Origin of the sequence: Hominilimicola fabiformis, from assembly GCF_020687385.1 — a bacterium.
GTDB lineage: Bacteria > Bacillota > Clostridia > UBA1381 > UBA1381 > Hominilimicola > Hominilimicola fabiformis.
In genome coordinates this window covers 115344-173014 of the sequence record NZ_JAJEQM010000005.1, presented here as the reverse complement: position 1 = coordinate 173014, position 57671 = coordinate 115344, and the positions used below count along the sequence as shown (strand labels likewise).

Below are 57671 nucleotides of genomic sequence, written 5' to 3'. Positions count from 1 at the left end.
TCCGCGTCATCACCCAATATATTTTTGAGTGTATCCATTGCGTCTGCCATTTCACTCACCTCTTATAATTTTTTCATAATCTTCATTAAATCAGCCGTACTGAGTCCCGATATTCTTTTTTTTACTTCATTTGGGTCAAGTTTCGAAAATTCCTGCAATAATTTATCCTTGTCTGTTGAATTGATGTGACTCTTTAATCTTCTTCCGTCTGCCGAATTTAAAAATTTATTTATCTCTCTTAACTGATTTTCATCAAAATCCTTTAACATTCTCTCTAATCTGTTCATAATCCACCATTCCTCTCTTAAAATATACTATGTTACCTCCTTTTATTATATTCCGCAATAAAAAAAATGAGTATGTCCAAAAACATACTCATCTAAAACAGTGTTTTATTCAACAACTTTTACGCTCTTTATGTCGCCAGAAGTTTTAACATACTTTGAATACAAATCTACATTTCTTCCGACGGACAATTCCGTACTGTCCTCAAGGATATAGTTATCGTCCGATTCCTTGCCTGTTGCTCTGATTGTCACATAGCAAGTATATCTTCCGGGCAATTCAGGGTTTTTAAGTTCACCCGACGCTGTTGTTGACTGCAATGTTGCATTTTCAACCTGTACATCAACAATTTCGCCCAAGTCTTTTTCAGACTTTTTATCTGTAACCTTGCCTTTTTTCTCAAGTGCGTCAACAGTATACTGTCTTACGCTTTCAACTTTAAGTACATATTCAAACTGTTTATTCGATTTAACCGCACCCGTAACACTGCTGCCGTATCTTGCCACAATCCCCACTATTACAGCAACTACAAGCACAACAACAAGAATATCAATAATGCTTACTTTTCCGCCGATTTTTCCGTTCTTATCCACGATACATACCTCCTTTAGTCATCTATTCCTATAACATAGCCTGTTGACGCATAGCCTTTACCTCTTACAGGTATTTCCGCGCCGACTTTAACTGCCGTACCTCCTGCCTTTATAGCAAGATCAGAAACATCCGTATCAGCCTCAATCGTCACATACACGTCATATTTACCTTCTATAACTTCGTTTGAGTAAGTACCGTCAATACTGTTGTAAACCATAGTTACAGCCGGTTTTGACTCAACATTTTTCACAACTCCGCCGTCTTTTTCCGTAAGGCTGATTGTTACGTCATCACCTATCGTGATTGCATTTGCAAAGTCCTCGTCTTTGTTTTGAACCATAACTGTAAAATCAACCTTTTCTTTTTCACTTCCGCTTGTAAACGACGGAAGAATTTTAATTGCACCAACAACGATAACCGCAAGTATAACCAAGATTATTATTGCGTCTATCGCAGTGAATTTTGCTTTCTTCTCTGACATTTATTTATCCTCCTTATTTCATCAAATCAAGATATACTTGTTCTGTTTGTTTCGTCATCGCCTGTGCCGTAAAAGTCTTTTGGAATATCTTTTTAGCACCTTGCGACATATAATCGTAAAGTTTTTGGTCTGTAAGCAATACTTCAAGATTATCAGCCAAAGCCTTTGAATTTTGTTTCGGAACGATATATCCGTTTTGTCCGTTCTTTATAACCCCCGGATTACCTCCGAAATCCGAAACGACTGCCGGTATTCCAAGACTCATACCTTCAAGTAAAGCAAGCGATGTAGCCTCTGTACCGAATGATGCATTCGCCTGAACGTCGGTTATACTCATAAGTTTATCTACATCAGATATAAAACCTGTAAATATAATCTGTTCCTGTCTGTTCATATTTTTAACTTTTTCTTTTAAGTGATTTTCATATGAACCTGTACCGGCAATATAAAATCTTGCTTTTATTCCTTTTTGCAAAAGTCTGTCCGCCGCCTCGATAAAATAATCGTGACCTTTTATATCCTCAAGACGTGCAACGATTGACACCGCTTTATATCCGTCGGGAAGATTGAAGCGTTCTTTTATAATTCGTTTTTCGTCTGTCGAAACAGGTGTAAGTCCGTCAACGCCGTTTAAAATGACTTTTATCTTGCTTTCCTTAACACCCGTATCAGTAAGGTTGTCCTTTGCCGCCTCTGCAACGGCAATAATACTGTCCGCATAATGATTGTTAATCATTCCGTTTATAACCTTGCCTATACCTCTCGATATTTTCTTTGACGGTTCAAATACGCTGTGACGCGTATAAACAACCTTTGCACCCGCTTGTTTTGCCGCAATTCTTGCTGACATACTTGCATGAGTATGAACAATATCCGGTCTTTCACGTTTAAATATCATTCTAAGTTTCTTTACCGCCGCAAAATCAAGCGACTTATCCGCAATTCCGTCAACCTCGATTACAGGTATATTCATCTTGTCAATATGCGGTTTTAAAAGGCTGTTTTTCGGAAGAACTACTTTTACGTCAAATGTGTTGTAATCAAAATTTTCAAGCAGTGTAAGAAGACATTTTCCCGCACCGCCTATGTTTGTATCCGAGGACACTTCTATTACTTTTATTTTTTTCATAGATTACTCCTTTCACAGAAATTCCAAACTGATTTAAAAATTGTTCACAGTGCCGCTTTGCGGCTCGCGGTACCGTACATAGGTATTTCCCCAAGCAAAAGTGGTGCTGAGGGCAATTTTAGTCAGTCGTTTTTAAGTGTTTCAACGCTAAACCCAAACCTAACACCATAAAGAATACTGCCATTACTCTGTAGTTGTAGAATGTATAGTCAAACATACTCTGTGCCAAAAATCCTATTACACCGCTGCCCAAAGCCAATGCAAGCATTGAGTCCATGCTCTTTTTATCATCCATTCTGTATACATCAGACATTTTCTTTACAAATACAATTTGCATTACCAAGAACACTCCCAGTCCGCTTATGCCTGCCTCAACAAGAAGTTGTAAGAACAAGTTATGTGAATGAGGTGCTATGATAGCGTTGTATGAGAAGAAAGGATATACCTGTGAAAATGCCGCCTCACCCATACCTATACCGCCGAGCCAATAATGTTTCATCATTCCGAGCGTACCCATCCAAATATATACACGATACGATGTTGACGAGTCCTCCATATTGCCGACACTCATTATACGGTCAACAATAGTCTGCGGTATGATAAACGGCAATATACACAACACAATCGGTATAAATCCCCACCATTTTCCTTCATAGAATGTTACGAATATAACTACGCTCAGCATAAAGCCGATCCAACAGCCTCTTGACTGTGTAAGTACCAGACACAACGCAAGCACAAGGAACATTAATCCGTACGCCCATTTTGAAAGTTCTTTCCACTTGTTTTTAAGCATATATACCGCCGCTACAGGAAGTACCAAAAGCAAGTATTCGCCCAGTACGTTCGGATTGCCGAGTGTTGAATATACACGCATTGTTGCGTCTTCAAACATTTCTTCATCAATCCACGCATTTGAAGTTGTCCAACCGAATGCGTACTGCATTACACCGTAAAGTGCAACAAGTGCGCCCGATATAACAAATATCTTAAACAATCCGTAAAGTTGTTCCTTTGTCTTAACCGTATTCACTACAACAAAGTAGAATATTAGGAATACAAGATACATCGCCCATACTTTAAGACTTCCCATTCTTGCGAATGATGCAAGTGACGATACAAGCAATACTCCCAAAAGAAGTAATATACACATACCCACGCCGTCAAACTTCCACTTGAAGTTTTCGTCCGAAAGCGATTTAATAACAAGTGACAAAGCCGTCCACAAACATATACCGGCAAGTATCATTGTCGGCATAAAAGGTGCTAAAAATACCGCCGCATACACACCCGTAATCGGTGCATACATAACAAGCACCATACCGAACAGAGCAAAAGGTATTGCCAAGCCGTAAAGCTTTGAAACGCTCATTACCACTCCGACAATAATACCGCACAAAAGTGCAAGTACAAGTCTTAGCTTGCCGTTTGTATACTTTTCATCGTAAAATTCAAAATCAAGATTTTTAAATCCCGCCGCACTTTTGATTACACTTACGACCTTACTCGGATTTAAAAACGACATAAGATTGAAGTTAAACACACTCATAATCGCGCCGATAACACCGACAATCAAAGCAATTTTCGACAGGTGCATACCTACAATACTGTAACATACAACCGTTGCAAGAATCATTATACCGAAAAAACGTGTATTCACCGCCATAAAATTCTGTATATATACTCTCGCCCAATGACATATAAAACTGTTTTTTATGTTGCTTTCCACAAATTTTCCGATTTTCTTTTTTATAAAAGTTAAAAACGTAAACGGACATCTGACAATTCTTACCGCAACACTGTTTGACTCGTTTTGACCTATATTTCTGATCCAAGTCATAACAGAACTGTTTTTCCAAGAACCTGATATTCCGTTATATATCTTCATAAGCAATTTGCAAAGTCCGCTTTTTCTGAACGCATTTGCAAAACTGTGACAAAATGCCGCTATTGAAGACAGTATAAAACTATTCATCTTCTCACCCTTTCTTTTTTATAATACTTTTTATATCGTCCTCGCCCGTAACAAAAATCATAATACCGTATATTATAACTCCTGTCACACCGCATATACCGCAAGTGAGGATATTTCCTACAACACCGTCAAATCTTGCACCTACAAATCCGTAAACGAAGAATACGCCTACTCCCATAACAGCCGCCGATATAACGGCTTTTATCATATTCAAAATATCTCTGCCTTTTATCATATCGGGATACTTTCTGTGCATACAGAACCAGTTCAAAACCGCATTCACGATTGAACCGCCTGCCGCCGCAAGTGCAAGTCCGTTAGTTGCCATTACATTATACAGTACATACGCAAGCAAAATATTTATAACCATACTTATAACCGAGTTTCTCATAGGCGTTCTGCTGTCCTGCAGCGAGAAAAATGCTTTTGACAAAATCTCATTAAGTCCAAGTCCAAGCATACCGACAGAATAGAATTTAAGCAATGTACTTATTGCCTCAACGTCCTCTGCACCCATTTTGCCGTAACCGTAAATAACAGACGCAATCGGTTTTGAAAGAACTATAAATCCTGCCATAAGCGGTGCTATTACAAGCACAATCGCACGCATTGAGCTTACTGTAAGTTTTTTCGCCTCATTGTCGTTTCCGTCCGCAACCGCACGTGCAAGTTTTGGGAATATCAAGTTTGTAACCACAAAACTGAATACTCCGACAACGATTATATACAGTCTGTTCGACTGCTGAATATATGTTACCGCAGAATCGATATTTGACGCAAATCTTTGATTGACTATTGAATAAAGCGGTTGTACCCAAGTGGATATAAGCATAGGTCCGGCAAGCAAAAGCATTTGCTTTATATACGGATCTTTAAACTTAAAATCAGGTCTGTACTTTACTCCGAATTTTTTTATCCAAGGTATCAGTATTATAAACTGCAAGCTCCATGCAATAACCATTGTTACCGACAAGCCGTAAATACCGAACTTCTTGCCGAATACCACATAATAAAGTATAATAGCCAAATTCGATACAAGGCTTATTATTGACGGAATATTGTACTCGCCGAATGACTGCAACAATCCGACAAACGAAAACGCCAGTCCCGTAAATATTACCATCGGGAACATTATCGCGGTAAGCTGTGCCGCAAGATTGTGCTTGTCAGCTGTATAATTCGGTGCTTGTATGTTCACAAGTACATCTCTGAAAATTATTCCGCCCACAACGATAAATAAGGTTATACAGACAATAAGCGTTACGAACTTATTGACAAATTTCATCGCCTCGTCTTTGCCTTTTTTCGACATTATATCGTTGAAAACAGGTATAAATGCCGCAGATATAACTCCGCCGATTATGACATCAAACAACGTTGTAGGAATAGTTGACGCGGTTAAAAATGCGTCCGACTCCAAGCCGGAACCGAAATATGCTGTTAAAAGCGAATCTCTTACAAGTCCGAGTACCTTTGACAAAAGCGTTGCCATTGCCATAAAGCCTGCCGTCAGGAGCATTTTCTGTCCGGAAGTTTTTCCTTTCACAGCGTCACACTCCCTTTTTCATAAAGCTCAATCGCATATTTGCCGTTAAGCTTTGCTTTTTCTTTTAAATGGCTGTAATTTTCTTTTAAATCCTGCTTTATCGTGTCGTAATTTGCCACACATTCATCAAGCATTTTCTTTAAATTTTCATCTGTTACTTCATTTACGTCAACGTAGTGTCTTTGATGTGTATATTCCATAAAGCTGTTTATCTTAGGGTCATACACCAGGCCGATAAGCGGTACTGAATTTATCGCCGCATAAATTAATGTATGAAGTCGCATACCGATACACATATCAAAACATTTAATAATTGAAAGCATTCCCTCAACGGAATAACGTTTCTTAATAATTGCCGATTCATGTTTCATTTTGCGTTTTATGTTCTGCATTATAGCTGTGTCACGACTTGACTGCATAGGAAGAAATACCGTATAGTAGCCGTATTTTTCGTATGCGTAGTCACAAGCGTTCGCAATTTGAGTTTCAAAGTCACCGCCTAAGTTCTGCCACTTTCTTACCGACACTCCGAGCAGTTTTTTATCACTCGGAACACCCTCATTTTTCAAAATAGCCTTTCCGAGCTTTTCGTCTGCAATATCCAAATCAAGTGCAGGATCGGCTGTAACCTTTACATTTTTGTTTTCAATACCGATTTCATGCAACGTTTTATATGAACGTTCATCACGCAATGTTATAAGGTCAACTTTATCAAGTATTTTCTTGGTTTTCTTGATATTGCCCTTTCTTTCAAGCGGACCTATACCGTTTGAATAAAGCATAACTTTCATATTTTTCTTTTTTGCCATTGCGATAACCGTAAGATAATACCAAAGTGATTTTGTACTTGTTCTGTCCTGTATCAGTGTACCGCCGCCCGAAATAAGCATATCTGCCTTTTTCATATGTTTGGCAATCTTTAATACATTCAATCGATTTATAGATTTAACCTTGTAATATTCCATTGTTTCGGCAGGGTTTGCACTTAAAACAACTATGTTCGGACTTTCCTTATACTGCTTTAAATCATTTATAATCGCCTGCAAAAGTGCGTCATCACCGCTGTTTTTAAAGCCGTAATAACCTGATATAAGAATTTCTTTGTTTTTCTGCAATGCCCAGTCATAAACCTTTATACTGTCATCAGCCATACGAGTTACGGAATATTCTTTCTTAATAAGTTCTCTGCCGTATTCGCCGAGTTCTTTCTGCTTATTTTCGTCAAGATTGAAGAATTTAAGTACATCACGTTTTATAAGCTCACTGTTCGACATTTCACAACCGCGGCAACAGAAGTTGGTATCAATGCCGACCGCAAGTTTGCTTTCGTCAAACAATCCGATATATCCCTCATTACCTGCAATTATAACAGGCTTGTCCGCCGCCATTGCCTCAAGAGCCGCACGGCTCACACCTACAAACAATTTACACGGTGCAATAAGTTTATTTATATCTGTTCTTGCACCTGTAAGTACAATGACATCACGACCCAACTTTTGGTTTACGCTGTCAGCCATAGTTTTTACATTATCATAATCATCGCCTGCACCGACAACTATAACTTTTAAATTATTAACCGCTTTGTCGATTTCGGGAACTGCTTCGATAAGCTGCTTTGCAACAAGGCTTCTTGATTCGTCCAAACGGCTTACATAAGTTATAACCGTATCGTCATCTTTTATACCGAGTTCCTTTTTTATATCTTCACAATCTGTTTTAGGTGAAAACTTTTCAGTATCAATACCGTTTATCGTAACATTTATATCACCTGCCGGTATGTGATAGTTGTCCATTAAGTAGGTCTTTATATCCTCCGACACCGCAACAGTCTTTTCACCCCAATCGGTTATATATTTAAGACCGTAGCCTGTATTAAATACCCAATGTGCCGTTGTCACAAACGGAAACTTCATTCTCTTGTGAAGTTTTCCCAATATAAAAGAAGGGATTCTTGCGTGAGAATGAACTATGTCTATTTTTTCGTCTTTAATTATCTTCTTCAAAAGTCGTGCCGATTTCAGCATATTCAAAGGATTTTTATTCTGCAAAGGTACTGCATAATGCTTTATTCCAGCGTCCTCGAGTTCCTTTACATAAACACCGCCGTTTGAAGTGACAATTACATTAAAGCCTTTTCTTTTAAGCTCTTTTGCAAGTTCAACAACGTGTGTTTCCGCGCCTCCGATATTTAACTGCATCAATGATAAAAGGATATTTGCACCTTTTTCCAAAGTACTCACCTGCTCTTTCATACATACTTATTTTTATTATATCATATTATGTATTAAATTTCAATCACTGTTTTTGTCTGCAACTTACATACTATGTTACAGCAATATTCACAAAATATCTGACATTTATCAAAAAGTATTTTACAAATTGTTTGCGATATAGTATAATAAATTCATTATTATAAAATCAAGAGAGGTATTTTCTTATGAACAACAAAAAAAGAAGCACGTTTTCAGGCGGATTCGGATTTGTTCTTGCTGCGGCAGGAAGTGCGGTAGGATTGGGTAATATTTGGCGTTTCCCTTACCTCGCCGCAAAATACGGCGGAGGTATATTCTTATTATTCTACATACTTCTTGTCGTAACATTCGGTTTTTCACTTATGATTGCCGAAAACGCAATCGGACGTAAAACCGGTAAAAGCGGACTTTGTGCATTCCGCGAACTTAGTAAAAAATGGGGATTTATCGGAATTATCGCAACGCTTATTCCCATGATTATTCAACCTTACTACAACGTAATCGGCGGTTGGGTTATCGAATATGCAACAAAATATGTAACAGGCAATCATCAGCTTTTGGCACAAGACAATTTCTTTACTGATATGCTTGCATCACCGCAAAGACTTCTTATTTATCAGTTTATATTCTCGGCAATTACGACTTTTGTAATTTTAAGAGGTGTTCAAAAAGGCGTTGAAAAGTTCAGTACAATACTTATGCCGGTACTTATTGTACTTGCAATAATCGTTGCGGTATACTCAATTACACTTCCGGGTGCTATGATGGGTGTTAAGTATTTCTTCGTTCCCGACTTTTCAAACTTTTCAATTCAAGGTGTGCTTGCCGCAATGGGACAAATGTTCTACTCACTATCGCTTGCGATGGGTATTATGATTGCATACGGCTCATACTTGCCTAAAGACAGTAACCTTGAAAAGAATGTAGGCAGAATTGAACTTTTCGATACAGCTATCGCTATATTGGCAGGTCTTATGATTGTTCCGGCGGTATTTGCTTTTTCAGGCGGTGACCAAAGTGCTTTGGGCAAAGGTCCAAGCCTTATGTTTGTGACATTGCCAAAGGTATTTGAAAGCATGGGTATGGCAACGGTTATAGGAAGTGTATTCTTCATACTTGTTCTGCTTGCCGCACTTACTTCTTCCATTTCAATTATGGAGGCTATCGTTTCTTCGCTTTGTGACCGTTTCGGTTGGGACAGAAATAAGACAACAATCTGTGCAGGTATCGGTTCTTTCTTATTTGGTATACCGCCGATTTTAGGATACAATGTCTGGGATAAAGCGACTTTAGGCGGTATGACAATTCTTGATATGATGGACTTTGCCACAAATTCAATACTTATGCCTATATGCGCATTGCTTACCTGTATATTTGTCGCATACGTTATCGGCGTCAACTCAATACACGATGAAGTACGCATATCATCAGCATTCAAACGTCAAAAGCTTTTCGATATTATGATTAAATACGTTGCACCTGTGTTTATCGTTGCAATATTGATTTCTTCAATACTTGAAGCACTCGGAATTATAAAATTCTAAAAAAATAAGCGTTCACTTCAAAATGTGAACGCTTTTAAATTTTGTCTTATTTTGTAACAACTCTGTGGAATGTCTTTTTACCCTTTTTGATAATCATACCTTCATCTGTAATCATATCTTCCGTAACAACACCGTTTACGTCATTGTATTTTACATCATTGATTGAAAGACCGTTTTGTTGAACAAGACGTCTTGCCTCCCCCTTCGACGGCAACAATCCTGTCTTAACAAGCATATCAAGTACACCCATTCCGACAACGTCAGGTATAACGCTTGTCGGCATATCTGCACTTACTCCGCCTTTAGCGAATACTTCTTCTGCTGTTTTCTTAGCTTTTTCAGCCTCTTCTTCACCGTGTACAAGCTTTGTTACTTCATAAGCAAGAATTCTCTTAGCTTCGTTAAGTTCCTTACCTTCCCACTTTTCCATTTTACGAATTTCGTCCATAGGAACGAATGTAAGAAGTTTTAAGCACTTAATAACGTCAGCATCTTGTACGTTTACCCAATACTGATAGAAATCGTACGGAGTAGTCTTTTTAGGGTCAAGCCAAACAGCACCCGATTGTGTCTTACCCATTTTCTTACCTTCACTGTTTGTAAGCAAAGTAAATGTCATACCGTAAACCTGCTTTTGGTCCTTACGTCTGCAAAGGTCGATACCGCCAAGAATGTTACTCCACTGGTCGTCGCCGCCCAATTCGATTTTACAGTTATACTTACGGTTAAGCATTAAGAAGTCATAGCTCTGCATAAGCATATAGTTAAATTCAAGGAATGAAAGTCCCTTTTCAAGTCTTTGCTTAAAGCATTCGGCAGTAAGCATTTTATTTACTGAGAAACATGAACCGATGTCACGCAAAAATTCCACATAATTAAGGTCTAAAAGCCAATCGGCATTGTTTACCATTATAGCTTTATCGTCCGAGAAATCAATAACTCTTGATAACTGCTGTTTGAAACATTCACAGTTATGGTCAATTATTTCCTTAGTCATCATCTGACGCATATCGGTTCTTCCCGACGGGTCACCGATATGACCTGTACCGCCGCCGACAAGGGCAATCGGTCTGTGTCCGTAATTCTGCATATGTCGCATTACGACCATCTGCAAAAAGTGTCCTACATGAAGGCTGTCTGCTGTTGGGTCAAAGCCAATATAGAACGTAACTTTTTCCTTTCCTAATAATTCTCGTATCTCTTGTTCGTGTGTTGTCTGGGCAATAAGTCCACGCTCCAGCAAAACGTCATATACATTATCTTGCATATTCTTTTCCTCCTTCATTAGTGTATTGCCACGAGTACGGCAATCTGTTACATTATACACCATAAGACAAAGTTTTGCAAGATATTTTTTCTAAATATTGTTTGAACCGAGTAAATTATGATATTTCAGATAATCCTGCGGATTTGTGCTTATAATTCTCTCCACGCGTCCGTCTGTCAATTCAAGTGTCACGTTGTTATACATTTTTAGATGTCTTTGTCTTATTTGAGTGTTGTCGAAAAACACAACATCTGTCGGCACTATTGAATAAATCATTTTTTATTTTCTCTCTCCTTTTCTATCAGCTCATACATTTTTTCAAGTGCGTCTTTAAGTCCGCCCATTTCATTTATAAGCCCGTATTCAACCGCCTTTTTTGCAAATAATATACTTCCCACGTCGTTTGCTATTTCATCAGTCGTGAGCATTAACTGTTTAAATTTGTCGTATGATATATTTGAGTTTGAAACAACAAAATCAATTATTCTGTCCTGCATATTCTGAAAATATTGAAATGTCTGCATAACGCCGATTACAACGCCGTTCATTCTGAGCGGATGCACTGTCATAGTTGCGGTCGGTGCAATGAACGAATAGTCCGTTGCAACCGCAAGCGGTACACCTATACTGTGTCCGCCGCCCAAAACAAGCGAAACGGTAGGTTTGCTCATTCCGGCTATCATTTCAGCTATCGCCAATCCTGCCTCAACGTCACCGCCTACCGTATTTAAAAGCACCATAAGTCCGTCAATTTCCGGATTTTCCTCAATCGCTATAAGCTGCGGCAGAACGTGTTCGTATTTCGTTGTCTTGTTCTGCGGCGGCAATACCATATGCCCCTCAACCTGACCGATTATATTCAGACAATGTATATTACCTCTCGGATTTTTTGTTTCAACACTTCCCAAATCCTCAATATTCCGTCGTTCCTGTTCCGCTATATTGCTTTCTGTATCTGTATCATTTATCACTGTACACACCTCCGTACTATACTTATTATAATGCTTTTGGGTATAATTTATACATATTGCAAATTTTCTGTTATATTATAATTAATGATAATCTATTGTAATATATACTGTTTTGTGTTATAATAAACGTTAGTATATTAAGCAAGGGAGTGGATATATATGCCTATAAAGATACCGGACAAACTTCCGGCAACAGCACAGCTCAGAAAAGAAAATATTTTTGTTATGAGTGAAAAAAAGGCTATGCACCAAGATATTCGTCCGCTTAAAATTGTAATAGTGAACTTGATGCCGACTAAAATAGCTACCGAAACACAGCTTTTAAGACTGCTTTCAAATTCACCGTTGCAAATTGAAATAGATTTTCTGCAAATGGATACACACGAATCAAAAAACACACCATCAGAACATTTGGCAACATTTTATACAACCTTTGATGAAATAAAAGATTCAAAATATGACGGAATGATTATAACAGGTGCGCCTGTTGAAAACCTTGAATATGAAGATGTTGATTATTGGGGCGAGCTTACACGCATAATGGATTGGTCCAAAACTCACGTCACTTCAACATTGCACATATGTTGGGCGGCACTTGCCGGTCTTTACTATCATTACGGTGTGCCGAAGCATCCGTTAAAAGAAAAATGTTCGGGAGTTTTCAAGCACAAGGTGAACAGACGCACGGCAAAGCTTGTACGAGGTTTTGACAATGAATTTTACGCACCGCATTCACGTTTTCAGGAAGTGCGTGCAGAGGATATAAAAAAGGTTAAAGAGCTTGAAATTCTTTGCGATTCAAAAGAGGCTGGCGTGTATATCGTATTTACAAAAGGCGGCAGACGTATTTTTGTAACAGGTCACGCAGAATACGACGCAACAACGTTGCGTGATGAATATTTCAGAGATTTGGACAAAGGTAAAAATCCGATAATACCAAAACACTATTTTCCTAATGACGATCCTACAAAAAAACCGATCGTCCGTTGGCGTTCTCACGCTAATTTGTTATTCTCAAATTGGCTCAATTACTTTGTATATCAAATCACACCTTATGATATTGACAGCATAAACTAAAAAGTCTGACCCTGTGGGTCAGACTTTTTAGTTTATTGATATTATTTAATTTCTTTCAGCATTTAATATAAATTGTACATTCTTAACTTCTATCGAATTAAGATTACTGTCATCATCACTGTAATTATAATTCGGATTAATTGAATACCAAGACTTACCGCTGAAATATTTGCTGTATTCTTCCGTTTGGAATTTACGTCCGTGACGGGCATATATTTCGTTTCTCGCAAGTGCAAGGTCGTGCTTTGACATTCCCTTAATATCATCATTTGTAAGAAGTTTTGTACCCGAATTTGCAAGTATATAGTCACCTGCATAATTCGTTATACTCGTAATTTCATATACAGTATTTCCGTTATACGTTTCCGACGTCGGTACAGCCGTTATCGTGTAAGGCTTGCCGTTTATCTGTTCCGTTGTACTACCGGCTGAAACAGTTGCGTAATATTTAACATTATTAGTTACAAATGTCATTAAATGTTTTCCGGCATTTGAGTCATATATAACTTCACCGCCTGTACTTAGCTGTGAAGAAATGTTTGAAGATGAAACTCCGCTGTTTTGTGCAGATGATGTATTTGACGATGAGCCTGTACCGCTTGAACCTTTTCCTTTAGATGATGTACTTGATGAGCCGTTTGACGTATTACTCTTAGATGTTGTGCCGCTTGACGATGTACTTCCGCTCCTTGAGGCTGATGTACCGCTGCCTGTATTACCTGTTGCAGACCACGATTGGCTGTTTGATGATGTACTGTTTTCATCTCTCGGAGATGTTTCCATTGACAACTCAGGCGTCTGTACAGGTTCTTCACTTACCGCAGGTGTTGCAATTACACTCGGTGTTGACACAACTGCAACTGACGGTGCAGGTGTTTCCTCTATTTTGTTTCCGCCGTTGACGTTAGACACAAGATAATACACACCTATTCCGGCAGCAGCAACTGCAAGAGCACAAATTGCACCGATAAGCACAATACGATTACGTCTTTGTCTTTTTCTTTTTTCATTACGGCGACGTTCGATTTCAGACAACTGTTGTTTCTTATCCTCCATCATTTTCTTTACCTGTTCACGACGTCTTCTTTCATTATCATCATAAATTTCATCACCTTCTGAATTTTCTTGTTCTTCAGAATTATCATTTTGTTCATCACCCAAATTTTCATTCAACTCGGCTTGATGTTCCTGATACGCATTTTCTATTTCATCTGTATTAATTACTTTTGTTTCTTCTGCCGCACTTGCATCTTCATTAACTTTTGTACCGCAAAATTCACATTCTTGAGCATCATCCGGTATCTGAGCTCCACATACTTTACATAGCATATATTCTACCCTCCGATTTCAATATTTCATACCTATTCAATTATCATTATATTATGTTCCTCATTTCAAGTCAATATCGTATTGTTTACAATAAAAAGACATTTTACGTCAACCATTTTAATTTTACCCAATTTTCCGAATTTTAACAAAAATAAGGACATCAATTTAGCTATTTGTACGATATGTTAAGCATATTATGTGTAAAGGAGGTTATGAGATATGTTTCTTGGCGGTTTATTTTTTGAATGGATACAGACTGTTTTAATACTTGCCGGATACGTTTCGGGTAATGCAACATTTCCAAAGCCATTAAACAAAAGTGAAGAAAAGAAATATCTTGACTTGTATGCAAAAGGTGATGAAAGTGCAAAAAATGTACTTATCGAACACAATCTCAGACTTGTTGCACACATTGCAAAAAAGTATGCTGACGAAAAAAATCTTGAGGACCTTATATCTATCGGCACAATCGGTCTTATCAAAGGAATAAACACATTCAATCCCGAAAAAAATTCACGTCTGTCTACATATATTTCACGTTGTATTGAGAATGAAGTGCTTATGGTTATGCGTTCATCAAAGAAACTTCAAAATGAAATTTCCATTGATGAAAGTATCGGCACAGACCGTGAGGGCAACAATATGACTTTTTCGGATATACTGACTTGCGATTCAACAGATATTGCCGACCTCATTTCCGGCAAACTTGAAGCTCAAAAACTGTACAACGCAATGAAAAAAATATTAGCCCCAACCGAAATAAATATTCTCTGTTGGCGATACGGACTCGGTAATCAGCCGAAGAAAACGCAAAAAGAAATTGCCGATATACTCGGCATAAGCCGCAGTTACGTCAGCAGAATAGAGAAAAAATGTCTTGAACGTCTTTTAGACGAATTAAAAGAATAAGGCTCTCCACAATCACGGAGAGCCTTATATATGAGTTCATTTTTTCAAAATCCCAACTGATTTTTTGACATCTGCAAAATTTTAGTCACCAAATGATATGCCTATTTCCTTTGCCGCCTCGATAATATCGCTGTCGACAGGGACTTTTTTAAGTTTTCCGGCAACCTCGCCAAGCGGTACAGGAACAATTTTTTCATTCTGCAATGCAACCATAAAGCCGTACTGTTCGTTCTTTATGAGTCTTGCGGCAGCCGCACCGAAACGTGTGCAAAGAAATCTGTCATATGCACAAGGGCTTCCGCCTCTTTGGAAGTGTCCCGGAACAGTTACTCTGATTTCGTGCCCCGTAACTTCTTCAAGTTCCTTTGCAATCTTATAAGAGATTGACGGATAAGGCATTGACGCACGAAGTGCTTTTAGCTCTTTCTTCTTCATCTTTGCCTCTTCTTTTGAAATTGCACCCTCTGCAACGGCAAGAATTGAAAATCTCTTTCCGGCTTGTTCTCTCTTTTCGATAACTTTGGCAATTTCGTTAATATCATAAGGAATTTCAGGCAATAGGATTATATCCGCACCGCCTGCAATACCTGCATACAAATTAAGCCAACCTACTTTATGTCCCATTACCTCAACAATAAAAATACGTCCGTGAGAAGTAGCTGTTGTATGAATACAGTCTATCACTTCCGTTGCAATATCAACGGCACTTTGGAAACCGAAAGTCATTTCCGTACCCCAAACGTCATTGTCAATCGTCTTTGGCATTGTAACCACATTAAGACCTTCTTCAGAAAGTAAATTAGCCGTTTTATGTGTACCGTTACCGCCCAAGATAACAAGACAGTCAAGCCCCATTTTCTTATAATTATCTTTCATTGCCGCAACTTTATCAATGCTGTTTTCATCTTCAATGACACGCATCATCTTAAACGGCTGACGTGATGTCCCCAAAATTGTACCGCCTATTGTAAGTATACCGGAAAAATCAGATTGATTCATCTTCTTGTAATCACCGTGGATAAGTCCGGCATAACCGTTTTGAATACCGTAAATTTCAACGTCGTCAATTTCTTCATACAGTCCCTTTGCAACACCTCTGATTGCCGCATTAAGACCTTGACAATCTCCGCCGCTTGTTAAAATACCAATCTTTTTCATCAAATCATCCTCTCATTTTAGTTTTCCGATTACGACTCTGTCATTGTCGTTTAAATCTTTTATCACTTCTGTATCATAAAAGTCGTTTTGCATAAGACCTCTTACAGATTCGCCTTGATTATAGCCAATCTCAAATGCAAGCAGACCGCCTTTTTTCAAAAAATTATGTGCCGTTTCGGTTATACGTCTGTAAAAAACAAGTCCGTCCTCACCGCCGTCCAACGCAATTCTCGGCTCATAGTCCTTAACTTCCGTCTGCAACGTTTCAATAACCGCATTTTCTATATACGGCGGATTTGATACGACAACATCATACTTTTTTTTCGGATATTCATTTAATATATCCATTTTATAAAATTTCACTCTCTCTGACACATTATTTCTTTTAATATTTTTTTCAGCCGTTTCAAGTGCAATATCACTTATATCAAACAGCTCAATATCTGTATTTTTTTTGTAATGTGCAATACTTATTCCGATACAGCCGCTGCCTGTACATATATCGGCTACGGTTGTTTTCTTATCGCTGATTTTATCAATTACGGTTTCAACAAGAATTTCCGTATCACTTCTCGGTATAAGCACACCCTCCCTGACAAAAAAATCAAGTGACATAAATTCGGTTTCTCCGAGTATATATTGCAACGGCTCACCTTTTTTACGTCTTTCAATCATTTTATTCATTCTGTAAGTATGTTGAGGCATTACGGGCAATTTGCCGTTTAAAACAAGTCGGGTTCTGTCCATTTCCATAACGCTCATAACCATAAGTTCCGCCTCAAACCTTGCATTATCTCCAAGCTGCTTTGCCGTTTCTCTCACAAATTCCGATATTACCATCTGTCGTCCTCTTTATTTTCAGGTATACACGGTTTCATTGATTCAATCGCTACTTCAATTTGCGATGCGTCAGGTTCTCTTGTAGTAAGTTTTTGCAGCCACAATCCCGGTTTTGAAAGCCATGCCACCCATTTGCTTTTACTTCTTCCGGCGAATTTTATAATTTCAAATGAAATACCCGCTACAGCCGGCAAAAGTGCAAGACGCATTAAAACACGCAATATAACCATATCCACTCTCGGCAAAAGTGCAAAAAGCAAAATACTCACTATCATAACGAAAAGCAAAAAACTCGTTCCGCATCTCGGATGAAATCTTGTATGCTTTTTTATATTTTCAACAGTAAGTTCTTCCCCTGCCTCATAGCACGCTATCGTCTTATGCTCCGCACCGTGATATTGGAATACACGTTTAATGTCTTTCATATTTGAAACAATAGCCAAATATCCTATAAATATCACCATTCTTATTATGCCCTCAAAAAGGCTTGTAAATAAGTGTGAATCTGTAAATGCCGAAATTGGCGGAATAAGTGTACCGATTTTTTCCGCACCTTTCGTAAGAAAAGTAGGAAGTACCATAAACAAAGCAATACTGAATACAAGCGATATTGCGATTGATACATAAATTACTATATCCTTGATTTTGTCGCCGAACTTATCGTCAAGCCACTTGTCAAACTTACTTTCTGTTTTCTCCTCTTCCTCAATATCGACAAATTCCGCACTGAACATAAGTGCTTTCATTCCTATAACAAGGCTGTCTACAAAACTCACGCAACCTCTTATTATAGGCAATCTCCAAAACTTCTTTCTTGTTTTTGTTCCGTTTTCCTCGACCTTACATTCAATATCACCGTCAGGCTTTCTCACCGCCACTGCTGTTTTGAAAGGGCCTCTCATCATTACGCCCTCCATAACCGCCTGACCGCCTATTGATGTAATATGTTGCTGTTGTTCTTCTTTACTCATCTATTTTCTCCTATCTGTTTAATATTATCAGCACATACAGTTACAGCATAACCACGTTGTACAACAATTACAACAATCACTGCAATCGCAACAACCTGCCGAATCTGAGCCGGTACTTGTGGTTGATGTGTATGTTCTGTTTCTGTTCATTACATTGTTTAATGTACTTCTGTATTCAACATTGTTCGGCTCCATCTGTACTGCAGTCTGCAAAAAACTTATAGCTTGGTCATACCAACCGACCTGCATTCTCGCAAGACCCGATAAATAATACCATTCCGCTGTTTTCGGCAATAAGTTAAGCATTTCAAGTGCCTCACGAATTCGTGACTGCGTTATAAGAATACGAACATTTTGAAAACTTGCCTGTCCGCTTGTGTGCGTCTGTGATGTTGAATATCCTCTTGATGACGTACTGTATCCCGTATTAGTCGCGGTACGCTTATTCGTTATAATATCGTAGGCTTTGTTGATTTCTTTCATCTTTTCAGCCGCCAAATCCGCAAGCGGATTATTAATGTATCTGTCGGGATGATATTTTTTCACCAATTCTTTATACGCTTTTTTTATTGTTTCTTCATCGGCGTTTTCGCTAACGCCCAATACTTCATAAGGATTCATTACTTTCTCCTAAAATACTTTTCTGTTTAGCTTTTAGTGCAATATACATAATATTGTCCAAAACTTCTTTATTTTTGTATATCTCAAGCAAATTATATGCAGACGCCGCATTTTCAAGAGTGAACGTCATTGTGGTATATAAATCCTCTCTAATCGTGTCTTTTATTTCTTGTGCGTTTTTATCCTCATATTTTGCTTTAAAGGTATTGTAATCATTTTTCTTTACGTCTTTTTCCAAATCGTTATACGCGTCAATTATATATATCCATCGCCCTGTATTATATCCAAGCCAAGCAAGAATACGTTTTTTATCCTTGTCCTCAATAAAATCGGGTGTAAATAATATTTCAAGTATTCTCGCAAAACAATCGGCTGTTTCATCAATTTCTTTGCAGTTATTTTTTTCAAGCCGACTCAATTCATCAAGACATTTTCTGATACTTTCATATTCTCTCGGATAATGTTTTTTAGCTTTTCTGACACCGTTTGCAAAAAACAACATACTAAACAACGCTTTTATACTTTTGTCATCGTTCCAATCGTCAAGCAATTTCAAATAAGTAAGTATAACACCCATATCAGCGGCATAATTTAGAGCCGTGTCATTTTCAACACATATATTTTCACGGATAGGATGTAACACGCATTTTTTATCTTTCATACTTATTTCTTTTTTGCAAACCGAAGATAAAACAATCGCAAGGAATGTTATGTCATAGCTAAGTCCCAGCCTTGCCGATTGCGAACATCTCTTGCCGATAGCCTTACACAATCCGCAATAATATGCTTTAAACGCCTTTAAGCCTTGTTCGCTCAACGCATTTTTGCATACTGTAACGTATCCGAACATTAAAACATTCCTTCCATAATAACATAAGTATATTTAAAGTATATCTCAAATCGCCATAAATTTCAAGGTGTATGATATATTTAAGATAAAATTTTATTTTTTATTCATAATTAAGCATACTTTTATCGTTATTATGAGAAAATAATATTAAAATAATGTGACTGGAGTAATTTAATATGAAACACGAAATGACTAACAAAGAATATAATGAATACGTAAAAACAAAAACACCCAATTCAAAGCTTTTTTCAAACTGTTTAAAAGCATTTGTATCAGGCGGAATAATATGCGTAATCGGGCATTTTATTTTAACTATGTTTAAAAAATGGGGACTTGATACAGAAGCCGCAAGCACTGCCACTTCAATCATATTGGTGTTTGCCGGTGCATTGCTTACAGGACTTGATATTTACCCGAAAATCGCTAAATTTGCGGGTGCGGGAACTATTGTACCGATTACCGGATTTGCAAATTCCGTTGTTTCCCCTGCTCTTGAGGCAAAAACCGAAGGTATGGTGCTCGGTGTCGGTGCAAAAATTTTCACAATCGCCGGTCCCGTTATCCTTTACGGTACACTTGCCTCGTTCGTTGCCGGTATTGTGTATTGGATTATAAGTTTGTTTTAAAATAAAAAATCTTCTTGAAGAAACAAAATTTACTTCAAGAAGATTTTTTTAATTATTTAAGTTCATATCCGCCGACAGGACGAATTGAAAGAACGTGGCACATATTTTCACCCAACACGTTCTCAATTTTTGTTTTAAATTCATCAAGCATATCAAGCGGAACAAACGCTTGTACAGTTCCGGCAAAACCACCGCCGTGAACTCTGTACGCGCCTTTGTCGCCAAGTATTTCATCGCACAAAGCCAATGTCAAAGACACTGCTTGATTTTTAGGCATACTTGTTGCGAACACATTTTGCAGATACATATACGACGACTGTCCCGATTTCTTTACAAGCTGTTTGAAAAGTTCAAAATCATCATTTTTCAAAGCCTTAACTTCTTCCTGTGCACGTTTGTTATCATTAAAGAAATGGATTGCACGAAGTACTGCTCTGTCATTATTAAGTTTTGCACGAATGTTTTTGATATTCGCCATAAACTCATTTTCATCAACTTCACGCAAAAATTCCTTACCGAAAAATCCCGCAACTGCTTTCATATCAGACGGAATTGTCGCATATTCATCAGTTAAATCTGCGTGATCCGCACCCGAATCAATAATGCAAAGAGCGTGATTATGCTTTTTTAAATCAAATTCAACTTTTTCAACTATCGGTTCTTCCGTACTCTTAAAATCAATAGCCACAACCGAGCCGACAGATGATGCCATCTGATCCATAAGTCCGCTTGGTTTATTGTAATAAACATTTTCGGCGAACTGTCCGAATTTTGCAATTTCAATCGGATTTACTTCGTTATTTGCAAAAAGTCCGTTTATAATTGTTCCGACAAGCACTTCAAAAGCCGCTGACGATGAAAGTCCCGAGCCTTTAAGTACATTTGATGTTGTGTACGCGTCAAAGCCTTTAACGTCATAACCCAAATCAACAAATTTTTTAATTACACCTCTTATAAGAGAAATCGCCTTGTCAAATTCCTTTTCTCTTATTTCAAGACTGTCAAGTTCAATCACATCAAGCGGATAGTTTCTTGATTGAATACGAACAGTATTCGTGCCGTTTGGTCGTGCTGCAGATATAACATCAAGATTAACACTTCCTGCAAGTACGCAACCATGTTGGTGGTCTGTGTGATTGCCTCCGATTTCAGTACGACCCGGAGCGGAGAACAAAGCAATATCGCCGTCTTTACCGAATGTTTCTTCAAAGCCGTTTATAACGTCAATATATCTGTCTGAATACTTTTTCACATCATTTTTATCGCACGAATACAAATATGTAAGCTTATCATCATATTCACCGTTTTTTAGTGCATTTATTGTTTCTTCTATAGAACGCATATAAAACCTCCGTTAAAATGAAAGGTGTAACATTGTTACACCTTTCATTATTTATTTAAAATATTTAATTTTATTCAACCATAAGAAAATCACTTACAATCTGTTGCATTTCGTCCTTGTCGCATACAAGGTCAAATACAACTGACTTATCTTTCAGTTCATAAAGTGACTTAGGAATTTGCATATTACTCTTTTCAGAAAGTTCCTTCAATAGAGTAAATTCGTCTTTACCGACAACTGCATTGTGATCCTCAAGCGCAATAAGAACACTCTGATTAAACTTGAACGGACTTGCAGTTGATGCAATAATTGTCTTTGTTGTGTCGCCTGTTTGAGCAACATACTTATCGTAAACAGACTTTGCAACGGCTGTATGAGTATCAATAACATAATCATATTCAGACGCACACTTTTTAATTGTAGCCATTGTTTCTGCATCATCACAGCAACCTGCAGTAAACATTTCCTGCATTTTTGCCTTAACGTCAGCTGAAACTTCATAGCTGCCATTAGTGTTAAGCTCTTTCATCCATTCGCTGACAAGTTTATCATCACAACCTGTAAGGTCATAAAGAAATCTTTCAAGGTTACTTGAAATAAGAATGTCCATTGACGGTGAGATTGTTGTATGGAAATCTCTGTTCTTATTATAAACACCGGTCTTTATGAAATCTGTCAAAACATTATTTTCATTCGACGCACAAATAAACTTAGCGATTGGCAAGCCCATTTTCTTTGCATAATATGCGGCAAGAATATTACCGAAGTTACCTGTCGGAACGACAACATTAATCTTATCGCCGATTTCAATTTCGTTATTCTTTACAAGCTCTGCATATGATGAGAAATAATATACAATCTGAGGAACAAGTCTGCCCCAGTTGATTGAGTTTGCAGATGAAAGCTTAAATTGATTTCTGTCAAGAAGATTTTTATAATCAGTGTCTGTAAATATCTTCTTAACACCGCTTTGAGCATCGTCAAAGTTACCCTTAACCGCGGCAACACTTACGTTATTACCCTCTTGAGTAACCATTTGAAGCTTTTGAATTTCACTTACACCGTTGTCAGGATAGAATACGATAATTCTTGTGCCTGCAACATCTTTAAAGCCTTCAAGTGCAGCCTTACCTGTATCACCCGATGTTGCAACAAGGATTACGATTTCTTTATCTTCATTAGTCTTTTTCATTGATGTTGTAAGAAGATGAGGAAGAATTTGAAGTGCCATATCCTTAAAAGCACAAGTCGGGCCGTGCCATAATTCAAGGAAATATGTTGTATCGTTAAGTTTATAAACAGGAGCAATGCTCTCTGTTTCAAACTTTTCCTTTGTATATGCACTGTCTATGCACTTTTTAAGTTCTTCTTCTGTGAAGTCAGAAAGGAACTTGCTAAGTACAAAATATGCTCTTTCGTTATATGACTTTGACGCCAAATTTTTAATCTCATCTAAACTAACTGAAGGAAAGCTTTCCGGAACAAAAAGTCCGCCCTCTGCACTAAGTCCTGTTTTTATAGCCTCTGCCGAACTTACAGATATGCTCTTATCCCTCGTACTATGATACTGCATTAATCAAAACCTCCAAATAATTAATCGTGCCTGTACAAATTTTCATACGTTCAATTCATACAGGCACCTTTGTTTTTTCGCGTCTTACGCTAATTTCTTTATGTAATCAGGTGCTGTTTCAGCATCTATGCTTACTGATATTACAAATGTGATTTCAAACTTTTGGCTCATAGTCTCAAGTCTGTTAAGGAATGATTCAAATCCGTCAAGATTGTCTGAGCCGACAATTTTGAAAATACCGTCAACAAAAATGTTTGTAATATCGAAGTCACGGCTTATAATACCGCTGATAAATCCAAGGAATTCATCATATGACTTAATTTCAAACTCTGATGTGTCTGCCATTCTCGCCTTTGACTTTACATCAAAAATATTTCTGTTTGTGTCGTTGCTGATAAAAACAACATTGCCCTTTGCAACCGTTAGAGCGTTGTTCACTTTCTCAATAAGAGCCTTTGTCTTACCGGTGCCTTTTTTTCCAATTAGAAGTTCAACCATGTTAACCTTCCTCCTTTATAATAAATTTTTATTTTCTGAGAGTCGCCCTCTCTGATTTTACTTTAATCTTGCTTCAAGAGCGTCCTTTTCGCTTTCGTAACCCGGCTTACCAAGAAGTGCAAACATATTCTTTTTGTATGCTTCAACACCCGGTTGATCAAAAGGATTTACCCCAAGCAAATATCCTGAAAGACCACAAGCCTTTTCAAAGAAATATACCATTTTACCGAAATTATATGCGTCAAGCGCAGGTACAATAACCGCAAGGTTAGGAACTTGACCGTCTGTATGAGCCAAAGCCGTACCCTGTGCGGCTTTTGAATTTACATAGTCGATAGTCTTGCCTGCAAGGAAATTAAGTCCGTCAATATTATCCTCTGTTGCTTGAATTTCAATATTCTTGCGAGGATTTTCAACAAGCAAAGCTGTTTCAAACAAAATTCTTTGTCCTTCTTGAATGTATTGTCCCATTGAATGTAGGTCACTTGAGAAGTCTGCCGCTGCAGGGAAAATACCCTTGTTGTCCTTACCTTCACTTTCGCCGTAAAGCTGTTTCCACCATTCGCCGAAATAGTGAAGTGCAGGCTCATAATTAACCATCATTTCAACAGTCTTGCCTTTTCTTGCAAGTGCATTTCTTACAACCGCATATTGATAACATTGGTTTTCTGCAAGATTTGGATTAGCATATTCATCCTGTGCCTCTTTTGCCCCTTGCATCATCTTGTCAATATCGATACCTGCCGCTGCAATCGGAAGTAAACCTACTGCAGTAAGAACAGAATATCTGCCGCCGATGTCGTCAGCGATAACAAATGTTTCGTAACCTTCTTCATCTGCAAGCGACTTCAATGCACCGCGAGCTTTATCTGTTGTTGCATAAATTCTTTCTTTTGCGCCTTCCTTGCCGTACTTCTTTTCAAGCAAGTCTTTAAATATTCTGAACGCAATAGCAGGTTCTGTTGTTGTTCCGGATTTTGATATTACGTTTACTGAAATATCTTTACCCTCTACTGTTTCAAGCAAATCAGCCATATATGTCGAACTGATGTTATTTCCGGCAAAGAAAATAGCAGGGCCTTTTCTCTTGTCTTTGTCAAGAGCATTATAGAATGAATGCTGTAACATTTCAACAGCCGCTCTTGCACCAAGGTACGAACCGCCTATACCGATTACAACAAGTACATCTGAATCAGAGCGAATCTTTTCAGCCGCTTTTTTAATTCTTGCAAATTCTTCTTTATCATAATCCGTAGGCAAGTTTACCCAACCAAGAAAATCATTACCTGCACCGGTTTTGTTATGAAGCATATTATGTGCCTCTTTAACATATTCAGCCATATTATCAATCTCATGCTGTCCGACAAACGGAAGTGCTTTTGAATAGTCAAACCTAATATTGCTCATTATATATTGCCTCCTAAATTTCGTATAAAACATATTATGTTTTGTTACTTATTATTCTATACTATTTTGCCAAATAAATCAATAGTCATTGTGAAAATAGTTTGTGAATATTTATTTCTTTTTCATTTCAAAATTCTTGTTTTGTTTGGATTTTGTTGTGTAATGCCAAATTGAACGGTACAACATATAGTTATTCTTCGTCGTACGTTTCAAGAAAACTGTGTTTCACACCGTCAATTTTGTACGCAACAATCGCCTCTAAACTGACATTTTCAACACTTTTGAATATATTCCCCTCAACGTACGGATTTACCTGTTTCAACGTTTTTATAAGTTCTTTTATTTCAACTCTCTTTGAACGGTTTTCTTCGTTATTACACGTTGTACAAGTATCCGTAAACTTGCAGGCACATTGTATAAAATGCAAATCGTTATATCGACACCACGATTTTATATCCTGCTCACGAATTAAATAAAGCGGTCGTATAAGTTCCATTCCCTCATAGTTTGTGCTGTGAAGTTTCGGCATCATTGTTTGCACCTGTCCCGAATACAGCATTCCCATTAATATCGTTTCAATTACATCGTCATAGTGATGTCCCAACGCAATTTTATTACAACCCATATCCTTTGCGAATTTATACAAATATCCCCTTCTCATTCTTGCACACAAATAGCAAGGCGACTTTTCAACATTATAAACCGACTCAAATATATCGGATTCATAAATAGTTATAGGGATATTCAATTTCCTTGCATTTTCCTCTATAACCTTACGGTTTTCAGGACTGTAACCGGGATCCATAACCAAAAATTTCACTTCAAATTCAAATTTATTGTGAAGTTTAAGTTCCTGAAAAAGTTTTGCCATAAGCATTGAGTCTTTTCCGCCCGATATACAGACCGCAATCTTGTCGCCTTCTTTAACCAAATCATAAGTATTAATTGCTTTTGCAAACATACGCCAAATTTTTTTACGGAATTTTTTTCTTATACTTTGTTCAACATCACGACTTATGCTCTCAGCCTCTTTTCGCTTTATCGAATCCAACAGCCATGCAGTATATCCGCCCTCAAGGCTCACCGCGTCAACGCCTTTTTCTCTTAGCCGCTCCGCAACGTCTATGCTGATTTTACCTATTCTGCAACAAATAATCAGTTTTTTGGATAAATCAACCTTTTCGCTTGTTTCTATCTCATCTGACGGAACATAAACCGCTCCCGGCATTTCGTCTTTTTGAACTTCTTCTTTGTCACGAATATCTATAATTTGATATGTGTCTTTATCTAATTTATTCAATTCTTCTATTGTTATACTCATAATTATTTCCTATCCCCAAATATATTTCCTATTATTTCAGTAGGCATAATTTTATAACAAATTTGTCGATTTGTCAAATACCAAAAAGCAGAGTCATATCTTATGACTCTGCTTTTGTTTTATATCGTTTCCGCAAATTTCTTTGTATAATCTTCAAGTTCGGCAAGTTTTTCGTCTGACGGATTGAATATACAACCGAACGGCTTTTCAAAAGGCTTTAGTTTAAGCAATTCAAGATGATTATGCACCAGCTGAATACCTTCACCGCCCCAGCCGTATGAACCGAATACAAAGCAAGGCTTATTCTTCATATTAACAAGGTCAATCGAAGAAATAATATCCCATACAGGCTTTACCGCATTTCTGTTGATTGTCGGTGTACCGAATACAAGCGCATCCGCACTGTGAAGTGCCGTTATCATTTCATCGTTGATTTCGGCAACGTCATATTCTTTAACATCAAAATCACAAGATTTAAGCGTTTTTTCAATAGTGTCTGCCATTTTCTTTGTATATCCGTAAGCCGACGCATAGAATATTGCGACTGTTTTTTTCTCTGTAACTTTTGGTGCACTCCAAGCAGAATACTTTTTAACGGCTTCTGCTATATATTTTTTAAGTACAGGTCCGTGACTGTTACAAACCATTTCAATATCAAGTGCCGACAACTTTTCAAGTGCCTTGACAACAAAAGCATTAAACGGCGATACAATGCAGTCATAATAAACTTTCATTGCCTTTTCATACTTATCGTAGTAAATTATATCCTCGTCAACAACTGCGTCCTCACAATAGTGTGCACCAAATACGTCACAGCTGAAAAGCGTCTTTTCACTTTCAAGATATGTCACCATAGTATCAGGCCAATGCAAATTAGGAACTATGCAGAATTTCAATACCTTTCCGTCACCCAAATCAAGCTCTGCACCGTCTTTTGCAATATGCTCCTTAAAAGTCATATTTGTTATTTCTTTTAGATTTCTTATAGCCGCAATACTGCCCACAACTTCAATGTCCGGATTTAATTCAAGTATCTTCTTGACACTTCCCGAATGGTCAGGCTCTGTATGATTGCATATCAAATAATCAATCTCAGAAACAGGCATTATTTCTTCGATATTTGAAATATACGAATCAAGTAACTTTTCGTGTGCTGTTTCTATAAGTGCCGTCTTTTCACCCTTTACAAGATACGCATTATATGTCGTACCGTATTCCGTTTTCATAAAAATATCAAATGTTCTTAGTGTAGGGTCTTTCACTCCCACATAAAAAATATTATTCTTTAATTCAAGCATTTTTTATCATTCCTTTCACCGTTAATTCTATTTACAAACAATAGATACCCAATCTTTTCTTTGCTTGATTGAATTTATTTCAAAGCCGCATTTTTCAAGTGCCGCTTTAACGTCGTCTACTCTGTCCTCGATTATTCCCGAAGTAATAAACACGCCGCCTTTTTTCATATATTCACGTGCTTTTGGAGCAAGCGCTATAATGACATCTGCAACAATATTTGCCACAACAACGTCATATTCATTTTTGGCGATTTCATTTTGCAATTCTGTATTTGTAATTATATCTCCGGCTTTAACCGTATATTTCGATATGTCGACATCATTCATGCCTGCGTTCTGATATGCAATATCAACCGCATTCGGGTCAATATCAACCGCAAACGCACTGTCTGCACCCAACAACAATGATATAATTGACAAAATACCGCTGCCGCAGCCCAAATCAAGCACTTTAACGCCCGGTTTTATGTATTTTTCAAGTGTTTCGATACAAAGCTGTGTTGTATAGTGTCCGCCTGTACCGAAACTCATACCCGGATTTATATTGAATACAATTCTGTCGGTATTATCTTTAAGTTCTTCCCATTCAGGCTTGATAAGAATTTTTTCGCCTACTTCCAACGGGTGAAAATACTTCTTCCAGTTATTCGCCCAGTCTTCTTCCTTCATATTGTCAATATGGATTTCAAGTCTGCCGAACTCGTTTTCATCATCAAGCTGTTTCATTTCGGCAACAGTATTTCTGATTGCCATAAGCATTTCATGACCTGCCGCATTATCGCTGACATAGGCGATTACTTCCGTTTCGCCCTCTTTTTCCTTGATCAGCTCATCATCAACATAATCCCAATACTGTTTATTGTTTTCAAGAAAATCTTTAAAATCTTTTTCGTCCTCAATTTCAAGACCTGTTATCCCAAGCTGATACAGTCTTCCGCTCAAAGGCTCAATACCCTCTGATGTCGTAAATATAGATACTTTAATCCAATCCATAATATCCTCCGTGTTTATAAAATCATTTGCAAAAAGCAATACACTCTCGGTATTGCTTTTTTAGTTATTAATCAAGAAAATCTTTTAATTTCTTACTTCTGCTCGGATGACGAAGTTTTCTTAGTGCCTTTGCCTCAATCTGTCTTATTCTTTCTCTTGTTACGTCAAATTCCTTACCTACTTCTTCAAGCGTTCTTGCACGTCCGTCGTCAAGACCGAAACGAAGTCTTAAAACTTTCGCCTCTCTTTCAGACAATGTTTCCAAAACCGCTCCAAGCTGTTCCTTTAGAAGTACAAAACTTGCCGCCTCTGACGGTGCAGGTGCGTCCTCATCCGGAATAAAGTCGCCAAGATGGCTGTCCTCTTCTTCGCCGATAGGAGTTTCAAGTGAAACAGGCTCTTGTGAAATCTTTGAAATTTCACGCACTTTATCAACAGGCATATTTAGTTCTTTTGCAAGTTCTTCAGGCGTAGGTTCACGGCCAAGTTCCTGCACAAGCTGTCTTGAAACCCTTACAAGTTTGTTGATGGTTTCAACCATATGAACAGGTATTCTGATTGTACGCGCTTGATCCGCAATGGCTCTTGTGATAGCTTGTCTTATCCACCATGTCGCATATGTTGAGAATTTATAACCCTTTGTATAGTCAAACTTATCAACAGCCTTGATAAGACCAAGATTACCCTCTTGAATAAGGTCAAGGAAAAGCATACCGCGACCGACATAACGCTTTGCTATACTTACAACAAGACGCAAGTTAGCCTCTGCCAAGCTTTTCTTTGCTTTTTCACCGTCCGCAATCAATAAATCAATCTGCTTTTTAGTATCTTCGTCTATTTCCTCGCCAATTTCTTCAAGCTGTTCTTTCGCTGTTTCTCCGTCTGCCATTCTTTTGGCAAGTGACAATTCTTCCTCGGGAGTAAGCAGATTAACTTTACCTATTTCTTTTAGGTACATTTTAACGTGGTCATCAATATTGATACCCTCCGGAACAGACAAGTCCTCAAGTTCTTCCTTGCTTACTTCGATTTCTTCAAGTTCCTTATCCAAATCTTCAACAAGTTCGATAGATTCTTTTTCAAAAATGTCATAAAGTCTTTCTATTTCTTCCGGTGTCACTTCAATGTCTTCAAAAGCGTCACTTATTTCCTTAAAAGTAAGTACCCCTTTTTTCTTACCTTTTTCGATAAGTTCTCTTTTAATGTCTTTCTTCTTTTCCTGCATTAAACTATTCCTCCCAAGTATTTTTCTCATTTAGAAGTTCTTCACGTTGCTTAAACAAATCCATCAAATTCGTAGGGTCTGCTTCGGCATTGATACGCATATTCAGCTTCTCCAATTTAATTGTATATAAAAGTTCTTTGACGGTTTCTTCGTCACCGCTGTAAACTTCAAGATTATAAAAAACTTCCGACGCCTCACTCAAATCGTCGCCCGAAAAATCATTTAACATCATTGCCGGATCGGGTGACATTCCGTTTTCATAGCTGTCATACATACTTTTCGCCAAACGTCTATACACATTTGTTGCAAATTCCTCGGCTTTAATCTGTGCCGACGACATTTTATAAAGTTTTTTACTTTGCGATATAAGTCCCAAAAGTCGTTTTTCAGCTTCAAGCAAACTGCTTGTAACCATTTGATTTTTCGTTGTTTCACGTTTTCTTTGTTCGACTTTTTTCTGATACTCATTTTTAGTCGGTATTCTTTTATAACTGCCCTTCGATATTTTTTCACGGTATTTGCTTGCTATCGCCTCTCGGCTTATTCCTGTATCCTCCGCGACTTTCGTTATATAGGCGTCTACCTCAACAGCATCTTTTAATTTTGTAAATATGTTTACTACCTCATCTATAAACAGTATCTTGCCGTCCGTACTCGTTACGTCGTACTGCTTTTTTATCAAAGAAATCTTAAATTCAGTGGCAGGCATCGCATTCTTTACCGCCTCTTTGAATTTTTCAACTCCGTTTTTGTTTATGTATTCATCGGGGTCTTTGGCATTTTTAAGCCGTATCACCCTTGCTCTGCCGCCTACATTGTTTATTATGTCAATAGCCCTTAACGCCGCTTTTGTACCTGCCTCGTCACTGTCGTAACATATCAGTATTTCACTGCCGTAACGCAACATCAATTTAGCTTGATTTTCCGTAATAGCCGTACCGAGCGTTGCAACAATATTTTTTATACCGGCTTGATATACGGATATTACATCCATATATCCTTCGCACAGTATTATCTCCGACGATTTTGCATTTTTCGCCAAGTTGAGCGAAAATAAGTTTCTGCCTTTATCAAAAACAGGTGTTTCGGGCGAATTAAGATATTTAGGTATTTTATAACCGTTAATTTCTTTATTGTCGTGCATAATTCGACCGCCGAAACCTATAACATTTCCTCTAACGTCAATTATCGGAAACATAACACGATCTCTGAATTTATCGTATATTCTGCCCTCACGGCTTACGGCAAGTCCGCCCTCGACAATTTCTTCTGTTTTAAACCCTTGTGAAGTCAAATATTTAAGCAAATGATCGTGTCCTTCGGGTGCATATCCCAAACCGTATACCGTAACCGTTTTCCAAGGTATATTACGTTTTGCAAAATACTTCTGACCTTTTTCGCCTATGTTTTTATCACGCAGACAATTATAAAAAAATCTCGCTGAAAGTTTGTTCATTGCCAAAATACGTTTCTTCTTTTCATGGGACGCGTCCGAAAAATTTCCGTCATCTTCGGGAATTATTATACCTGCATTGTCGGCAAGCAGCTTCAACGCATCAATAAAGTCAAGATTTTCTGTACGCATTACGAACTGCACCAAATTACCGCTCGCACCGCATCCGAAGCAGTGAAAAAGCTGTTTCTCCTGACTTACATGGAATGACGGTGTTTTTTCATGATGAAACGGACAAAGTCCGCTGTAATCACGTCCCGATTTTTTTAATTGTACATATCTCGATACATAGTCAATTATGTCATTTTCATCACATATTTGCGCTATCATATCGTCCGAAATTCTTCTTGGCACACCGTCACCTCCTTTTATCAATGGTACTATTTTCACACATAATGCGTAAAAATATACTTATCTTATCGTTTCAATTATTCTTTCTGCTAAAATCTTGCATTGATTTATAGCATATGTATCTTCATTTGCCGGTTTCTGAGCAGATACACCGAAATGTCCCATACCCGATACAGAGCTGTTGCCTATAAGCGTCATACCCGAAACAAGCGCACATGAATGAATATGCTCCAAAGTCCTTTCCTGACCGCCATACTTTGACGCACCGACAGTTACCGCCGCCATAGGCTTTCCGAGCCACTTTTTATTAGCTCTTGCGTCCCTTGTCTTGTCAAAAAAACATTTCATCTGACCTGTCATAGAACCAAAATAAACAGGACTTCCGAAAACAACAAAATCAGCTCTTTCGATTTTATCAAATAATGTATCAAGTTTTGTATCTTTATAGCACTTTTTTGTACAAGGCGTTGAACAGGCTACGCAAAACGGTGTTTTTGTATCCATAATCGCCTCACTGACACTGCAAATTTCAGTTTCTGCGCCCTTTTCGGCACAGTGTCTTAAAATTTCGTTAAGCAAAAATGCTGTATTTCCGTCATTGTTATGACTTCCGTTTAATGCTAATATGTACATATTATACGCTCCAATCTTTCATCAAAACAGAGGTAAAAATACACTTCACGTTATATTTACCCCCATTTTCTCATTTTATAACATTTTATTTATATTATATTGAAATTTTATTCAAAAAATGCTTTATGTCTTAAAAACTTTCGCTTTTTATAATACAACATACACACCCAAAAATCCTTTTTTAATTTTAAAATTTCTCATAATCCGCAAAAAAGAGGATGATACCACCCTCTTTTTTGTAACTAATTCATAACAGCTGTACCGATAATGCTGTTAATATCTTCAATATTATAACGTTCCATATATTCTTTGATCTCTTGCTTTACAGGAAGAATTAAATCCGGTTTTACAAAAAGTCCTGTACCCAAAGCCACAAGCGAAGCACCGGCAAGCATAAATTCGATTACGTCCTCACCGCTCATAACTCCGCCCATACCTATCAATGGCAATTTTACAGCCTCGTGCACTTCATGAATCATTCTGACTGCAACAGGTTTTACGGCAGGGCCTGAAAGTCCGCCTGTATTGTTTGCCAAAATCGGACGTCTTGTGTGTATGTCAATTTTCATACCCATAAGTGTATTTATAAGTGACAATCCGTCTGCTCCGCCGGCCTCTGCGGCTTTTGCAATTTCAGTGATTGAAGTTACATTCGGTGAAAGTTTTACAACAAGCGGTTTCTTTGAATGTTTTTTTACTGCACTTGTAAGTTCGTTTACTACTTTAGGGTCTGTTCCGAACGCCAAACCGCCGTGCTTTACATTAGGGCAAGAAATATTCATTTCTATGATTGCAACGTCAGTATCTGAAAGAATTTCAGCCATTTCACAATATTCCTCTATCGTGTTACCCGACATATTTGCAATTACATTTGTGTCATATTCCGCAAGTATCGGCATTATGTGCTTTGCGAAATACTCAACACCCGGATTTTGAAGTCCGACACTGTTTAGTATACCGCTCGGCGTTTCTGCAATTCTCGGAGGTTTGTTTCCCTCTCTCGGTACTCTTGTAAGACCTTTTGCACCGAACCCTCCGTACTCCTCGATAGATACAAATTCATTGTATTCCATACCGAAGCCAAAAGTACCCGATGCAGTTACGATAGGGTTTTTAAATTCAACACCGCAAAAATTAATTTTTGTATTAGTCATTCAGAGTCACCTCCTCAGAATAGAAAACAGGACCGTTTGTACAAACCTTTGCATATCTGTCCGTACCCTCTTTATTCGTTTCGCAGCTGCATACAAGGCAAGCACCGATACCACAGCCCATACGCTGTTCCAAAGACACCTGACACTTTATACCTCTGCTTTCCGCAATTTTCTTAACAGCTTTAAGCATAGGCATAGGACCGCATGAATAAATCATATCGCACTTATGCGAATCAAGATATTGTTCCATAGCCGACGCAATATATCCGTTGTAACCGTAACTTCCGTCATCTGTTCCGACTATAACCATATTTGAAACATCGTTAAATTCATCTTCCATAACAACTCTGTCTTTACTTCTGAAACCGAGAAATACATCGGCATTTATATTCTTTGCCAATTTGTATAGCGGAAATACACCGATACCGCCACCGATTATAACAGCATTTTTCACACTGTCCTTTATTTCAAAGCCGTGTCCCAAAGGTCCCATAACATCTATACAATCGCCGACTTCTTTTTTGGCAAGTTCCTCTGTACCCTTACCCTTGACTTCAAAAATAAATCTTACTTTTCCGTTTTCGGCGTCACAAATACTTATAGGACGTCTTAAAAATGTGCTGTCACCGCAGTTTATATGAAGGAACTGTCCGCATTGTGCCTCTTTTGAAATATCTTCACTTTCAATTACAAAATCAAAAATCCCGTCTATAATTTCCGTCTTGCTGATTAGTTTGCAATTCTCAACTTTTTTCATCTGCTACTCCTTATAACACGCTTGTAAGATCATTTTTCATTCTGATTGCCTCTGCTCTTGCCGCCTCAGCAAACTGCTCTTCTTTCCAATCGCCCTTTTTATATGCACACATAATACCTCTTGACGAGTTCACTATCGCACCAAGTCCGTCCTCATTAAAGCATGGCTTAACACCCTCTGCACCGCCGCCTTGTGCACCGTAACCCGGTACAAGGAAGTATGATTTAGGCATAAGCTTTCTCAAAACTTTTGCCTGTTCGGGATATGTTGCACCAACAACCGCACCGACTGCACCGTATCCGCTCTTGCCGATAGTTTCTTCGTTCCACTTATTCACACACTGTGCAACCTTTTCATATATATGTTCATCACCGACAAGCAAATCCTGCAATTCGCCGGATGACGGATTAGATGTCTTTACAAGTGCAAATATCGCCTTATCAAACGTCTTACAATCATTTACAAACGGCTGTATTCCGTCTGTTCCCAAATAAGGATTTACTGTAACACAGTCAACAGGGCAAGGCTCACATTCCACACCGTCTATATCAACTTTACCGAGATATGCTTTTGAATAAGCCTCTGCCGTACTGCCTATATCATTTCTCTTTACGTCAAGAATTATATACAAACCCTTTTCTTTTGCATACGAAATAGTTCTGTGCATTACTTCCTCACCGCACAGACCGTACATTTCATAGAAAGCCGACTGTGGCTTTACAGCAGGTACAACGTCATAAAGTGCGTCTATAAGACCCTTGTTAAATTCCCATATAGCCTCTGTCGCACCCTTTAAATTCTGTCCGTATTCGGCATATGCTTTTTTTCTGATATACTCCGGAACATATTCGATTTTCGGGTCAAGTCCCGCTACTGATGGATTGCCCTTTTCCTTAATTTTCTGTACTAATAAATCTACTGACATTGCTTACCTCCTATGCAAGTTCACCATTGCTTACAACTATTTTTCCGCCTACTATAACGTATTCCGGTTTACCGCAAAGAGTAAAGCCGTCAAACGGAGAGTTTTTGCTCTTTGACTGGAATTTTGAAATATCAACCGTCCATTCTTTTGACGGATCAAATATCGTAATATCGGCGTCTGCGTCTATTGACAAACTGCCTTTATTAATTCTTAGTATTCTTGACGGATTAACTGCCATTTTTTCAATAAGTTCGTTCAAAGTCAAAACACCGGATTTTACAAGGTATTGAAGTCCCAATCCCAATGATGTTTCAAAACCTACGATACCGTTTAATGCAAGTGCAAACTCGCAATTTTTCTCATCAATATGGTGCGGTGCGTGGTCTGTTACGATACAATCAATCGTTCCGTCTTTCAATCCCTCTTTGATTGCCTCGACATCGTCAGAAGTTCTTAAAGGCGGGTTCATTTTCGCATTTGTATTAAAGCCGTCAACAGCATTTTCAGTAAGTGTAAAGTAATGCGGGCAAGTTTCGCAAGTAACGTTTACTCCGCGTTTTTTAGCCTGTCTTACAAGTTCAACAGAACCTCTTGTACTTACGTGTGCAATGTGAATTGCAGTATGTGTAGCTTCTGCGATTAGTATATCTCTTGAAACCATTACTTCTTCTGCCGCTCTTGTTATACCCTTTAAACCAAGATATGTTGCCATAAAGCCCTCGTTCATCTGACCGCCGTCGGCAAGTCCCAAATCCTCGCAGTGAGATATAACGGCTATATCAAACATTTTTGCATATTCCAACGCTCTTCGCATAAGCCCTGATTCAACAACAGGTCTGCCGTCATCTGATATTGCAACCGCACCGGCATTTTTAAGTTCGCCGATTTCAGCAAGTTCCTTACCCTCAAGACCTTTTGAAATTGAGCCTATCGGATATACGTTTACATGACCGACTTCCTTAGCCTTTGTCTTTATATAAGTAACAATCGGCTCACTGTCTGTTACAGGCTTTGTATTCGGCATACAAGCGATTGATGTGATACCGCCCATTGCGGCACTTCTTGTACCCGATTCAATATCTTCTTTATATTCCTGTCCCGGATCTCTCAAATGGCTGTGCATATCAACAAGTCCAGGTGACACAATTTTACCTTCTGCATCTATAACGGTAACGTCACCGTCGGCATTAATGTTTTCGCCTATTTCGGATATAATGCCATTATCCACAAGTACGTCCGCTACTTTATCAAAATCATTTTTAGGGTCAACTACCCTACCGCCTTTAATTAATATCTTCATATTCTTTCCCTTTCGTTAGTCTTCAAATCCGCCTCTTGACAATATATACATAACCGCCATTCTGACTGCAACACCGTTTGTAACCTGTTCGTTTATAACGCTTTGTTCGCCGTCAATGACGCTTGATGAAAATTCCACACCGCGATTTACCGGTCCCGGGTGCATTACAAGTGCGCCCGGTTTGGCAAGTTTTAATCTCTCGTTGTCAACTCCGAAGAATCTGTAATATTCTCTTATACTTGGGAACAAGCCTTTTTTCTGTCTTTCAAGTTGTATTCTAAGTCCCATAACAACATCTGCGTCTTTTATTGCGTCCTCAACATTGTTAAATACTTTTACTCCAAGTCTTTCCATTCCCGGAGGCATAAGCGTTGTAGGGCCGCCTACGCTTACATCTGCACCAAGCTTTGTAAGTCCGTAAACATTACTTCTCACAACTCTGCTGTGGTAAATATCGCCTATAATCGCAACTTTAAGGCCTTTAAATCCGCCTTTCTTCTCCTTGATTGTAAGCATATCCAAAAGTGCTTGTGTAGGGTGTTCGTCCATACCGTCACCGGCATTGATTACCGACGCACTTACAAGCGGAGCGATAAGATGCGGTGCACCGCTCATATTATGTCGCATTACAAGAATATCGGTACCCATTGCATTGATTGTTTCGGCAGTGTCTATAAGCGTTTCGCCTTTCTGTACCGATGAACCGCTTGCAGTAATATTAGCCGCGTTGGCACTCATATATTTAGCCGCAAGCTCAAAAGATAATCTTGTTCTTGTACTGTTTTCATAAAATAGATTTACAACAGTTTTGCCTTGAAGATGAGGAGTCTTTTTATTAGGCTGACCTAATATAAGTTTCATCGTTCCGGCTGTTTCAAGTATGTTTTCTATTTCTTTCGCACTTATGTCTTTAAGTCCGAGTAAATCTTTCTTCATTATTAATTATCCCCCTTACCGCATATTGATACTTTTTCTAATTTATCATCGTTTATTACAACATCAATATATTCATCATGCGAAGTCGGAACATCTTTTCCAATGTAGTCAGCACGGATAGGAAGTTCTCGGTTTCCTCTGTCTACAAGTACCGCAAGTTCGATTTTTTCCGGACGTCCCATGTCAAAAAGTTCTTCCATCGCCGCCCTTATAGTTCTGCCTGAATACAATACATCGTCAACTAAGATTATTTTCTTATCCTCTATTGAAAATGCAATGTCGTTTCCCGCAACTACCGGGTGCTTGCTGAGTCTTGTCAAATCATCTCTGTAAAACGTTATATCAAGACTTCCGAGTTCAAGCTTAATACCCTCGATTTCTTCGATTTTCTTGATTATAAGCTTTGCAAGTGATACACCTTTCGTTTGAATACCTATTATGACAAGATTTTCAGTTCCTCGATTTCTCTCAACAATTTCATATGCAATTCGGCTGACCGCTCTTTTTGAGGTAGCCTCATCCATAAGCACTGTTTTTTCTTCGTAATTCGCCATAACCTTTCCTCCGTCTTGGCTGTACTGTATTATATTACGCCATATTTATTTATATTATTATATAACATAATTCACTTTTTGTCTATACAATGACAGACAAAACATTCAAAATAATTTACCTATGTTCTTTCTTGGGTAAGAAAAAAGCACGTTTAAAACGTGCTTTTGTTTTTGTTTATCAGACAAGAATAGAAATCACATCATTTTGTGTCGGTCTTGTGATATGCACCTCCAAAAGTGTCTAACTTTTGGGGTGCATATCAGAGTAGGCGGTTTTTTTTATTTTTGATTTTTCTCTTGTTCTGCTCTTTCACGTTCTTCTTCTACCATTCTCATATACTCTCCGAATTTCTGCACGTGTTTCTCCATTCTTCGACATAAAGCTGTCAATTCTTCCTTTGTCAACTTTCTTCTTGTACTGCCCGTGTTCTCATTCTTTAAGTCTTTTTCTTGATTTTTCATATTTTATCCTCTCATTCTTAAATTAATAAATATCATATTTCAAGGTTAATTTTCAATTTTAAGATTGACATCTGTAAATTTTTCACGTATACTATGTATAAAGCCGTTGTTGCGAAACAGGACGCTTGGCAATCGGAGCCTTGACTTCTGGAGTAAGACAACGGCTTTTTTATTGAAATTAATATCACAAAATAATTTTATTATCTACATTCTGCCTTAAAAATTCTTGACATTTACTTCATTATAGACTATACTATCTGTTAAGGATACAATATTTATACTACCTAATGGCGCCTTTGTTGTGCCGTTTCGTATAGATATTGTATCCTTTATTATTTAACTGAAATATATTCCGTAAGAAAAACGTGTACAACCTATTTAAAACAAAAACAAACCGCCAAACTTAGCGGTTTGTTTTTTAATTGGTGGAGGTGAGGAGAATCGAACTCCTGTCCGAAAACATATCCACCCAAGTTTCTCCGAGTGCAGGTTATGGTCAATATTCCCTTTGATACTACTCCACAACCAAAGTTATATCATCGGTAGTCCTTAAATCATGGAAAAGGTCAGGACATCCCTTTACTCACGTTCACCACTAAAATGATGCCTTGCCCTATGCCGTGGTACTCACAGGGGAGACAACGCCGCAATTAGGCAGCGTAAGCTAATTCTGTATCGTTAGCGTTTATATTTAAAAGTTTGAGCCGTTTTAAGTGGCACTCAACACTACTCGCTACTCGGGATTCAACATCCCCGTCGAAACCATTGCACCCCCATATTAATAACGGTTATAATTTTTTATCGACCGCTCAATATTACGTTTTGCGTCTTTCTTTGCAATATCTTCACGCTTATCATAAAGTTTTTTACCCTTTGCAACTGCCAAAGATACTTTAACCAAAGAACCTTTCAAATACACTGCAAGAGGAATTAAAGCATAACCGTCCTGCTGTATTTGGTTTGTAAGTTTCAATATTTCTTTCTTATGAAGAAGAAGTTTTCTGTCCCTAAGAGGGTCACGATTAAATATATTTCCCTGTTCAAAAGGGCTTATATTCATCTGCTTTATAAATACTTCCCCGTTTTTGATTGACGCATACGCGTCTGTAAGATTAACCTTACCCAATCTTGCAGATTTAACTTCTGTTCCGGCTAATTCTATGCCGGCCTCTATTGTTTCCAAAATAAAATACTCGTGACGTGCTTTTTTATTCTGTGCAAGAGTTTTTGTATTTTCTTTTTTATCCGCCATAGAAATTCTCCTTTCGTCAAACTGCTTTGATATTATAACATATCCTAAAACAAATTGCAAACAAAATCATATATTAAGATTTTCTCTGATTATGCAAAATGTGCTTTTTTTCGCCGACTTTATATAATTTACTCTCATACGCATTATTTTCATCGTAAACAAGCTTCGGTACAGGTGACGGCTTACCGTTTTCATCAAGCGAAACCATCGTAAAAAATGCGGTCAATGCAATCTGTTTATTTCCTGTAATAAGATCCTCAGACTCAACTGTCACAAAGACCTCCATTGACGAACGTCCCGCATATATAACCTGTGCCTTACACGTTACAAGCTCACCCACAAGCACCGGCTTTTTAAAATTAAGCTCGTCAACTCGTGCGGTGACAACGTTTGTGTGGGCGTGTTTCTGTGCCGCAACCCCTGCCGCACTGTCCATCATTTTCATAATTTCACCACCGTGCACATTCCCCGCCGGATTAGCCTGCATTGGCAATACAAGCTGTGCAAGTATCGAATGTGAGTGTTTCATTGTCTGTGATTCCATTATGTCGCCTCCCTACTGCACATTTTTAATTATTTTTAGCATTTTCAAGCATTTGCTTTGCGTGACTTAAAGCAAGTTCCGTAACCTCGCCGCCGTCGATTATTCTCGCAAGTTCAAGTTCTCTGCCTTCTTCGTCAAGCTCCTTTAAAGTTGTAGACGCCATTTCACCGTCTGTATTCTTCTGTATCAAATAATGATTATCCGCCATTGCCGTAAGTTGCGGAAGGTGTGTAATACAAATAACCTGCTTATTTTTTGCAATAACCGCAAGTTTTTTTGCAATACTCATTGCCGCCTTACCGGAAACACCGGTATCGATTTCATCGAATATCATCGTATCAACGCCGTCCGAATCAGCCAAAATCGACTTTATCGCAAGCATTACTCTTGACAATTCACCGCCCGACGCAATCTTAACAAGCGGCTTTAACGGTTCACCCGGATTGGTGCTGATTAAAAATTCAACCTTATCCATACCGTTATCGTAAAATGTACCGTCATTCTCTATATTAACCTTAAATTTGGATTTTTCCATATTAAGCTCGTGCAACGACTTTTCGATATTTTCTTCAAGAACTTTTGCGGCATTTTCACGTCTTTGCGTAAGTATATTTCCCTTTTCTTTAAGCTCTTTCATTATGCTTTCAAGTTCTTCTTTTAGTTCGTTTGTTCTCTCGTCACTTAGTTTTATATCATTAAGTTCGCTTTCGGCTGTTTTCAAATATTCAAGTATTTCTTCAATACTGTTTCCGTATTTGCGTTTCAATCTTGAAATCAAATCAAGTCGTTCTTCAATCTCATTTAAAGTTTGCTCGTCAAATTCAACCGTTTCGCCGAACTCTTTTATTTCGTGTGCCGTATCTTCAAGCGAATACATAATTTCGTTTAAAGTGTCATAAATCGATTTAAGCTGAGGATTTAGGTCGCTTATCTGAGAAATTTCATTCACCGCAATACTTATACCGTCATACGCGGACTGTATTTCATCGCCCTCATACAAGTTCATATATGCCTCGTTGACGGACTTTGTTATCTGCTCCGCATTTGTGTATATATCACGTTGTTCTCTTAAATCGTCCTCCTCGCCTTTTTCAAGCGACGCTTTTTTTATTTCCTTAACTTGATATTCAAGCAAGTCAATCCTCTGCATTTTTTCCTGCTCGTCCATTTCAAGCGAAGAAATCTTCTTTTCTATTTCACGTTTTTTTGATAATATATCCTTATATTGATTTATATATTCTTCATTATCGGCATACGCGTCCAAAAACGTAATATGTCTTATCGGCGTCAAAAGTGCCTGATTATCGTGCTGACCGTGAATATTAATAAGTCTGTCCGATATTTCACGAAGTATGTTAAGCGTTACAACCATTCCGTTTATTCTCGCTACGCTTTTTCCCTCTTTTGTAACTTGTCGTGTAATTATAACAGTTCCGTCCTCAACGTCAATATCGTTTTCTTCAAGAATATTTATAACACTTTTAGGTGCGTCAAAAACAGCTTGTACAACAGCCTTATCCGTACCGTATCTTACAAGCTCTTTATTTGCTCTGTCGCCCAAAATCATATTTATCGAATCTATTATAATCGATTTGCCCGCACCGGTTTCACCTGTAAGCACACTTACACCGTCATGCAAATTTATGTCAAGTTTATCTATCACCGCTACATTTCTGACAGAAAGCTGGTTTAACATACTTTGTAATACTCCTTACTGAAATAATTGAATCAATTTTTCTGCAATTTCCGCTGCCTTTTCTTCATTTCTTGCAATTATGAGCAATGTATCATCACCGGCAATAGAACCCAAGAACTCGTTACGCATAGACGCGTCAACAGACGCCGCAACAGCCGACGCCATTCCAGGATATGTTTTCACAACGATATTATTCATTGCATAATCAACGCTGATTACCGTATCGGTAATCATATTTATACGTCTGTCAAGTTCCTCCGGAATATCCTTAGAAGATGAATAAACGCTTCCGCCGTCAGGCAACGGTATTTTTATAAGTCCAAGTTCCTTAATATCTCTTGATACAGTCGCTTGTGTAACATTATACCCGCACTTATTGAGTTCACCTATAAGTTGTTCATGAGTCTTGATATTCTTCTCATGAATTATTCTGAGAATTTGACCCTGTCTTTTGTACTTCAACTCTTATCCTCCCTAATTACGATAACTTTTTAATTAATGTGTCGTAAAACGACTGTTCACCGATTTTTATTAGTTCAAAATCATATTCGGATTCGGTAATTATTACTTCGTCCGCATTTTTTATATATCCCTGAATGTCACCGTCCGCCGTAACAACCGCGTCCGCATTTCCGTATTCTCCGTCAAGCTTTATTCTTATATCCTTGTTTGACGAAAGTACCGCACTTCTGACAGACAACATATGCGCACATATCGGAGTCGCAACATACAATCGCATACAAGGGTCTACCACCGGTCCGCCGGCTGATATTGAATAACCCGTAGAGCCTGTCGGTGTTGCGATTATAAGTCCGTCGGCGGTGTATCTGTTTACCGCTACACCGTCAGTCGAAAGTTCCATATAGATAAGTTTTTCGCCCGCCACTTTCGACACCACAACGTCATTGAGTGCATGAAACGAAAATTGGATTTTATTTTCTTTTCTTATTTCCGCTTTCATCATCATTCTTTTTTCAATGGTGAAATCATCCTGCAAAAACTTTGAAATAGCGTCCTCCATATCGTCTATTTCAATCTCGGTCATAAAACCGATTTTACCGAGATTTATTCCCAATACGGGAATTTTTCTTTTTGCACATTCCGCAGCTCTCTGCAAAATAGTACCGTCACCGCCGAGAACAATAAGATATTCCGCATTGTCAAGTATCTCGCTTTCGGCAACGTAATTAACATTCAATCCAAGAACGCTGTACGCCTCATCTATATAAATTTCAGCTTTTCCGTTTAAAAATTCAACAAGTCGCTTTGTGTTTACCAGGCCTATATCCTTACTGTTATTAGGTATTACCGCTATTCTTTTCATAAATGTATCACCTCACTACCCCTATTATACATATTATACACCACAAATTGCTTTTTTTCAATAGTTTTTATCGCATTGATTTATTGATTTATATTTGCATTTTTTTTCGTTCTATGGTAAAATTCCTTTAATAATTAAGTGATAAGGGGAATTTAAAATGTCAATTTCATTTCGCGGAGCAAAAAAATATAAAAAGCATAACGGATTTGATAAATCAGCCGAAATACATTCACCGCTCCCTGCACCTGTATACTTTTTTAATCTTGTTCAAAACACCGATGTTACGTTAAGTCCGCTTGTCGAAGTCGGTGATACGGTTGAAATCGGTTCAAAAATTGCCGATCTTGAAAGCTATGACGCAATGCCGTTATACAGTTCCGTATCGGGTATTGTTACATCTGTAAGCGATACGTTTATATGCGTTGAAAATAATATGAAGTACACCGCAGTCCAAACTCAAAAAACGGATGATATTGATTCTCTTACCACGCGTGAAATGTTGTGGATTATTCGTGAGGCAGGTATTTGCGAAGTCAGAAACGGTATTCCGGCACACATACTTTTAGGTACTGAAAAAACCCCTGAATATATTATAGTACCTACATTTGACAGTGACCCATATGTTTCCTCACCGCAGTTTGCCTCACTCGGAAACACCGAAAAAATCTTAAAAAGTCTTAACATTGTGATGAAAATTCTTAATACAAAAAAGGCAATTATAGCCGTTGAAAATAATACAAAAAAGATATTTTCCGATTTCAAACTAAATCTTAGATATAACGAAAATATTTCTCTCTGCTCGCTCAAAGCACGTTATCCGCAAAGCAGAGATGACATTCTTGTGAAAACGCTTACAGGCAAGGATATTGACAAAATAAATATCGTCATACTGTCACCCGAAACACTTTGCAACATCTATGACGCACTTACACTTCAAAAGCCTGTTACGGAAAAAATTATAACGGTTTCAGGCGATGATATTCTTCCGCCGAATAATTACAAAGTGCCGATAGGCTTGCCTGTTTCGTCACTTCTTCACGACAGCGGATATACTTCTCCCGAAACGGTTATAGTCGGCGGTATCGTTGACGGTCGTCAAATCACCGACCTTGACGAGCCTATAACATCAAGTACAAATTCAATCATTGCATTTAACGACAGTTCAAATATTCCCAAATACAGAAAAGAACTTATCTGATCAGATAAGTTCTTTTTCTTTTAAAACTTTATAAAGCAATTCACATGAACATTCAACAAAATTCTGAATATCTTCTTTTTGTGTATATTCAAATTCTCTGTCCATATTTGAACTGTAGCTTTCGTAATAATCAACAATAAACTTAACCTGTTTTGTAAGCTGATTATGCTCGTAATACGGCAGATAATCTTTTATTTCACCCGCATTTTTCAGTATATCAAAAGTCGGATGATATGTAAGACTTCTTAAATGCCATACATCAATATCATTCCAATCCTTTTTTATAACCTTTAAAAATTCGGGGTTTTTCTTATATTCCTCCGCATATTTAACCCTTGTCGGCATATACATCGTAACCGACCACATTATATCCGTCAGCAAATGCACATAATACCCAAGGTAAAACCAATAATCGGCGTTTGATTTATCGTTTAGGTATTCCTTTTGGAAGTCATTATATCGGCAATCACGTTTCATACCGCTCGGTGACCAATGAGTTATTTTAGGCGGCGGTGTAAACTCACCAAAACTGTCCTTGACCCCGTATCCGCAGTCAGGCGCAACACTGCCTATAACAAACTCTCTATGATATTTTTTAGCGATCAAATTATCAATAAAACACCTTGCCACTCTTAAATGAACTCCCCAAGTTGCCAATATAATACACCTCCGATTACCACTGAGCTATTGCTATATTATACAAAAGTTTAACGCTGTTTTCTATGTCACTCACGCTTGCCATTTCAGACGGTGAATGTACATATCTTGTCGGTACGGAAATACCGCCCGTCTTAATTCCTGCTCTTGTAAGATGAATTGCACCTGCGTCTGTACCGCCGTCCGTCATAATTTCAAGCTGATACGGAATTTTGTTTTTCTTAGCAGTTTCAATCATCATTGTGCGAACATCTGCATCACACATAATCGAACGGTCCATAACCTTTATAGCCGTACCCTTACCGAGTTCAATCGCCATAGTCGGTGCGGACGGTGTATCGCCCGTATCGGTAACATCAACCGCTACCGCAATATCGGGATTAATCGCAAAAGCTGCCGTTTTCGCTCCGCGAAGTCCCACTTCCTCTTGAGTTGTAAACACGAAATACAAGTCGTTTTCACAATCTTTTATTTCACTCAAAGCCTGCATTAAAATCGCACAGCCGACTCTGTTGTCGAGAGCCTTTGAAACAACATTATCGCCACACTTCACAAATCCGCCGACAAATGACGCGGTATCACCGATTGAAACTGTTTTTTCAGCCTCTTTCTTATCTGCCGCACCCAAATCAACATATAATTTGCTTATAGCCGGCTTATCTTTAAAACTTTCTTCCTCTGCACCTATTACGCCCTCAACGCCGTTTGCAAAACGCACACGAAGATTTACAAGATTTCTCAAATTAAGTCCGCCGACTGACGAAAAACGCACAAAGCCTTTATCGTCAATATCGGTTACAATTATACCAATCTCGTCCATATGTGCCGCGAACATAATCTTTTTGCCGCTGCCTTTTTTATGAGCGATAAGATTCCCCATTGCGTCAACCAAAAGTTCGTCACAATACTTTTTTACATTATCGGAAATAAACTTTCTGATTTCATTTTCCGAGCCCGAAACACTGTTTATTTGTGTTGCTTTTTCCAATACATTTAAAATATCCATTATATCATTTCTCCGATTTTATTTAAAAATAATCTGATATACTCCGTCATACTGTTAATATCATCAAGTGACATTACGGAAACAGGCGAATGAGAATATCTGCAAGGAACAGACGCACTCAAGCATATTGCACCGTCCGCTCCGCTCTGCATTGCACCGCCGTCACTTGTCTGTGGCATTAAAACCTGAGACTGTAGCTTTATTTTCGCCTTTTTAGCGGCTTTAACCATTTTTTCGGTTATTTCTTTATCCGCAATTATTGTTCTGTCTGCAAAATTAACAACCGCACCGTCACCGAGTTTTGCACCCGCATTACTTTCACAACCGTACATATCGGCTGTTTCGGCAGATGAAACCGACAATATAACATCGGCATTTATTCTGTGCGATACAATTTTCGCACCTCTTGCACCGACTTCACGCTGTACCAAAAAGCACATATATGTGTCGTATTTATATTCTTTATCAATCGCATTTATAAGCGAGGTACAAATACCGCTCCTGTCAAGTGCTTTGCCTTTGACGTTACTGCCAATTTGCATAAATTCAGTGTCAAAAGTCACATAATCGCCGAGTTTAACGTACTTTTCCGCATCCTCTTTGTCCTTTGCGCCGATGTCAATAAACAGCTTTGAAACTGCCACAACATTTTCACGTTCGGACTTTGTCTGCAAGTGTATCGCTTTCATACCGATAACACCCTTGATTTTATCAGCACCGATTACAACCTTTTTTGAAATAATTTTTCGCGGGTCAATATTTCCTACCGCTTTAAATTTCAAATAACCCTTTTCGGTTACTCCGCTTATGATAAAACCGGGTTCGTCCATATTAACCGCAACCGCGATTTTTTTACCGCTGTCACTGCCTTTTTTATATGCAATAACATTACCCATTGTATCAACGGTAATATCGTCAACCTTATCTTCAATTTCCGCAATTATCAAATTTCGTATATCGTTTTCATTTCCGCTTACAGCATTTATTTCAGACATTTTTTTCAGAAGTTCAGCCATTGTAATTCTCCCCTCTGTTCTTTTATAAATTCAGTCAGCAGATTAACTGTCGCTTTAACATCTGAAACCGCCAAAGTTTCAACCGATGTGTGCATATATTTAAGCGGTATTGATATAAGTGCCGTCGGCACACCGTCACACGCAACTTGTATCTCCCAAGCGTCCGTACCTGTATTACCGCCGTCAACGTCCGTACTTACCTTTATTCCGTGACGTTTTGATACCGCAAAAAGTTCATCAGTAAGTTTTGGGTGGAGATTAGGACCTACCGAAAGAACAGTACCCGTTCCGACTTCAAACGCATTATCCGAATTGTCAGGCGTTATACCGTGACACACATCAATCGCAACCGCCATATCCGGATTAATGCCGTATGCAGTGGTTTTACCACCTCTGCAGCCGACTTCCTCCTGTACTGCCGCAACGGCATACACATCAATGTCAATATCCAAATCTTTGATATTTTTCATAACACGCATTATAGCCGCAACGCTTGCTCTGTCGTCAAGCGATTTACCGCTGAATTGCTTTTTGCCGAGTCTGCCTACAGACTGTGCAAGAGTTATACTGTCACCGACTGCTACAAGTTCTTTAACTTTTTCAGCACTCAAGCCTGTATCAACCGCCAATTCTTTTAATTTGGCTGTCTTTCCTTGCTCCAGTAAGTAATTCGGCTTTATACCTATTACTCCCCACAAATCTTCTTTGCCGTGTACAGTCACTTCGGTTGACGGAAGTGTTCTTTCGTCAACACCGCCGACATTCGCGAATGTCAAATATCCCTCATCCGTAATTGATGTGACAATCAATCCTATTTCGTCACAATGTGCCTCAATCATCAATTTAGGTGCGTTAGGTTTATTACTGCGTTTTACCGCAATCACACTGCCTAAAGAATCGATTTTTACATCATCACAATACTTTTTAAACATATCGGCAATTTGGTCTGTCAAACGATATTCAAATCCCGATATACCACGCATATCACTTAATTTTCTTATAAGTTTTCTCATATTAATTCAACTCGTTTACTATTTTCTTAAATAGATTTCCTCTTTCTTCAAAGTTTCTGAACATATCAAAACTTGTGCTTGCCGGTGACAGAAGAACAACGTCACCGTCATGTGCCTTACTTCTTGCTGTATTAACTGCATCCTCATAAGACGTTGCACGAATTACCTCTATATCTTTACCGTTTCCGGTCTTATTTATTTCAGCGTCAAGCGCCTCTTGAATTTTATCCGATGTTGCACCGATTAATATAAGCACCTTAACGTGTTCGGCAAGTGCAGGTCCTATTTCGTCATAAGGAATACCCTTATCCTTACCGCCGGCTATTATTATAACCTTATTAGGAAATACTCTTAGAGTGTTTATCGTTCTGTTAGGGCTTGAATCTATTGAGCTGTTATAATACTTAACTCCGTCAAGTGTTCTTACAAGCTCAATTCTGTGTTCCACACCGCCGAAAGTTTTTGCAACGTTTACTATAACTTCCTTGCTCACCAAACCGCTTACTGCGGCAATAGCAGCCATATAATTTTCGACATTGTGCATACCCGGTATTTTAATGTCCTTGATATTAAGTATTTCTACTATACCTCTTTTTATAATATTTCCGTCAAGATATACATCAGCCATACCGTTTCTTGAGAAATACTTAACCGCACCGTTTGCACTCTTGCCTATATCTGCCGTAACTTGATTATCTGCATTTACGATAAGCGTATCGCCTTCATTCTGATAAAGCATTATATTTTTCTTTGCGTCGATATATTCCTTGTAATCTTTGTGCATATCAAGGTGGTTCGGACTTATGTTTGTGATAACCGCAATTTCAGGTGATTTTCTCATTGTATGAAGTTGGAATGAAGAAAGTTCAAGAATTACCCAGTCGTTTTCTTTCATTTTTTCGGTATCAGTCAAAAGCGGATTTCCGATATTTCCGCCGAGCCATGTTTTATAGCCTGCATCAGTCATCATTTTATGGATAAGCGTCGTTGTTGTTGTCTTACCGTCACTGCCTGTAACGGCAATTATATGTGACGGACACACTTCAAAAAACACTTCCATTTCACTTGTTACGATACTTCCGTTTTCCTTAGCTTTTAAAAGTTCAGGTACGTCATATCTCATTCCCGGAGTTTTAAATATCATATCGCCAGAAAGATTGTTAAGATAACCGTCACCAAGATTGAACTTTACGCCCAACTTCTCAAGTTCGGTATAATTCTCCCCCAAATCTTCTGCACTTCTTCTGTCACAAGCCGTTACATTCGCACCGAGTGACACAAGATATTTTATAAGCGGCAAATTTGATATGCCGATTCCGATTACAGTTATATTCTTTCCGGCAACATTATACTTGAATTCATCTAATTTGTTCATACTAAATTATTCCTCCGAAATTCTTATTTTATCATATTACTCCGAATTTTCTGACTAAACTTAACTGCATATATCAGAAAATATACCAATTATTTTTTCTATTGTATCACAAATGCGTCCAAAAATCAAGGAAATGGGATATTAAAGTAAAACCAAGCATAAAAAAAAGGATATTGCATTGCAATACCCTTTTAATATTCTGAATTATTCAGCGTCGTCAGCCTCAACTTCGATTGCATCTTCAACTTCTACCTCAGGGTCTGTTGAATAAACAAGTGTTTCAGCATTATGGTCTTCTACAGGAGCTTCTTCTTCCTTAACTTCTTCTTCCTTTTCAGGTGTAGGAATTAGAGCACGGATTGAAAGACTGATCTTCTTTTCGTCCCAGTTAAGATCTGTAACCTTAGCCTCAACTTCTTCACCGATTGTAAGAACATCTTCCGGCTTGCCGATTCTTCTGTCAGCAATTTGAGAAATGTGGATAAGACCGTCTACGTTAGGCATAATTTCAGCGAATGCGCCGAATGGCATCATACGAACTATTTTACACTTAACAACGTCACCTACATTAATCTTTGATTGAGCAATTGTCCAAGGATTGTCCTCAATCTTCTTAAATCCAAGAGAAATCTTCTTTGTTTCTCTGTTAAGGTCCTTAATGTAAACATCAAGAACGTCACCCTCTTTAACAACTTCTGAAGGGTGCTTGATTTTATTCCATGAAAGTTCACTGATGTGAACAAGACCGTCAACACCGCCGATGTCAACGAATGCACCGAATGATGTCAGTGACTTAACAGTACCTTGATACTTCTTGCCAACTTCAGCCTCTGCCCAGAACTTTTCTTCTTTTTCTTTTCTTGCAGCCTCAAGAATAACTCTGACTGAACCGATAACACGTCTTCTTCTTTCGTCGATTTCGATTATCTTATAGTTTACAGTTGTTCCTACAAGGCTTTGAAGGTCCTGTACAAATCTTCCGGATGCCTGACGTGCAGGGATAAATACCTGAGAACCGTCTGTAAGTGCAATAACACCGCCCTTAACAGCCTTTATAATCTTTCCTTCCAAAGTCTCGCCTGATTCATAAGCTTCTTTGATTTTGTTCCAGCTTTCCATAGCTACCAATTTCTTTCTTGATAGAACTACTTTACCCTCAGCATCGTTTACGCCTACAACGTAAACCTTGATTGTATCGCCTTCTTTTACTACATCAGACGGCTTAAGTGCAGGGTCATCAGTAAGCTGATCAGCTGCTAATTGTCCGTTATACTTAAAGCCACCCAAATCAACGATGACCTCATTATTGCGAACTTCTACAACTGTTCCCTCTACAATGTCCCCGTTATTAAGAGTTTTACTTTCATACTGTGCAAACAGTTCTGCAAAGTTCTCCTCATTTTTTAAATTTTCACTCATAGCCTTTACTACCTCCTCGATAATACTGCCGGGTGTAGACGCTCCTGCAGTAATACCTATTTTATTATATGTTTTTTCTTGAGGTAAATCCTCAAAAGTTTCGATGTGATAGGTGTGTTTACAGTTTCGCTTTGATATTTCAAACAGCTTTCTTGTATTTGAGCTTTCCTTTCCCCCGATTACAATCATCATGTCCGAATTTCTCGAAAGTTCGTCTGCCTCTTTTTGCCTATCCTTCGTCGCACTACATATTGTATCAAAAACTAGGGTACTTTTGCAAGTTTTTTTTACATTTTGTACGATTTCACCAAAAAAATCTCTATTAATTGTGGTTTGTGCTACAATACATATGTCTTTTGAGGCTAAATTACCGTCAATTTCACTTTTCACGTCGTTAATTATGACAGCTTTGTTATCGCACCAGCCATTTATTCCAATAACTTCCGGATGGTTTTTATCGCCGACAATAATAATTTGATACCCCTCTTTGTGATGTTTCGATACAATTTTATGTATCTTTGCCACAAAAGGACAGGTAAGGTCAATATACTCACGACCGTTCATCTTGTCATAAACAGCTTTCGGCACTCCGTGTGCCCTTATAACAACCGTATGGTCACTCGGAATATCCTCTATACTGTCATACGCATACACGCCCTTGCTCGCCAAATCTTCGATTACCTGCCTATTATGAATAAGCGGTCCGAGCGTTGCGATTTTTTTACCGTTTTCGATTTCTTTATAAACATCGTCCACCGCTCTTTTTACACCGTAGCAGAATCCTGCCGTTTTTGCAACATTAATCATTTTTGTTCTCCGATTTTCTTAATATCTGTATTGTCAAACGAATAAATTGTCTGCATAACTTCATCGGCAAGTGTCTGCAAAGTTTCATTATCAGGCTTTTTGCCATAATATTCTTCAAACGTAATAGGTTTACCGAATGTTACTGTGACCTTGTGAAAAGGCTTGTATTCACCGCTTATGCAAAGCGGAATGACAGGCACTTTGGCATACACGGCAATCATCGAAACACCCAATTTAGCCTTTACTCTCTTGCCGTTTTTTATTCTGTGACCTTCAGGAAAAATAAGCATTGCGTCATTATTTTTTAATATTGAAAACGCACCTTTTATAGCACCTATATCGCCTCTGCCGCGCTGTATCGGAAACGCACCGAGTTTTTTTATAAGTCCGCCGAAAAGCTTATTTTTAAACAAGTCGGCTTTTGCCATAAATCTTAGCGGACGCGGACAATATGCCCCTGCAAAAATCGGATCCCAATTACTTTTATGGTTTACGGCAAGTATCATACCGCCGTCTTTCGGAACATTTTCCTTGCCCACTACTTTTACTCTGAAAATACAGTGTGTAACGCCTTTTGCTAAACCGCTTAAAAATTTATATAGCATATTTCAGCCCTCCGTTTTTTCAAGAATTAAGTCTTTTACAAGCTTAACCGCGCCGTCAAAATCATATTCTGTCGTATCAATCAATATTGCGTCATCAGCTTTTTTCAAAGGCGCAACGGCTCTTTGAGAATCGTTCTTGTCACGATATTCCATATCGGCTTTAATTTTCTCAAAATCACATTCAATACCTTTTTCGCAAAGTTCGTCATATCTTCTTTTCGCTCTTGATTCAGCCGATGCGGTAAGAAAAATCTTAACGTCCGCATTCGGAAGTACATATGAGCATATGTCACGACCGTCCATTATAACATTTGCACTTTCAGCCATTTTTCTTTGAAGTTCAACAAGTTTTTTTCTGACTTCGGGAATTACCGCAACATTTGACGCACCTACAGAAACGTCTTCTTCTCTGATACGCTTTGAAACATTCTCGCCTAATAAATAAATCTGCTGTCCCTCATCTGTATATTTTATGTCGATTTCCACTTCGTTAAGACGGCTTACCAGTTTTTCTGTTTCATTTTTCGCGTCTATTCCGTTGTTAATAGCAAAAAGTGCAACCGCACGATACATTGCACCCGTATCTATGTATGTATAGCCAAGACTTTTGGCAACAGCCTTTGAAACGGAGCTTTTACCTGCTCCTGCCGGTCCGTCCACCGCAACTGAAATATATTTCATTTTGTTCTCCTTTAGATTTATTTTACCAAATCGGGACGCAACACCGTTGCACCCCTTAAATATGCGTGTACCATATCTTTATTTTGTTTATCGGAATTTATGTGCATTAAAATTCTTATACACTTCTTTAATGCACCGTCAATTTCCGGCTCGCTCATATCAAGCAATGGTACATCAACTATCCCCATTTTTCTTGCCGCAACAGCCGGGAAAACTTTGTCAAGATCGGGTGTTACCGTAAAAATGACAGACACCATATCTTCTGTTTTTATATTGTTTTCCGAAATTATAGTTTCAAGCATTTCCTTTGTCGCCTCTATAATTTCTTCTCTGTCATTATTTTCAACCGTTGTTGCTCCTCTTATTGCTCTTACCATACTACCATTCTCCTTTGATTACACTACTCTGTGTCCCATACCGATTGCGACATCGTTAAGATTCAATAAACCGATAGCAAAAAATACGCATACACCGATATGTGAACCGTATCTTGCAATACCGATTTTACCGCCGAGATTAAGTCCGACGCACTTATCGACAATCTGCTGAATCGCCTCATGTGCCGCACCGGCAACCGCACCTTCTTCCGCATGGGTTGAAGATATAACATTTTCACGTTTCGCCGCAACAACCGCTCTTTCAAGCACTTTCGGTACCGCACTGCCGAAATCACTGCCGAAATCGACTGCAACGGAAAGAATACCGTTTTCCTTATTTTTTGCTTTCATCTCAATTTCTTCTTCTCTTGAATCTGTAAGCGCAATTTGTATAGCCGCCTTACAAACCTCTCTGCTGCCAACTTCCATATCCACAACTGTTCCTTTCTATGCTATTCGGCTGCATTCATACCTGCAAGATAGCCTGTCGAAAATGCCGCCTGCAAATTATATCCGCCTGTATAACCGTCTATGTCAATCACTTCACCGGCAAAATACAAACCGCTCACAAGTTTTGATTCCATTGTGGACGGATTTATTTCGCTTACCTTAACTCCGCCGGCTGTTACGATAGCCTCCTCGACAGGCCGTACGCCGACTGCGGTAAGTGTAAAGTGTTTCAAAACGTGAACAAGCCCGTTTCTTTCTTCTCTCGTAATTTCATTTACTGCCTTATGCGGCTCTATTCCCGAGAGTGATATTACAATCGGTATAAGTGCTTTCGGAAGCAAATCGTCAAGACTGTTTACAAGGTGCTTTTTACTGTATTTTTCAAAATCTCTGAGCACTCTTGCGTTAAGCTGTTCATCGGTCAAAGCCGGTTTTAAATCTATCTCTATTTTATATTTTTCCTTACCGATATTTTTCAGATATGCCGACATCGAAAGCACTACCGGCCCCGAAATTCCGAAATGCGTAAAAAGCATTTCTCCGAAATCGGAATACACCTTTTGGTTTTTCTGATTAAATGCCGTTATTTTAATGTTTCTCAGCGACAAGCCCATTATATCCTTAACGAACTTTTCTTCCGTTAAAACAGGTATAAGCGACGCTTTAGGCTCGATAATTGTATGTCCCGCTTGTTTTGCGAATTTGTATCCGTCGCCCGTAGAACCTGTTCTCGGATATGATTTACCGCCGGTACATATTATCACTCTGTCCGCCGTAATTGACGTTTTAGACGTCTTTACGCCTTTTACGGTACCGCCACTGATTATAAGTGACTTTACCGTATCATGTACAAGCGACACATTCGGCTTGAAAGCGTACTTTTTAAGAGCCTTTACAACGTCCTGCGACTTATCGCTTACAGGAAATACCCTGCCGCCTCTTTCAACTTTTGTTTTAACGCCGTTTTCTTCAATAATTCGTATTATATCGTCATTTGTAAACGTATATAGTGCCGAATACAAAAACTTCGCATTTCTCGGATATTGACCTATCATATCCTCAATATCGGCTGAATTTGTTATATTACATCTTCCCTTGCCTGTTATGAGAAGTTTTTTGCCGATTATATCGTTCTTTTCGATTATTACCACTTCATCAGCCGTTTCGGCGGCTTTTCCTGCCGCCAAAAGTCCTGCCGCACCGGCACCGATTACTACTATTTTCATTCCGTCACACTCCAAGTTTCAATATTTCTGAACATTCTGTCAACAGACGGCAGAATTTCGCTTTTAATTTTTGAGCCTGACATTACATTGCCTTTTCTGAAAAACAATACAGTAAACGGCATATCATTCACTATTATGTCACCATACTGACGGAATAAAGCCTTTTGCTGTTCTTCGTCATTCGTCATTCCAAGCTGACCGATAAGCATATCAAGGTCGGGATTTGCATACGAGAAATAATTATCTGTCGACGATACAAGCGGAGTCAAGTCATTATTTGCACTGACTTCTATCTCACCTATCATTATATCATAATTTTTCGCATTAATTCTTGCAATATATTCATCATACGGAAGTGCAGTAACTGTTGTCGGAATACCGAATCTTGTATAACTGTCTGCCACTTCGTTTGCTATATTAACCTTTTCCGCACTGTCACTGTTTGTCAAAATTTCAAATTGCAAAACCTGTTTTTGCGCACCGACATGGCGTACATATTTTCCGTCATTGTCCAAGCCCCATTTATCATTGCCCAAATGCTGTGTTGTCAAAATTTCATCAGGCTTAAATTTTGTACTTGTGTCATAATAGAAAATTGATGACGGATTAATCGGAATATTGCTTGCCTTACCGCGCGAATATATCGTTGAATTTACGATACTGTCCTTATCAACAATATTCGACAGACCCTGTCTTGTTTCAACGCCCGAAAGCAACGGATTTGCCGTATTATACCCGATAAAAGTCATTTGATTTGTTATATACTCATTATTTCTTGCACTGCCTCTCGGTGTATACTCCGAAAGGTCTACCGTTCTGCCTGTCATAAGGTCAATTTCGCTTGCTTCAAACATTGATTCATACTTCTGCAAGTCGGGTACGGTATAAGCATAAAGGCTGTCGATTTTTGCTCTGCCGTTGTGATAATTGTCAAATGCCGAAAACAACAGCTTGCCTGTGCTTAACTGTGAATTATACTTATAAGGACCTGTTCCCATCGGTATATAATTCGCATTGCCTTTCATATCACTTTGATATTTCACTATCGGAAATGTCAAAAGTGACACAAAATTCGGCACTGCGTAATTCAATACAATCTGAAACGTATAGTCGCCAGTTGCCATATAATCCGCCATATTTGCAAACACAGATGTGTAATTAGTAACACCGGAACGTATTTGCTTAAATGTATAGCTTACATCATACGCGTTGAAATTTGAGCCGTCCTGCCATTGTATGTTGTTTTTAAGCGTAATATCAATCGTTCTGCCATCGGGAGATACAGTATAGCTTTCAGCCAAAATCGGTACTGCCTGCATTTTTTCGTTAAGTTCAAAAAGCGGTTCATACACAAATTCCATACACTCTTTAACCGTTTCCGATTTTGTCAAAAGCGGATTAAACGTATCAAAATCAAGCAATCCCACGCTTATGCTGTTTGATACTTCCGTCTTATTTTCATCTGCAACCTTTTCTTCATCAACAGTTTCCTGTGATATTCTCTCTTTAATTCTTTCAACGGTATCGCACCCTGTTACAGAAAAAACTGTACATACGGCAAGCAACACCGCCACTAAACCCTTTATCCTTCTCATCTCATTCTCCAAATCTATATTAACTCAATAAATGCACCGAGATTTCCTCTTTTTCCGTTTGTCTTTCTGTGCGAAAACAGTAAATCACTGTTACAGTAAGTGCATATTCCGCAATTATCGATATTTTCTTTCAATATACCGCTTTCAATAAATTGTTTTTCGATTGCTTTCTGCATATTAACGTGATACTTTTCACCGTATTTCACCGCGGTATCTTCACCGAATTCCTTTATAAATATTTCGGCAACTTCGTCACCTACTTCAAAATGACACTCCTGTATTGACGGACCGATAGCGGTTAAAATATCTTCCGCACGGCTTCCGTAATCTCTTTTCATTTTTTCGATTGTTTTCTGACCTATTCGCTTTACCGTACCTTTCCAACCCGAATGTGCCAATGCGGCTACTCCGAGCTTTTTGTCAAGAAAAAACAACGGTACGCAGTCGGCGAACAGCGTAACCATAGGAATACCTTTCTTATCCGTAATAAGCGCATCAACGCTCTCAAACTTGTTTTCACGCACAATACCGTTTCCGAAATCGTCCTCTGTCACGGTATGAATAACATCTTCGTGAACTTGTTTTGAAAGCACAAGTTTATTATAGTCCATACCAAGCGTATCAGCCATTATTTCAAAGTTTTTAAGTACATTTTCGCGTGTATCATCACAGTGAAAACGAAAATTCATACTGCTGTAACAGCCGTCGCTGACGCCGCCCTCACGAGTGGAAAAACCGTGTTTTACAAGTCCTGTTTCCTCAAATGATGTAATTGTGTAATACGAAACACCGTTTTTCCTGTTAAGCTTAAACATCGCTATTC

General features: G+C 38.4%; 58 protein-coding genes and 1 other RNA gene (2 of these 59 cut by a window edge). 5 read left to right on the top strand and 54 right to left on the bottom strand.

Annotation, left to right across the window (positions count from 1 at the left end; all coding sequences use genetic code 11):
• The 8 genes from LKE05_RS05260 to csaB all read right to left on the bottom strand — a co-directional run.
• Window positions 1-50 carry the 5' portion of a hypothetical protein gene (locus LKE05_RS05260; protein WP_022230233.1) on the bottom strand. 256 nt of this gene lie to the left of the window's left edge, so only the first 50 of its 306 coding nucleotides appear in the window; its start codon is at window positions 48-50; the stop codon falls past the left edge of the window.
• Window positions 51-62: 12 nt separating this feature from the next.
• A complete protein-coding gene (locus LKE05_RS05255) occupies window positions 63-287 on the bottom strand; it encodes a hypothetical protein (RefSeq protein ID WP_308456163.1) in 225 nt (74 codons plus the stop codon).
• Between the two features lie 105 nt (window positions 288-392).
• Entirely contained in the window at window positions 393-878 is a 486-nt protein-coding gene (locus LKE05_RS05250) for a DUF4330 domain-containing protein (protein WP_022230231.1), read from the bottom strand.
• 14 nt (window positions 879-892) lie between these two features.
• Entirely contained in the window at window positions 893-1360 is a 468-nt protein-coding gene (locus tag LKE05_RS05245) for a DUF4330 domain-containing protein (RefSeq protein WP_117966278.1), read from the bottom strand.
• 13 nt (window positions 1361-1373) lie between these two features.
• The gene (locus LKE05_RS05240) at window positions 1374-2489 is read right to left on the bottom strand and encodes a glycosyltransferase family 4 protein (protein ID WP_118445640.1); all 1116 of its coding nucleotides are present in this window, start codon (window positions 2487-2489) and stop codon (window positions 1374-1376) included.
• A gap of 118 nt (window positions 2490-2607) precedes the next feature.
• Window positions 2608-4464: an O-antigen ligase family protein gene (locus LKE05_RS05235; RefSeq protein ID WP_308456162.1), complete on the bottom strand. Its 1857-nt coding sequence runs from the start codon at window positions 4462-4464 to the stop codon at window positions 2608-2610.
• 4 nt (window positions 4465-4468) lie between these two features.
• Window positions 4469-6010: a murein biosynthesis integral membrane protein MurJ gene (gene murJ, locus LKE05_RS05230; protein ID WP_308456161.1), complete on the bottom strand. Its 1542-nt coding sequence runs from the start codon at window positions 6008-6010 to the stop codon at window positions 4469-4471.
• Window positions 6007-8241 (bottom strand): polysaccharide pyruvyl transferase CsaB, encoded by a 2235-nt coding sequence (csaB, locus tag LKE05_RS05225; RefSeq protein WP_308456160.1) that lies wholly within the window; start codon window positions 8239-8241, stop codon window positions 6007-6009. The genes murJ and csaB overlap by 4 nt, the downstream gene beginning before the upstream one ends.
• Before the next feature lie 206 nt (window positions 8242-8447).
• Here csaB and LKE05_RS05220 point away from each other — a divergent pair, with 206 nt between their 5' ends.
• Window positions 8448-9806 carry a sodium-dependent transporter gene (locus LKE05_RS05220; RefSeq protein ID WP_308456159.1) on the top strand — a complete coding sequence of 453 codons (1359 nt, stop codon included), beginning with the start codon at window positions 8448-8450 and terminating at the stop codon, window positions 9804-9806.
• A 46-nt stretch (window positions 9807-9852) separates the two neighbouring features.
• Here LKE05_RS05220 and tyrS read toward each other — a convergent pair whose 3' ends face one another.
• The 3 genes from tyrS to LKE05_RS05205 all read right to left on the bottom strand — a co-directional run bounded on the left by tyrS (window position 9853) and on the right by LKE05_RS05205 (window position 12044).
• Window positions 9853-11073 carry a tyrosine--tRNA ligase gene (gene tyrS, locus LKE05_RS05215; RefSeq protein ID WP_308456158.1) on the bottom strand — a complete coding sequence of 407 codons (1221 nt, stop codon included), beginning with the start codon at window positions 11071-11073 and terminating at the stop codon, window positions 9853-9855.
• A 90-nt stretch (window positions 11074-11163) separates the two neighbouring features.
• Window positions 11164-11349 (bottom strand): YlzJ-like family protein, encoded by a 186-nt coding sequence (locus LKE05_RS05210; RefSeq protein WP_022228839.1) that lies wholly within the window; start codon window positions 11347-11349, stop codon window positions 11164-11166.
• Complete coding sequence (locus tag LKE05_RS05205) at window positions 11346-12044, bottom strand: ClpP family protease (protein ID WP_022228840.1); 699 nt, start codon at window positions 12042-12044, stop codon at window positions 11346-11348. The genes LKE05_RS05210 and LKE05_RS05205 overlap by 4 nt, the downstream gene beginning before the upstream one ends.
• A gap of 159 nt (window positions 12045-12203) precedes the next feature.
• Between LKE05_RS05205 and metA the strand changes: the two genes are divergently transcribed.
• Entirely contained in the window at window positions 12204-13121 is a 918-nt protein-coding gene (gene metA / locus LKE05_RS05200; RefSeq protein WP_022228841.1) for a homoserine O-acetyltransferase MetA, read from the top strand.
• 45 nt (window positions 13122-13166) lie between these two features.
• Here metA and LKE05_RS05195 read toward each other — a convergent pair whose 3' ends face one another.
• The gene (locus LKE05_RS05195; protein ID WP_308456157.1) at window positions 13167-14450 is read right to left on the bottom strand and encodes a YARHG domain-containing protein; all 1284 of its coding nucleotides are present in this window, start codon (window positions 14448-14450) and stop codon (window positions 13167-13169) included.
• Window positions 14451-14669: 219 nt separating this feature from the next.
• Here LKE05_RS05195 and sigK point away from each other — a divergent pair, with 219 nt between their 5' ends.
• Entirely contained in the window at window positions 14670-15359 is a 690-nt protein-coding gene (gene sigK / locus LKE05_RS05190; protein WP_022228843.1) for an RNA polymerase sporulation sigma factor SigK, read from the top strand.
• Window positions 15360-15440: 81 nt separating this feature from the next.
• Here the strand turns inward: sigK and LKE05_RS05185 are convergent, their stop codons facing one another.
• From LKE05_RS05185 to LKE05_RS05165, 5 genes are read right to left on the bottom strand one after another with little or no spacing between them, the layout of a single operon-like run.
• On the bottom strand, window positions 15441-16517 hold the full coding sequence (locus LKE05_RS05185; RefSeq protein WP_022228844.1) for a 6-phosphofructokinase: 1077 nt from the start codon (window positions 16515-16517) through the stop codon (window positions 15441-15443).
• A 12-nt stretch (window positions 16518-16529) separates the two neighbouring features.
• On the bottom strand, window positions 16530-17357 hold the full coding sequence (gene prmC, locus LKE05_RS05180) for a peptide chain release factor N(5)-glutamine methyltransferase (RefSeq protein ID WP_308456156.1): 828 nt from the start codon (window positions 17355-17357) through the stop codon (window positions 16530-16532).
• Complete coding sequence (locus tag LKE05_RS05175; protein WP_022228846.1) at window positions 17351-18328, bottom strand: DUF1385 domain-containing protein; 978 nt, start codon at window positions 18326-18328, stop codon at window positions 17351-17353. The genes prmC and LKE05_RS05175 overlap by 7 nt, the downstream gene beginning before the upstream one ends.
• 27 nt (window positions 18329-18355) lie before the next feature.
• The gene (locus LKE05_RS05170; RefSeq protein WP_308456155.1) at window positions 18356-18949 is read right to left on the bottom strand and encodes a J domain-containing protein; all 594 of its coding nucleotides are present in this window, start codon (window positions 18947-18949) and stop codon (window positions 18356-18358) included.
• Window positions 18936-19799: a DUF5685 family protein gene (locus LKE05_RS05165; protein ID WP_022228848.1), complete on the bottom strand. Its 864-nt coding sequence runs from the start codon at window positions 19797-19799 to the stop codon at window positions 18936-18938. The genes LKE05_RS05170 and LKE05_RS05165 overlap by 14 nt, the downstream gene beginning before the upstream one ends.
• A gap of 176 nt (window positions 19800-19975) precedes the next feature.
• On the opposite strand from LKE05_RS05165, the gene spoVAC reads away from it, so the two are divergent.
• On the top strand, window positions 19976-20425 hold the full coding sequence (gene spoVAC / locus LKE05_RS05160; RefSeq protein WP_022228849.1) for a stage V sporulation protein AC: 450 nt from the start codon (window positions 19976-19978) through the stop codon (window positions 20423-20425).
• 52 nt (window positions 20426-20477) lie between these two features.
• On the opposite strand, the gene LKE05_RS05155 is transcribed toward spoVAC, so the two are convergent.
• The 23 genes from LKE05_RS05155 to LKE05_RS05045 form a co-directional block, all read right to left on the bottom strand.
• On the bottom strand, window positions 20478-21767 hold the full coding sequence (locus LKE05_RS05155; RefSeq protein WP_022228850.1) for a galactokinase: 1290 nt from the start codon (window positions 21765-21767) through the stop codon (window positions 20478-20480).
• A gap of 70 nt (window positions 21768-21837) precedes the next feature.
• Complete coding sequence (thrC, locus tag LKE05_RS05150; RefSeq protein ID WP_022228851.1) at window positions 21838-23340, bottom strand: threonine synthase; 1503 nt, start codon at window positions 23338-23340, stop codon at window positions 21838-21840.
• Between the two features lie 84 nt (window positions 23341-23424).
• Window positions 23425-23838 carry an ATP-binding protein gene (locus LKE05_RS05145; protein WP_022228852.1) on the bottom strand — a complete coding sequence of 138 codons (414 nt, stop codon included), beginning with the start codon at window positions 23836-23838 and terminating at the stop codon, window positions 23425-23427.
• A 57-nt stretch (window positions 23839-23895) separates the two neighbouring features.
• On the bottom strand, window positions 23896-25248 hold the full coding sequence (locus LKE05_RS05140; RefSeq protein WP_373367871.1) for a glucose-6-phosphate isomerase: 1353 nt from the start codon (window positions 25246-25248) through the stop codon (window positions 23896-23898).
• Window positions 25249-25435: 187 nt separating this feature from the next.
• Complete coding sequence (locus tag LKE05_RS05135) at window positions 25436-26566, bottom strand: PP-loop family protein (RefSeq protein ID WP_022228854.1); 1131 nt, start codon at window positions 26564-26566, stop codon at window positions 25436-25438.
• 119 nt (window positions 26567-26685) lie between these two features.
• A complete protein-coding gene (locus LKE05_RS05130) occupies window positions 26686-27864 on the bottom strand; it encodes an FprA family A-type flavoprotein (RefSeq protein WP_308456154.1) in 1179 nt (392 codons plus the stop codon).
• Between the two features lie 27 nt (window positions 27865-27891).
• Window positions 27892-28857, bottom strand: a complete 966-nt coding sequence (prmA, locus tag LKE05_RS05125; RefSeq protein WP_308456153.1) for a 50S ribosomal protein L11 methyltransferase — start codon at window positions 28855-28857, stop codon at window positions 27892-27894.
• A 67-nt stretch (window positions 28858-28924) separates the two neighbouring features.
• Window positions 28925-30112: an RNA polymerase sigma factor RpoD gene (gene rpoD / locus LKE05_RS05120; protein WP_483229915.1), complete on the bottom strand. Its 1188-nt coding sequence runs from the start codon at window positions 30110-30112 to the stop codon at window positions 28925-28927.
• Window positions 30087-31889, bottom strand: coding sequence for a DNA primase (gene dnaG / locus LKE05_RS05115; protein ID WP_022228858.1), 1803 nt, complete (start codon window positions 31887-31889; stop codon window positions 30087-30089). The genes rpoD and dnaG overlap by 26 nt, the downstream gene beginning before the upstream one ends.
• A gap of 57 nt (window positions 31890-31946) precedes the next feature.
• Window positions 31947-32519, bottom strand: a complete 573-nt coding sequence (locus tag LKE05_RS05110; protein ID WP_022228859.1) for a flavodoxin family protein — start codon at window positions 32517-32519, stop codon at window positions 31947-31949.
• A gap of 242 nt (window positions 32520-32761) precedes the next feature.
• The gene (locus tag LKE05_RS05105) at window positions 32762-33673 is read right to left on the bottom strand and encodes a dihydroorotate dehydrogenase (RefSeq protein ID WP_308456152.1); all 912 of its coding nucleotides are present in this window, start codon (window positions 33671-33673) and stop codon (window positions 32762-32764) included.
• Window positions 33666-34430 carry a dihydroorotate dehydrogenase electron transfer subunit gene (locus LKE05_RS05100; RefSeq protein WP_308456151.1) on the bottom strand — a complete coding sequence of 255 codons (765 nt, stop codon included), beginning with the start codon at window positions 34428-34430 and terminating at the stop codon, window positions 33666-33668. Before LKE05_RS05100 ends, LKE05_RS05105 begins: the two co-directional genes overlap by 8 nt.
• A 10-nt stretch (window positions 34431-34440) precedes the next feature.
• A complete protein-coding gene (gene pyrF, locus LKE05_RS05095) occupies window positions 34441-35355 on the bottom strand; it encodes an orotidine-5'-phosphate decarboxylase (RefSeq protein WP_117967921.1) in 915 nt (304 codons plus the stop codon).
• Window positions 35356-35365: 10 nt separating this feature from the next.
• A complete protein-coding gene (locus tag LKE05_RS05090; protein ID WP_308456150.1) occupies window positions 35366-36655 on the bottom strand; it encodes a dihydroorotase in 1290 nt (429 codons plus the stop codon).
• A 15-nt stretch (window positions 36656-36670) separates the two neighbouring features.
• Window positions 36671-37591 (bottom strand): aspartate carbamoyltransferase catalytic subunit, encoded by a 921-nt coding sequence (locus LKE05_RS05085; protein ID WP_117967920.1) that lies wholly within the window; start codon window positions 37589-37591, stop codon window positions 36671-36673.
• A 2-nt stretch (window positions 37592-37593) separates the two neighbouring features.
• Entirely contained in the window at window positions 37594-38145 is a 552-nt protein-coding gene (pyrR, locus tag LKE05_RS05080; protein ID WP_117967918.1) for a bifunctional pyr operon transcriptional regulator/uracil phosphoribosyltransferase PyrR, read from the bottom strand.
• Window positions 38146-38424: 279 nt separating this feature from the next.
• Complete coding sequence (locus tag LKE05_RS05075) at window positions 38425-38607, bottom strand: hypothetical protein (RefSeq protein WP_308456149.1); 183 nt, start codon at window positions 38605-38607, stop codon at window positions 38425-38427.
• Window positions 38608-39030: 423 nt separating this feature from the next.
• Window positions 39031-39382, bottom strand: a transfer-messenger RNA (tmRNA) gene (gene ssrA, locus LKE05_RS05070).
• A gap of 3 nt (window positions 39383-39385) precedes the next feature.
• Window positions 39386-39859: an SsrA-binding protein SmpB gene (gene smpB / locus LKE05_RS05065; RefSeq protein ID WP_022230833.1), complete on the bottom strand. Its 474-nt coding sequence runs from the start codon at window positions 39857-39859 to the stop codon at window positions 39386-39388.
• Window positions 39860-39932: 73 nt separating this feature from the next.
• Window positions 39933-40403, bottom strand: a complete 471-nt coding sequence (locus LKE05_RS05060; protein WP_117967904.1) for an acyl-CoA thioesterase — start codon at window positions 40401-40403, stop codon at window positions 39933-39935.
• A gap of 25 nt (window positions 40404-40428) precedes the next feature.
• Entirely contained in the window at window positions 40429-42099 is a 1671-nt protein-coding gene (gene recN, locus LKE05_RS05055) for a DNA repair protein RecN (RefSeq protein WP_308456148.1), read from the bottom strand.
• A 15-nt stretch (window positions 42100-42114) separates the two neighbouring features.
• A complete protein-coding gene (gene argR / locus LKE05_RS05050; protein ID WP_022230830.1) occupies window positions 42115-42561 on the bottom strand; it encodes an arginine repressor in 447 nt (148 codons plus the stop codon).
• Between the two features lie 16 nt (window positions 42562-42577).
• Entirely contained in the window at window positions 42578-43423 is an 846-nt protein-coding gene (locus LKE05_RS05045; RefSeq protein WP_117967899.1) for an NAD(+)/NADH kinase, read from the bottom strand.
• 157 nt (window positions 43424-43580) lie between these two features.
• On the opposite strand from LKE05_RS05045, the gene LKE05_RS05040 reads away from it, so the two are divergent.
• Window positions 43581-44621, top strand: a complete 1041-nt coding sequence (locus LKE05_RS05040; RefSeq protein ID WP_308456147.1) for a hypothetical protein — start codon at window positions 43581-43583, stop codon at window positions 44619-44621.
• Here LKE05_RS05040 and LKE05_RS05035 read toward each other — a convergent pair whose 3' ends face one another.
• The 14 genes from LKE05_RS05035 to uvrC all read right to left on the bottom strand — a co-directional run.
• Entirely contained in the window at window positions 44622-45278 is a 657-nt protein-coding gene (locus LKE05_RS05035) for a zinc dependent phospholipase C family protein (RefSeq protein WP_308456146.1), read from the bottom strand. It abuts the gene before it with no gap.
• A 16-nt stretch (window positions 45279-45294) separates the two neighbouring features.
• Window positions 45295-46284 carry a M42 family metallopeptidase gene (locus tag LKE05_RS05030; protein WP_489711274.1) on the bottom strand — a complete coding sequence of 330 codons (990 nt, stop codon included), beginning with the start codon at window positions 46282-46284 and terminating at the stop codon, window positions 45295-45297.
• A complete protein-coding gene (locus LKE05_RS05025; protein WP_308456145.1) occupies window positions 46284-47300 on the bottom strand; it encodes a M42 family metallopeptidase in 1017 nt (338 codons plus the stop codon). Before LKE05_RS05025 ends, LKE05_RS05030 begins: the two co-directional genes overlap by 1 nt.
• Window positions 47285-48313 (bottom strand): zinc-binding metallopeptidase family protein, encoded by a 1029-nt coding sequence (locus LKE05_RS05020; protein ID WP_117967888.1) that lies wholly within the window; start codon window positions 48311-48313, stop codon window positions 47285-47287. Before LKE05_RS05020 ends, LKE05_RS05025 begins: the two co-directional genes overlap by 16 nt.
• 1 nt (window position 48314) lies before the next feature.
• Complete coding sequence (murD, locus tag LKE05_RS05015; RefSeq protein WP_308456144.1) at window positions 48315-49688, bottom strand: UDP-N-acetylmuramoyl-L-alanine--D-glutamate ligase; 1374 nt, start codon at window positions 49686-49688, stop codon at window positions 48315-48317.
• 204 nt (window positions 49689-49892) lie between these two features.
• Entirely contained in the window at window positions 49893-51914 is a 2022-nt protein-coding gene (locus LKE05_RS05010) for a bifunctional 4-hydroxy-3-methylbut-2-enyl diphosphate reductase/30S ribosomal protein S1 (RefSeq protein ID WP_308456143.1), read from the bottom strand.
• Window positions 51911-52519 (bottom strand): lysophospholipid acyltransferase family protein, encoded by a 609-nt coding sequence (locus tag LKE05_RS05005; RefSeq protein WP_117967880.1) that lies wholly within the window; start codon window positions 52517-52519, stop codon window positions 51911-51913. Before LKE05_RS05005 ends, LKE05_RS05010 begins: the two co-directional genes overlap by 4 nt.
• A 3-nt stretch (window positions 52520-52522) precedes the next feature.
• Window positions 52523-53200 (bottom strand): (d)CMP kinase, encoded by a 678-nt coding sequence (gene cmk / locus LKE05_RS05000; protein WP_308456142.1) that lies wholly within the window; start codon window positions 53198-53200, stop codon window positions 52523-52525.
• A 17-nt stretch (window positions 53201-53217) separates the two neighbouring features.
• Window positions 53218-53577, bottom strand: a complete 360-nt coding sequence (gene aroH, locus LKE05_RS04995) for a chorismate mutase (RefSeq protein WP_147514839.1) — start codon at window positions 53575-53577, stop codon at window positions 53218-53220.
• Window positions 53578-53595: 18 nt separating this feature from the next.
• Complete coding sequence (locus tag LKE05_RS04990; protein ID WP_308456141.1) at window positions 53596-54006, bottom strand: HutP family protein; 411 nt, start codon at window positions 54004-54006, stop codon at window positions 53596-53598.
• Window positions 54007-54029: 23 nt separating this feature from the next.
• Complete coding sequence (locus LKE05_RS04985; protein WP_308456140.1) at window positions 54030-55253, bottom strand: BaiN/RdsA family NAD(P)/FAD-dependent oxidoreductase; 1224 nt, start codon at window positions 55251-55253, stop codon at window positions 54030-54032.
• The gene (locus LKE05_RS04980) at window positions 55250-56848 is read right to left on the bottom strand and encodes an ABC transporter substrate-binding protein (RefSeq protein ID WP_308456139.1); all 1599 of its coding nucleotides are present in this window, start codon (window positions 56846-56848) and stop codon (window positions 55250-55252) included. The genes LKE05_RS04985 and LKE05_RS04980 overlap by 4 nt, the downstream gene beginning before the upstream one ends.
• A gap of 14 nt (window positions 56849-56862) precedes the next feature.
• The gene (pgeF, locus tag LKE05_RS04975) at window positions 56863-57663 is read right to left on the bottom strand and encodes a peptidoglycan editing factor PgeF (protein ID WP_308456138.1); all 801 of its coding nucleotides are present in this window, start codon (window positions 57661-57663) and stop codon (window positions 56863-56865) included.
• Window positions 57656-57671, bottom strand: partial view of an excinuclease ABC subunit UvrC gene (uvrC, locus tag LKE05_RS04970; protein ID WP_117967866.1) — the end only. It continues 1853 nt past the right edge of the window; 16 of the gene's 1869 nt are visible here — the last part of the coding sequence; the start codon falls outside the window, past its right edge — the gene reads right to left on this strand; its stop codon occupies window positions 57656-57658. The genes pgeF and uvrC overlap by 8 nt, the downstream gene beginning before the upstream one ends.

What these genes read in the sequence shown, in the direction of transcription:
- LKE05_RS05255 (WP_308456163.1), bottom strand. Translation starts at nt 287, where the DNA reads ATGAACAGATTAGAGAGAATGTTAAAGGATTTTGATGAAAATCAGTTA.
- LKE05_RS05245 (WP_117966278.1), bottom strand. Translation starts at nt 1,360, where the DNA reads ATGTCAGAGAAGAAAGCAAAATTCACTGCGATAGACGCAATAATAATC.
- LKE05_RS05240 (WP_118445640.1), bottom strand. Translation starts at nt 2,489, where the DNA reads ATGAAAAAAATAAAAGTAATAGAAGTGTCCTCGGATACAAACATAGGC.
- LKE05_RS05235 (WP_308456162.1), bottom strand. Translation starts at nt 4,464, where the DNA reads ATGAATAGTTTTATACTGTCTTCAATAGCGGCATTTTGTCACAGTTTT.
- LKE05_RS05220 (WP_308456159.1), top strand. Translation starts at nt 8,448, where the DNA reads ATGAACAACAAAAAAAGAAGCACGTTTTCAGGCGGATTCGGATTTGTT.
- tyrS (WP_308456158.1), bottom strand. Translation starts at nt 11,073, where the DNA reads ATGCAAGATAATGTATATGACGTTTTGCTGGAGCGTGGACTTATTGCC.
- LKE05_RS05210 (WP_022228839.1), bottom strand. Translation starts at nt 11,349, where the DNA reads ATGATTTATTCAATAGTGCCGACAGATGTTGTGTTTTTCGACAACACT.
- metA (WP_022228841.1), top strand. Translation starts at nt 12,204, where the DNA reads ATGCCTATAAAGATACCGGACAAACTTCCGGCAACAGCACAGCTCAGA.
- LKE05_RS05195 (WP_308456157.1), bottom strand. Translation starts at nt 14,450, where the DNA reads ATGCTATGTAAAGTATGTGGAGCTCAGATACCGGATGATGCTCAAGAA.
- sigK (WP_022228843.1), top strand. Translation starts at nt 14,670, where the DNA reads ATGTTTCTTGGCGGTTTATTTTTTGAATGGATACAGACTGTTTTAATA.
- LKE05_RS05185 (WP_022228844.1), bottom strand. Translation starts at nt 16,517, where the DNA reads ATGAAAAAGATTGGTATTTTAACAAGCGGCGGAGATTGTCAAGGTCTT.
- prmC (WP_308456156.1), bottom strand. Translation starts at nt 17,357, where the DNA reads ATGGTAATATCGGAATTTGTGAGAGAAACGGCAAAGCAGCTTGGAGAT.
- LKE05_RS05175 (WP_022228846.1), bottom strand. Translation starts at nt 18,328, where the DNA reads ATGAGTAAAGAAGAACAACAGCAACATATTACATCAATAGGCGGTCAG.
- LKE05_RS05170 (WP_308456155.1), bottom strand. Translation starts at nt 18,949, where the DNA reads ATGAATCCTTATGAAGTATTGGGCGTTAGCGAAAACGCCGATGAAGAA.
- LKE05_RS05165 (WP_022228848.1), bottom strand. Translation starts at nt 19,799, where the DNA reads ATGTTCGGATACGTTACAGTATGCAAAAATGCGTTGAGCGAACAAGGC.
- spoVAC (WP_022228849.1), top strand. Translation starts at nt 19,976, where the DNA reads ATGAAACACGAAATGACTAACAAAGAATATAATGAATACGTAAAAACA.
- LKE05_RS05155 (WP_022228850.1), bottom strand. Translation starts at nt 21,767, where the DNA reads ATGCGTTCTATAGAAGAAACAATAAATGCACTAAAAAACGGTGAATAT.
- thrC (WP_022228851.1), bottom strand. Translation starts at nt 23,340, where the DNA reads ATGCAGTATCATAGTACGAGGGATAAGAGCATATCTGTAAGTTCGGCA.
- LKE05_RS05145 (WP_022228852.1), bottom strand. Translation starts at nt 23,838, where the DNA reads ATGGTTGAACTTCTAATTGGAAAAAAAGGCACCGGTAAGACAAAGGCT.
- LKE05_RS05135 (WP_022228854.1), bottom strand. Translation starts at nt 26,566, where the DNA reads ATGAGTATAACAATAGAAGAATTGAATAAATTAGATAAAGACACATAT.
- LKE05_RS05130 (WP_308456154.1), bottom strand. Translation starts at nt 27,864, where the DNA reads ATGCTTGAATTAAAGAATAATATTTTTTATGTGGGAGTGAAAGACCCT.
- prmA (WP_308456153.1), bottom strand. Translation starts at nt 28,857, where the DNA reads ATGGATTGGATTAAAGTATCTATATTTACGACATCAGAGGGTATTGAG.
- rpoD (WP_483229915.1), bottom strand. Translation starts at nt 30,112, where the DNA reads ATGAGAAAAATACTTGGGAGGAATAGTTTAATGCAGGAAAAGAAGAAA.
- LKE05_RS05110 (WP_022228859.1), bottom strand. Translation starts at nt 32,519, where the DNA reads ATGTACATATTAGCATTAAACGGAAGTCATAACAATGACGGAAATACA.
- LKE05_RS05105 (WP_308456152.1), bottom strand. Translation starts at nt 33,673, where the DNA reads ATGACTAATACAAAAATTAATTTTTGCGGTGTTGAATTTAAAAACCCT.
- LKE05_RS05100 (WP_308456151.1), bottom strand. Translation starts at nt 34,430, where the DNA reads ATGAAAAAAGTTGAGAATTGCAAACTAATCAGCAAGACGGAAATTATA.
- pyrF (WP_117967921.1), bottom strand. Translation starts at nt 35,355, where the DNA reads ATGTCAGTAGATTTATTAGTACAGAAAATTAAGGAAAAGGGCAATCCA.
- LKE05_RS05090 (WP_308456150.1), bottom strand. Translation starts at nt 36,655, where the DNA reads ATGAAGATATTAATTAAAGGCGGTAGGGTAGTTGACCCTAAAAATGAT.
- LKE05_RS05085 (WP_117967920.1), bottom strand. Translation starts at nt 37,591, where the DNA reads ATGAAGAAAGATTTACTCGGACTTAAAGACATAAGTGCGAAAGAAATA.
- pyrR (WP_117967918.1), bottom strand. Translation starts at nt 38,145, where the DNA reads ATGGCGAATTACGAAGAAAAAACAGTGCTTATGGATGAGGCTACCTCA.
- LKE05_RS05075 (WP_308456149.1), bottom strand. Translation starts at nt 38,607, where the DNA reads ATGAAAAATCAAGAAAAAGACTTAAAGAATGAGAACACGGGCAGTACA.
- smpB (WP_022230833.1), bottom strand. Translation starts at nt 39,859, where the DNA reads ATGGCGGATAAAAAAGAAAATACAAAAACTCTTGCACAGAATAAAAAA.
- LKE05_RS05060 (WP_117967904.1), bottom strand. Translation starts at nt 40,403, where the DNA reads ATGGAATCACAGACAATGAAACACTCACATTCGATACTTGCACAGCTT.
- recN (WP_308456148.1), bottom strand. Translation starts at nt 42,099, where the DNA reads ATGTTAAACCAGCTTTCTGTCAGAAATGTAGCGGTGATAGATAAACTT.
- LKE05_RS05045 (WP_117967899.1), bottom strand. Translation starts at nt 43,423, where the DNA reads ATGAAAAGAATAGCGGTAATACCTAATAACAGTAAGGATATAGGCCTG.
- LKE05_RS05040 (WP_308456147.1), top strand. Translation starts at nt 43,581, where the DNA reads ATGTCAATTTCATTTCGCGGAGCAAAAAAATATAAAAAGCATAACGGA.
- LKE05_RS05030 (WP_489711274.1), bottom strand. Translation starts at nt 46,284, where the DNA reads ATGGATATTTTAAATGTATTGGAAAAAGCAACACAAATAAACAGTGTT.
- LKE05_RS05025 (WP_308456145.1), bottom strand. Translation starts at nt 47,300, where the DNA reads ATGGCTGAACTTCTGAAAAAAATGTCTGAAATAAATGCTGTAAGCGGA.
- LKE05_RS05020 (WP_117967888.1), bottom strand. Translation starts at nt 48,313, where the DNA reads ATGAGAAAACTTATAAGAAAATTAAGTGATATGCGTGGTATATCGGGA.
- murD (WP_308456144.1), bottom strand. Translation starts at nt 49,688, where the DNA reads ATGAACAAATTAGATGAATTCAAGTATAATGTTGCCGGAAAGAATATA.
- LKE05_RS05010 (WP_308456143.1), bottom strand. Translation starts at nt 51,914, where the DNA reads ATGATTAATGTTGCAAAAACGGCAGGATTCTGCTACGGTGTAAAAAGA.
- LKE05_RS05005 (WP_117967880.1), bottom strand. Translation starts at nt 52,519, where the DNA reads ATGCTATATAAATTTTTAAGCGGTTTAGCAAAAGGCGTTACACACTGT.
- cmk (WP_308456142.1), bottom strand. Translation starts at nt 53,200, where the DNA reads ATGAAATATATTTCAGTTGCGGTGGACGGACCGGCAGGAGCAGGTAAA.
- aroH (WP_147514839.1), bottom strand. Translation starts at nt 53,577, where the DNA reads ATGGTAAGAGCAATAAGAGGAGCAACAACGGTTGAAAATAATGACAGA.
- LKE05_RS04990 (WP_308456141.1), bottom strand. Translation starts at nt 54,006, where the DNA reads ATGGAAGTTGGCAGCAGAGAGGTTTGTAAGGCGGCTATACAAATTGCG.
- LKE05_RS04985 (WP_308456140.1), bottom strand. Translation starts at nt 55,253, where the DNA reads ATGAAAATAGTAGTAATCGGTGCCGGTGCGGCAGGACTTTTGGCGGCA.
- LKE05_RS04980 (WP_308456139.1), bottom strand. Translation starts at nt 56,848, where the DNA reads ATGAGAAGGATAAAGGGTTTAGTGGCGGTGTTGCTTGCCGTATGTACA.
- pgeF (WP_308456138.1), bottom strand. Translation starts at nt 57,663, where the DNA reads ATGTTTAAGCTTAACAGGAAAAACGGTGTTTCGTATTACACAATTACA.